The organism is Streptosporangium sp. NPDC049644 (genome assembly GCF_040675205.1).
In the GTDB taxonomy this organism is placed as follows: Bacteria; Actinomycetota; Actinomycetes; order Streptosporangiales; family Streptosporangiaceae; genus Streptosporangium; species Streptosporangium fukuiense.
Genome location: NZ_JBFAOJ010000035.1, coordinates 1 through 57413, shown reverse-complemented (window position 1 = coordinate 57413; position 57413 = coordinate 1). Strand labels below are relative to the sequence as shown.

Genomic DNA, 57413 nt, shown 5'->3' with positions numbered 1-57413 from the left:
TCGAGGAGGTGTTCAGGGAGCGGAACGAGGAGCTGTTCAAGGCCAGCTTCGGCGCCCAGTTCATCTCCGGGATCATCATGCCGATGATGATGTTCATCGGGAACCTCAACTACGTCGCCATCGCCGTCGTCGGTGGCCTGCGGGTCGCCACCGGGGCGATGAGCCTGGGTGACGTGCAGGCGTTCATCCAGTACTCCCGGCAGTTCACCCAGCCGCTGACCCAGGTCGCCTCGATGGCCAACCTGCTGCAGTCGGGGGTGGCCTCGGCCGAGCGGGTCTTCGAGCTGCTCGACGCCGTGGAGCAGGAGCCCGACCCGGCCGATCCGGTGCTGCCCACCGCCAGACGGGGCCGTGTCGAGTTCGAGCACGTGTCCTTCAGCTACGACCCGGAGCAGCCCCTCATCGAGGACCTGTCCCTGGTGGCCGACCCCGGGCACACCGTCGCGATCGTCGGCCCGACCGGCGCGGGCAAGACCACCCTGGTCAACCTCGTCATGCGCTTCTACGAGCTGAACTCGGGCCGGATCACCCTCGACGGCGTCGACATCACCGCGATGCGCCGCGACGACCTGCGCTCGCACATCGGCATGGTGCTCCAGGACACCTGGCTGTTCGGCGGCACCATCCGCGAGAACATCGCCTACGGCAACCCCCGGGCCACCGAGGAGCAGATCCTCGCCGCCGCGCGGGCCACCTTCGTCGACCGTTTCGTGCGCACCCTGCCGGACGGCTACGACACGGTGATCGACGAGGAGGGGAGCAATGTCAGCGCCGGCGAGAAGCAGCTGCTGACCATCGCCCGCGCCTTCCTCGCCGACCCGTCGCTGCTCATCCTCGACGAGGCCACCAGCTCGGTCGACACCCGCACCGAGGTCCTGGTGCAGCACGCCATGGCCGCGCTGCGCTCGGACCGCACCAGCTTCGTCATCGCCCACCGGCTGTCGACCATCCGCGACGCCGACCTCATCCTGGTGATGGAGGAGGGAAGCATCGTCGAGCACGGCACCCACGACGAGCTGCTCGCCACCCGCGGCGCCTACCACCGCCTGTACTCGGCGCAGTTCAGCGGCGCGGCGATCGAGGACGACGAGACGACCGCGGAGGGGGTGCCCACGCCGGTCTCACCGTGATCCGTCCGGCTCGGTGGCGGATCGGCACCGCCGTGGGGATCGACGCCGCCACCGTCGCCACGCCGCAGGGCATCCTGCGCGGGGTCGCCACCTCCGCCACCGCCCACACCGCGGAGAACGCGACGCGCCTGCCGGCTCTCGCGGGGATCAGAACCTGACGCGGGCCATGACCGGCAGGTGGTCGCTGCCGGTGGCGGGCAGGGTCCAGGTGCTGACAGGGATCACCGAGCGGGTCATGACATGGTCGATCCTGGCGACGGGGAAGGCGACGGGCCAGCTGAAGTCGAAGCCCTCCCGCGCCGGGGTCAGCCGTGTGGTGAGGGGGGCCAGGCCCCGGTCGTCGAGGGTGCCGTTGAGATCGCCCAGCAGGATGACCCGCTCCAGCCTCTCCGCGGCGAGGGCCGCGCCCAGCGCGACGGCGCTCTCGTCCCTCCGGCCGGAGCCGAAGCCGTCCGGCAGCCGGACGCGGAGCGAGGGAAGGTGGGCGACGTAGACGGCCACGTCGCCGTACGGAGTCCGCGCCGTGGTCCGCAACCCCCGGCTCCAGTCGCCCTCGATGTCCTTCGGCCTGATGTCCACCGGCCGGGAGTCCGTGAGGGGATAGGCGGACCAGAGCCCGACGGTGCCCACGACGACGCGGTGGGGATGGTCCGGCGCGAGGGCGGCCCCGTAGACGGGCAGCGCCTCGGGGGTCACCTCCTCCAGCGCGACAAGATCCGCACCGGCCGCCGCCAGGGCCCGCGCGGTCCCGGCCGGATCGGGGTTGTCGTCCGCGACGTTGTGCTGGAGCAGCGTCAATTGAGACAGCTGTGCCGCTCCCCGCCCGGCGGACGGCAGCCGGTCGCCGAAGAGAGCGGCCCAGACCGTCACCGGGAGCAGCAGGGCCACCGCCGCGAGGGCCGAACGCCGCAGCAGCGCCAGAACCGCCAGCGGGAGAACCGCCAGGCCGATCCAGGGCAGGAACGTCTCCAGCAGGCTGCCGAGGTTGCCCACGGCGTTCGGCACGGCGTCGTGGAACGCCGGCAGCCCGGCGACCAGCACGGCGAGCGACGCGAGAACCCGCCCGCGCGTCCACGGCGTCCCGGCCTTCCCGCCCTCGCCTCCGGAGAACGGCTGGTGCTCGGTGGACAACGGCCTCATCCTCCCTGAATCCGTTGACCTCAACCATGGTTGAGGATGAAGACTGATCGCGACGTTCCCACTGACAAAGGAGATCATCATGATTCTGGTTACCGGGGCGACCGGCAAGGTCGGCGGTCAGGTCGTGGCCCGGCTCCTCGGCGCGGGCGCCACCGTGCGCGCGCTGGCCCGCGACCCCTCCTCCGCCAGGCTCCCGGAGGGCGCCGAGGTGGTACGCGGCGACCTGGCCGACCCCGGCGGCCTGGACGCCGTCCTGGACGGGGTCGACTCGGTGTTCCTCGTCTGGCCGACCCTCGCGGCCGACCACGCGGCGCCCGCGACCATCGAGAGGATCACCAAGCACGCCCGCCGCGTCGTCTACCTCTCCGCGCGCGGCACCTCCGACGCCCCCGACCAGGACCCGAACTCGATCCTCGGCTCGCACGCCCTCGTCGAGGGGCTGATCGAGCGGTCCGGAGCGGAGTGGACGTTCCTGCGGCCCGGCGGATTCGCCGCCAACACCCTGATGTGGGCCGACCAGATCCGCCGGACCGGCGTCGTCCGCTGGGTGCACGGCGCGGCCACCAGGACACTGATCCACGAGCGCGACATCGCCGCCGCGGGGGTGAGCGTGCTCACCGGCACCGGCCACGCCGGGGCGAGGTACGTACTGACCGGCCCGGAGGCGCTGACCCAGGTGGAGCAGGTGGCCGCCATCGGCGAGGCGATCGGCCGGCCGACGCGCTGGGAGGAGCTCGCCCCGGAGATCGCGCTGCGCGAGCTGCTCGACCAGGGCTGGCCGTCCGCCGCGGCGGAGGGGATCATCGACGCGCACGCGCGGATGGTGGCCTCCCCGGAGACGACCACCTCCGTCGTGGCGGAACTCACCGGAGCACCGGCCACCCCGTTCCGCCGGTGGGCGGCCGACCACGCCGACGACTTCCGCTGACCTCGGAAGGCATCCGGAGAGGACGTGCCCGAGTCCGGCCGGGTAGGCGGGGTGGGTCAGTATGGGAGGGTGAGCGAGGATACGAGGACGCTGGCGAAGCTGGTGGCCGCGGGCGGTGTCGTGGTGCTGAGCGGGGCCGGGATATCGACGGAGTCGGGGATTCCCGACTACCGGGGGCCGCTCGGCTCCCTGGTCCGGCACACCCCGATGACCTACCAGACGTTCACCGGCGACCCGGCCGCCAGACGGCGCTACTGGGCGCGGAGCTACCTCGGGTGGCGGGCGATGACCGGGGCGAGGCCGAACAGCGGCCACCACGCGGTCGCGCGGCTCCAGCGGCGCAGCCTGGTGGCCGGCATCGTGACCCAGAACGTGGACGGCCTGCACCAGGCGGGCGGCGCCGAGGCGGTCGTCGAGCTGCACGGCAGCCTGCATCAGGTGATCTGCCTGGACTGCGGTGATTCGAGCTCGCGCGAGGAACTGGATCACCGCCTGACGCTGGCGAACCCCCGGTTCGGTGCCCGAGCGGACGCGATCAACCCGGACGGCGACGTGGAGCTGGCGGACGCGGAGGTCGACGGGTTCCAGCTGGTCGGCTGCCGGGCGTGTGACCGAGGGGTGCTCAAGCCCGACGTCGTCTTCTTCGGGGAGACCGTCCCGCCGGAGCGGGTCCGCGAGTGCTACGCCCTGGTGGAGCGAGCACGCCTGCTGCTGGTGCTCGGGTCGTCGCTGACGGTGATGTCCGGCCGCCGGTTCGTGCTGCGCGCCGCGAAGCTCGGCATCCCGGTGGCGATCGTCAACCAGGGCCCGACCCGCGGCGACGGCTACGCGACGCTCGCCGTCGACGCCCCGCTGGGCACGGTCCTCCCGGAACTGGTCAGGCTCGTCGACGTACCGGCCTGCTGACGTACCCGCTTCCCCGCGGCCCACAGAGGCGGCCTACAGATCCGACGGTCCCAGGAGGGCCCGTACCACGGCGACGGTGTCGGCGAGATCCTCCAGCACCAGCTCCGCGCCGGCCTCCTTCAGAGCCTGGACGTCGCTGGAACCGGTGGCGACGGCGACCACCCGCGCCCCGCCCTCAAGCCCGGCCAGGACGTCGTTCGGCGTGTCCCCGACCAGCACCGTGTTCCGCGCGGTGAAGGACTCCTCGTACTTCCGCGCGGCACGCCGCTGCGCCAGGCCCACCAGCACCGCGCGGTCCTCGTGGTCCATCCCGTAGGCACCCACCTCGAGGTCCACGAAACCCTCCAGCTCGAACGCCCTGAGCTTGCCGACCGCCAGCGGTTCCATGTTCCCGGTGAGCAGCGACTGGATCACGTCGGCCCGGCCCGCCAGCACGTCGAGCACCTCGCGCACCCCCGCCAGGACCCTGCCCCGCTGTGCGATCTCCGCCTCGTAGACGACGAACGCCTCGGCGAGGGCCGCGACGAAGGAGCCCAGCAGTTCCTCCGACACCTCGACGTCGTGCATCCGGAGCGTCTCCGCCGTGATCGCCCAGTCGGTCCGCCCCGCCATGGCCGCGACCCGCCGCATCGGCTGCCCGGTCACCACCTGGAACGCCTCGGCGTAGATGTCCCTGCCGACCCCGTCGATGCTGACCAGCGTGTGATCGATATCCCACAGCACAAGTGTTCTAGGAGAGCCCATCATCCGAGCCTAGCGAAACGGACACCTCCCCCTCCGGGGGCCTCTCTCGCCGTAGACCCGCCGGAGACCCGCCGGAGACCCGCCGGAAGCCGGTCAGCTCGCCATCCACCCGCCGTCGACCGGCAGCAGGGCGCCGTTCACGTACGACGCGGCGTCGGAGAGCAGGAACGCGACCACGGTGGCGATCTCCTCCGGCTCCCCCGGCCTGCCCGCCGGGACGCGTGACATCAGCCAGGCGGTCTGGTCGGGGTCGGTCAGCCGGTCGGCGGTCATCGGCGTCCGGATGATCCCGGGGGCGATGGCGTTCACCCGCGCGCCGACCGGAGCCAGCTCCACGGCGGCCGCCCGGGTCATGGCGGCGATCGCCCCCTTGGCCGCCACGTAGTGGATCTGACCGGCGACGGCGTGCGTGGCCACGACGGAGGCGATGTTCACCACCGCGCCGGTCCTCCTCTGTGCCGACCAGCGCCGCGCCATCCCCCGGATGCCGAGGAAGGTGCCGATGACGTGCACGTCGAGCATCTTCTGGAAGTCGGCCAGGTCCAGCTCGGTGATGCCGGACCGGCTGCGGATCCCGGCGCAGTTCACCAGGCCGTCCAGCGGGCCGGCCGCGTCGAGCGCCGATTCCCAGGCGGCCTCGTCCCTCGTGTCGAGGGCCAGGCCTCCCTCGGGAGCGTGCAGGTCGGCCGGGACGGCCGTCCAGCCGATGCCGTCCAGATGCCGGCAGACCGCCGCGCCGATCCCCGACGCACCACCCGTCACCAGAATTCTCAATCGGGTCACTCCTCAGATCGTCGTGCCGCCGGCGGCCAGCAGCCGCCGGGTGCTTGCGAGCAGATGTCCGGCCCTGGACCCGGGATCCCACCGGGCGGCGAGCCGGTCGGACTGGACCTCGACGCTGAGCGGGACCTCGGGGTGCACCCTGGCCAGCAGCTCGGCCAGGGGCAGGTCCCCCTCCCCCGGGGCCAGGCGATCGTGTCTCGCCTCCCAGGACAGCGCCTGGAGTCCCTGCGGTGCGCGCGCCGGCGCGTCGCAGAGTTGCACGTAGCCGATCCGTCCCGCCGGGACTCCGGCGAGATCCTCGGGGAGCTCTCCGGCACGGTGCAGGTGCAGCGCGTCCACCAGCACGACGGCGTCGACCGCGCCGGTCAGCTCCAGCACCTCCAGCGCGGCGGCCAGCGTCGGCACACCGGTGAACCGCATGAACTCCAGGGCGATCCGGACGGTGTGGTTCCTCGACGCCTCGTAGAGCCGGGACAGGTCGGATGCCGTGGCGGAGCCGTCCTGGTGCTCGCTCACGGTCAGCAGGAACCGGGCCCCGAGCGCGTCGGCCAGGTCGAGCAGCCGTCGCTGGTGGTCCGGGTCGCGATCCGGCCCCAGCCGCACCACTTCGAGGTCGAGCAGCCGGAGTCCGAGGTCGTCCGCCTGGCGGCGTAGCCGCTCCGCTTCGGCGAGGCCGACGGAGCCCGGGTCGAGGCGCAGGCCGGCCGCGTCGTAGCCGGCCGCGCTCGCCGCCTCAAGGATCCGCGCGGGAGCGGCGTCGAGCACGGTTCCTGCCGCGAGTGAGATCACCGTCGTGCCGCCCTTCGGCCGGGGAGCCGCGGACCCGCAGCCTGCCGACCATTAGTCGCTAGAAGCATTACCACGTAACTGCCCGGGGAGTCGGCACGGCGCTCACCTGACCCCGAGCGCGCCGAGCATCTCCAGTACGACGCCGTGCGCCGGCACCGGGACGCCCTGCTCACGGCCGATTCGATGGACGGCGCCGGCCATGCTCGACAGCTCGGTCCTGCGGCCGTTCATGACGTCGGCGCACATGGACGTGTAGTGCTCGCCGGTGCCCTCGAACACCTGGCTCGCGTGGGCCCAGGCGCGCTCCGGGTCCAGCCGCACCTGCTGCGTGAGCGCGACCGCCACCACCTCGTCGAACATCCGCCGCACCAGGGACCTGCCCTCGTCGCTGGCCCACACCTGGCCCACGGTCAGCCGCAGGACCGAGCTGACCGGGCTCATGACGGCCAGGGCGAGCTTGCGCCAGATCTCCTCGCCCACCTGCGGGAGGTACGCCGTGGGAATGCCGGCGGCGCTCAGCGCGGCGACGACGCCGGCGGCGCGCGAGCCGCCGCGGGCCTCCCCCATCTCGCCCAGGTAGGTGAAGGACTCGCCCGCGGCGGTGGCCCCGGAGACGGAGATCCGGCCGGGGCCCTGCAGCGCGGCGCCGACGGTCGTGGTGCCGACCAGCGAGCGCTCGCCACCGAAGACGGCGGCGAGCCGGGTCGCCAGCCCGAGCCCGTTCTGCAGGCTGACCGCGACCCCACCCGGCGTGAGCGCGGGCGCTACGGAACGCGCCGCCGCCGAGAGGTCGTACGCCTTCGTCAGGATGACGACCGCGTCCAGCGATCCGGGGGGCAGGTCCTCGGCGTGCGGGCTGACGTCGAGGGCGACGGTCCACGGCCGCCCGTCGGGCGGCAGCACGGCGAGACCCCGTTCCGCGACCGCCCGTACATGCTCACTGCCACGGCCGATGAGGACGACGTCGTGGCCGGACCTGGCGAGGAGCGCCGCGAAGGCGGACCCCATGCCTCCGGCCCCGAGGACTCCGATGCGTCCCGCCTTCATCAGTCCTCCATCTGGACGTCGCGCCGCCGCCGTCGCCTCGGCCCTGGTCGCCCGCGTGTACGGACAGTGACTCGAACCAAGCGTCACTAGAACCCTAGCGCCGGAATAGTCGCACGGCTAGCCTTCCTCGGACAGGCGGTGCCGCCGTCCGAGCGGCAGCCGAATCGGAGGATCACATGACTCTCACCGCGAACGTGAGTGCCGCTCCCTCCCGCCGCGTGAGCGAGAGCGACCCCCGCTTCCAGATCTCAGCCGCCCGGCGGATCCTGCACCGAGAGGGTCTCGACAGCCAGGTCGGGGGCCACGTGAGCCTCAGGGTGCCCGGCGAGGACGCGTTCCTCGTCACCCCGTTCCAGTACTTCGACGAGACGCTTCCCGAGCACGTGAGCAAGGTCGGATTCGACCTTGAGGTCATCGAGCCCGCCACGCTGCCCGCGTCGGTCGGGATCAACTTCCACGCGTCCATCTACCGGGCCCGCCCCGACGTGAACTGTGTCATCCACACCCACGCCAAGAACATGTCGGTGCTGAGCACGACGGACGAGCCCTACGGCGTGTACTACGACTACGCGGCGCTGCTGCTCGACGAGGTGGTGCCGTGGGTGGACGACCCGAACCTGGTGCCGTCCGAGGAGGGCGAGCTCATGGTCGCGGCGCTGGGCGGGCGCAAGGCCCTGCTCATGGGCCACCACGGATCGCTGCACGTCGGGGACACCCTTGAGCACGTGACCGTGGAGGCGCTGCTGATGGAGCTCTGCGCGGGCTACCAGCTGGCCGCGATGGCGGTCGGCGGCAGGCCGCTGGACCGCACGACCGCCGAGAGCTACCGCTCGGCGTACCTCAGGAGCAGCTTCCGGGAGCAGATGTGGGCGGCCAACTACCGGCGGCTGCGGCGCAGCGACCCCGATCTGTTCGCGGTCCTCGACCTGGGCTGACCCCGTCACAGCCACTCCCTGACGCGGGTCCCGCCGGCGCGCGGCCCGCGTCGGGAACGTTCCCGTACCAGGAGGAAGCAAGTGCACAGGCGGCAGTACCGGCGGGCGATCACGCTGCGGGACCTGCGGGAGGCGGCTCGGCGCCGGTTGCCGAGGATGGTGTTCGACTTCGTCGACGGCGGTGCCGAGGACGAGTTCACCGTCGAGGAGAACCGGCGCACGTTCTCCGACATCACGTTCCGGCCGCGCGTGCTGGTCGACGTCGGCTCACGTCCCCAGGCGGTCACGGTGCTGGGCCGGCGGTTGGAGACGCCGGTCATCCTCGGACCCACCGGGCTGGCCCGGATGGTGGGCCGCGCCGGCGAGGTCGCGGCGGCCGTCGCCGCCGAGCGGTCCGGCACGGTGTCGGTGGTCAGCTCGGGTTCCAGCGTGTCGTTCGAGGACGTGGCGCGCTCCGTCAGCTCGCCGCAGTGGTTCCAGCTCTATCCCTGGGGAGACCGCGGCACGATCCAGGCGCTCATCTCGCGCGCCAGGGACTGCGGGTTCGGCGCCATGGTGGTGACCGTCGACGTCCCGGTCGTGGGAGCTCGCGAGAAGGACCTGCGCAACGGCCTGACCGTCCCGCCCCAGGTCAACCCGCGCACCGGCTGGGACGTGCTGAGCCATCCCCGCTGGCTGGCCGAGCTGCTCACCGGCCCCAAGGTCACCTTCGCGAACTTCACCGGGCTCATGCCGGAGCAGCGCAGCACCAGCGGTCTCGCCGCCGCGACCGCGGGCCTGCTGAACCCCGGCCACACCTGGGCGGACCTGGAGTGGATGATCGCCGCCTGGGGCGGCCCCGTGCTGCTCAAGGGCGTGATGACGGGCGAGGACGCCCGGCGGGCGGTGGAGGTGGGCTGCCAGGGCATCGCGGTCTCCAACCACGGAGGCCGCCAGGCCGACTCGCTGCCCGCGGCGCTCGACGTGCTGCCGGAGATCGTGGCGGAGGTCGGCGACGAGGTGGACGTCGTCCTCGACGGCGGGGTGCGCCGGGGCGGCGACGTCGTCAAGGCACTGGCACTCGGGGCGCGGGCGTGCCTCGTCGGCCGCCCCTGGCTCTACGGCCTGGCCGCCGGCGGCCAGGCCGGTGTCGGCCGGGTCCTGGAGATCCTGCGTGAGGAGATCGACCGCACCCTCGCACTGATCGGACAGCCGGGTGTGGCGGGCCTGGACGAGTCGGCGATCCGCGTCCGGCCCGGGCACGGCCGGGCGCATCCCCCCGCTGACTAGCGAAGATCACTCTAGAGCGTTCGTCGTTAGACTCTTGACGACGTATCGACCGCTTCGTAGATTAACGGGACGTTACACACCCCGTACTCCCCATTCCCCCCACGGCTCCTTCGGAGGACCCGGATGGCTCGCAAGCCACACATGGTCACAGCGGCATTCTTGGTCGCCGCGCTCGCAACCGCCTGCGGAAACGTCTCAAGCGACACCGGCACCTCCGCCAGTTCGGTGGAGGCGCCCCCAGGGATCACCAAGGACGAGATCACACTAGGCGCTACCCTGCCACTTACGGGTACGGCGGCGATAGCCGGCCAGGGCCTCGAAGCCGGCATGCGGATCGCCGCCGACGAGATCAACGCCGCTGGGGGGATCAACGGCCGCAAGATCAAGCTGGTCCTGCTCGACGACGGGTTCACCGCGGACCGCGTCGTCACCAACGTGCGCCGGCTGGTCTCCCAGGAGAAGGTGTACGCGCTGGTAGCACCCTCCGGGTCCCAGGGCCTGCCCGGCACCTGGTCCTTCATCGCCGAGAACGGCACCCCGGTCTGGGGTCCGGTCTCCCCCGCGGACCCCAAGCAGCAGGAGGTCTACCTGCTGAGCGCGACGCGGGCTAGCCAGCAGCAGGTCGCGATCGACTACTTCGCCAAGCAGAAGTTCACGAAGCTGGCCGTCATCAAGCAGGACAACGACCTCGGCGTCTCCATGAAGCAGGCTCTCGACCTGCAGATGCCCAAGCACCCCGATGTGAAGATCGTGGCCGAGGAGGACGTGCAGCCCGGCTCGACCGACGTGAGCTCGGTGGTGAACAAGGTCATCGCCGCCAAGCCCGAGGCGGTGCTCCTCGCGACCGACAACAACCAGGTCGCCCTGATCCTGCAGCATCTGCGCCAGCGCAACGTCACCATCCCGGTCTTCGCCGACCAGGGCGGGGCCGGCACCGGTGGCACCAGCGCGGTGGGCCCCGCCGGCGCGGCGGCCGAGGGCTTCATCGGCGGCATGCAGGCCGATGTCGTCTCCACCGACAACCCGAGCGTGGAGCACTGGCGGTCCCTCGCCAAGCAGTACTCGGGCCAGCAGGGGGAGAGCGGGTTCTCGCTCCAGACGTACAGCTTCCTGAAGGCGTTCGCCGAGCTGGTCAAGCGGATGGGGGACGACGTCTCCTATGCCAACTTCAACAGGACCGCCGAGGGCCTGGCCGAGAACCCGATCTCGCTGGGCTCGATCCCGGACATCGCGTGCGGCAAGCTCCCCGAGGGCCACACGTGCGTGCAGCAGGCCGGCCTGGCGGAGTTCAAGGACGGCAAGTGGTCGGTCCTGCAGAAGTTCACCGCACCTGAATGAGCCGCGACCGACCGGCCGGGCACTCTCCCGGCCGGTCGGAGAGGCGAGAACGTACCGGACCGAAGCGGAGAGACATGTTGCAGACAGTGCTCAGCGGACTGGAGTCCGGGAGCTGGTTCGCGCTGCTGGGCCTGGCCATCGTGGTGGTGATGAAGGCGGCCGACGTCCCGAACTTCGCGATGGCGGAGATCGGGCTGGTGGCCACGTACGTGGGTACGGCGCTGAACGCCCTCGGCGGCTCGTTCTGGCCGGCCGTGGTGGTCACCCTCCTCGTCGGCACCCTGCTCGCGATCGTCATCGACCTGGCGCTGATGCGCAAGCTGGCGAAGTACGGCCACTTCCCGCTGCTCCTCATGACCATCGGCCTGTCCCTGGCGTTGAACGCCCTCATCGGGCTGATCTGGGGTCATGAGCCCCGCAGCTTCACGGCACCCTGGTCCGGCAAGTACGTCGAGATCGCCGGCCTCGTCGTCAGCTGGGCGCAGGTGGTCACCATCGTGGTCGGCGCCCTCGGCGCGATCGGCATCACCGCCTTCTTCCGCTCCCCGACGGGTGCCCAGATGCGGGCCGTGGCCGAGAACCGGGCGACCGCACGGCTGGTCGGGGTCAACGCCGGCCGCCTGTCCGCGATCGCCTGGGGTATGGGCGGCCTGATCGCGACCATGGCCGTCATGCTGCAGGCGCAGTCGACGCTGGTCTCGACCCACTCGGCGGCGTCGCTCATCCTCTACGGGTTCGTCGCGGCCACCATGGGCGGATTCGTCTCGCTGTTCGGCACCTTCGTCGGCGGCCTCGCGCTGGGCATCATCCAGCAGCTGGTAGGCACCTACATCTCGACGTCGGCGCAGTTCGCCGTCGCGTTGCTGGCCGTGTTCCTGGTGCTCATGCTCCGCCCCGACGGGTTCACCAAGGGTCTGAGGTTGCGGGATGTCTGAGACGGGACAGGTCACAGCGACGACCACGTACACAAAGGATCCGAGCATGGGCATCGCCGGTGTCGAGGCGGCCGCCGGGCCGCAGGAGCACAAGGTCCGGTACACCAAGGCCGCGGTGGCGGTGGCGGCGCTGCTGCTGCTGTTCGCGGCACCCTTCGTCGTCAACAGCTACCTCCTCTTCGTGCTGAACCTCACCCTCGTCTACGCGGTGGCCACCCTCGGCTTCAACCTGCTGGTGGGCTGGTCGGGCCAGATCGGTCTGGCGCATGCCGCGCTGTTCGCGATCGGCGCGTACGGCAGCGCGATCGCCATGGCGCAGGGGGTGCCGTTCCTCGTCACGATTCCGCTCGTCGGGCTCCTGGCAGGCGGCCTGGCCGTGCTCATCGGGTTCCCGGCCATCCGGCTCACCGGCTTCTTCCTGGCCATCGCCACGCTGGCGCTGGGCATGGCGATCGTGGAGCTGTTCAAGAGCGCACGCTCGCTGACCGGCGGCGGAGGCGGTCTGAGCGTCCAGGTGTTCACGCTGCCGGGCATCACCGGCAGCGCCTCGACGTACTTCGTCACCCTCGCCGTCGCCGCGATCGGCTTCTTCCTGGTCCGCAGGTCGTTGATGGGGCGCTTCGGGCGTACCCTGCAGGCCGTCCGGCACCTGGGGCAGCTGTCCGGATCGCTCGGCGTCTCGGCACTGCGTTACCGGCTGATCGCCTTCGGCCTGTCCGGGTTCATCGCCGCCGTCGCGGGGTCGTTGTACGGCCAGTTGCAGACGTTCATCTTCCCCGCCATGTTCGAGATGAATCTCCTGGTGCCGATGCTCGTCATGGTGTTCGTCGGCGGAGCGGGCTCGCACTGGGGTCCGCTCATCGGCGCGGCGTTCGCGGTGGTGCTGATCGAGCTCTTCCAGGACCTGGGAGACCTGCAGGCCATCGCCTACGGGGCGGTCCTCATGATCGCCATCGCCGTCCTGCCCGGCGGCCTGGTCTCCCTGTTCGCCACATTCAGGGACTCACGGTCGATCGGGCGGTTTTTCGCACGAGGGACCGCGTCAGACCGGTCGGAGGTGAGTTGACGATGTCGATCGACACTTCAACGGGCTCGGCGATGCCGAACTCCGTTGCCGGTGAGGCGGTCGCCGAACTGGACGGGATCAGGATGTCGTTCGGGGGCAACGTCGTCCTCGACGATGTCAGGCTGCCGGTGCACCCCGGCTTCACCGGGCTGATCGGCCCCAACGGCGCCGGCAAGACGACCTGCCTCAACGTGATCTCGGGATACCTGCGCCCCGACCAGGGGGACGTGCGGATCGGGGGTCGGAGCGTCGTGGGCAGGTCCGCGCACCAGATCGCGAAGCTCGGCGTGTCCCGCACCTTCCAGACCCCCCGGCTGATCCCCGACCTGTCCGCCGTCGAGAACGTGATGGTGGGCGCCGGGCGTCATTTCCGCGGCGGGCACCTCGCCGAGCTGTTCGGTCTGCCGACCGCGCGGCATGACGAGAGGCGGCTGCGCGGCCTGGCCCGCGAGCTGCTGACGACGTTCGGGCTGGGAGAGCATCCGGAACGCGCGGCGAGCCAGTTCCCGATCGGCAGCCAGAAGATCATCGAGGTCGCGCGGGGCCTGCTGAACGAGCCGCGGCTGCTGCTGCTCGACGAGCCCGCGGCCGGTCTGGGCGCCGAGGACGTCGACCGGCTGGTCACCGGTCTGACCAGCTGGGCGACGGGTCGCGACGCGGCGGTCCTGATCATCGAGCACGACCTGGAACTGATCACCCGGCTCTGTCCGAACGTCGCCGTCCTGCACTTCGGGCGCATCATCCAGTCCGGTGCCCCACGGGACGTGCTGCGCGACCCCGTCGTTGTCGAGGCCTACCTGGGAGCCGACTTTGCTACTGGAGATTGAGGACGCGCGCACCGGCTACGGGCGGCTGGAGGTCCTGCACGACGTCTCGCTGAAGGTGGCGGAGGGGGAGATCATCACCGTCCTCGGGCCCAACGGCACCGGCAAGACGACGCTGATGCGCCTGCTCTCGGGCGTACTGCCGCTCTGGTCCGGCCAGGTGCGCTTCGACGGTGCCGACCTGGGCAGGACGACGCCGGAGAAGCGCGCCGCGCTCGGCCTGTGCCAGCTGCCCGAAGGCCGGGGGATCTTCCAGACCCTGACCGTGGGCGAGAACCTCCACCTCGGAACGGCGAGCCGCAAGGCGCCCGCCGCGCAGATCCGGAGTGACCGTGACCGCGTCCTGGGCATCTTCCCCGAGCTCTCGGGACGGCTGGCGGCCTCGGCCTCCTCGCTCTCCGGCGGCCAGCAGCAGATGCTCGCCCTGGCCAGGGCGATGATGGGCCGGCCCCGGCTGCTGCTGATCGACGAGCTCTCGTTCGGCCTGGCGCCCAGGATCGTGCACGACCTGTTCGAGGTGGTGCGCGAACTGCGCGACGACGGTGTCACCTTCCTCATCGTCGAGCAGCAGGCGTCCGCGCTGCGGGTCTCCGACCGCACGTACGTCATGCGCAACGGTCGCAACGAGCTCGACCGGGCCTCCGACGAGCTGCTGGCCTCCAACGATCTGGTCGCCTCCTATCTGCGCTGACAAGGAGAGCCCATGACCGCGGAGTCCCTCCACCTGATCCCGCTCCCCGAACGGTTGCGGTCGCTGGATCCGCCGCCCGCCGAGCACGTCCTCGCCCTGGTCGAGGAGGAACACGCGCGGTGGCGGCAGCTGCACGACCGGCTGATCTCCCTCATCGCCGGTCTGCTGGACATAGCGGCCACCGGCCTCCCGCTGAACGACGTCATCGACACGCTCATCGGTGAGGCCACCGTCGGGCTCGACGAGCTGGTCGGCACCCGGATCGAGGCCGGCGAGGTGGCGGCGCTGCTGCGCGCGCACGGCTCGGTCGGCATGGTGGAGACGCGCGGCGACACGACCACGTTCCGCCACGCCTGCGGCAGCGGGCAGCGGTACTGGCGCGACAACCCCGGAACGGCGACGGTCGCCGAGGGCGAGGTGCCGGGAGTCCCCGAAGGGCGCCCGCGATACTGCGCCCGGTGCGTACGCAGCATCGCGACCCATGGCGGGAGCGCCTGGACGGTGACGCCTCCCCCCGGTCCGGACGTGCCGTGTGTCTGGACGGTCTCGGCGGGTGCCGTCTCCGGCCCGAACGACGAGTCACCCTGACCCGCCCCGAGCGGGCCGCGCTCGCGTCGCGCGGCACCGGGATGTGGCCGGTGATCATCACGTGCGGCCTGGCCATCGGGCTCGGCGCCGGTCCCGGCTTCCTGTTCGGTTTCGTCGGCCCGGCGCTCCAGGACGAGCTGGGGATCAGCCGCGCGGGCCTGGGGCTGCTCATCGGTCTGTTCTTCGGGTTCACCGGCCTGGCGTCGCTCCTCGCGGCTCGGGTCGGGGCGAGGTTCGGCGCCCGCCGCTGCGTGGCCCTGAACATGATCACCGTGGCGGTGGGCGGGACGGCCGCGGCGCTCGGGGGGAGCTATCCGGTCCTGGTGCTCGTGGCCGTGGCGGGCGGCGTCGCGTACGCGTTCGGCAACGTGGGCACCAACCTGGCGGTCATGGCGGTCGCCCGTCCCGGCGCGGGTGGCTTCGCCCTGACCCTCAAGACGGCGGGCGTGCCGGTGATCGCGAGCCTGCTGGCCCTGGGCGGCGGGTGGGTCGACACCGTCGGATGGCGTGCGGTGGCATGGAGCCTGGCGGTCGCGGGCTGCCTGGCGGCGGCCGCCGTGCTGGTCATGCTGCCCCGCACCGGCGGATCCTCGGTCACCGCCCGGCCGGAGCCGCCCCTGCGGCCGGGTTTCCGGGCGCTGCCCCTCGCGGCCTTCCTGTTCATCTGCGGCTCCCAGCCGCTGCAGTCCTGGCTGGTCACGTACGTGCACGACGAGATGGGGCTGCCGCTCACGCAGGCCGGGCCGCTGACGGCCGCCGGAACGGTGCTCGCCCTGGGGGGCATGCTCGGCGCGGCGCGGTGGGCCGACCGGCTGGGAGCCCGGCGGCGGGCGGTGTTCGTCGCGCTGATCTGTCTCTCCACCGCGGCGGGTGTCGTCGCGCTGCTCGCCGGGGCCCGATGGTGGCCGCCGCTCGTCGCGGCCGGAGCGGTGCTGGGACTGGCGGCGAATCTCGCGGGCTCGGGGCTGACCCACGCGGTCGTCGTCGACCGGGCCCCGGAGTCCGTGGGCCGGGCGTCCGGGGTCACCATGGCCGGCTACTACACGGGCGCGCTCGTCGCGCCGTGGGGCTTCGGTGCCGTGGCCGACGCCACCGACGGCTACGAGGCGTCCTGGGCGATGTGCGTGGTGCTGCTGCTGCTCGCGGCGGTCGCCTACTGGTGGACGCACCGGACACTGCCCGTGCGGTCCGGCTAGGGGCGGGCGCAGAAGCCCGGCGGCGTCGGCCAAGAGCGTGGGCACATCGGCGAACCCGCCCGCCCACCTCACCCCAGGCGCAGAAGCCCGGCGGCGTCGGCCAAGAGCGTGGGCACATCGGCGAACCCGCCCGCCCACCTCACCCCAGGCGCAGGAGCCTGGCGGCGTTGGCGGAGAGCGTGGGCATGAGGCCGCCCACCTCCTCCACCGCCCCGGCGCCCCCGGCGTCCCAACCGGCGAAGTTGGTGCCGAAGACCAGCCTGTCGGTGCCGGCCACCTCGACGAGGAGATCCAGTGAACGCTCGCTGTGCACATGCGTGTCGAGCCAGAGCCGGCGCAGGTACGGCTCGACGCCGTTCTCCCGCAGGAAGTCCGGCACCCAGGCTCGCGGCACCTGCGCCGCCCGGGCGAACCGGCCGGCGACGTACGCCATCGTGCCGCCACCGTGCGAGACGCAGACATCCAGCCGAGGATGCCGATGGAGCACCCCGCCGAAGACGAGGGCGGCCACCGCGAGGGTCTCGTCGGCGGCGAATCCGAACAGCAGGTCGAGGTCGAACCTGCGCATCCGGGGATCGTCGGGGGGGCCGTCGGCACCGATGGGGGTCGGGTGGACGAAGACCGGTACGTCCAGGCCCACCGCCGCCTCGTACAGGGCGTCCATCGCCGGATCGTCCAGCCGGCGCCCCGGGTCGGTGCCGATGTAGGCGGCCGACAGCCCCAGCTCCCGTACGGAACGTTCCAGCTCGGCGACCGCGGCTCCGATGTCCTGCATGGGGAGCTGTGCCGCGCCCAGCAGCCGGTCCGGGTGGGTGCGGACGAGTTCGGCCATGGCGTCGTTGTGGGCCCGGCAGTAGCCGGTCGCCGTCCGCGCGTCGAGATCGTGGAAATAGGTCAGGGGGTTGGGAGAGAGCAGCTGCCGGTGGATGCCCGCCGCGTCCATGGCCTCGATCCGGACGTCGACGTCCATGAACGGGCTGCCCTCGTACCGGACGCCGTGCAGCACGTAGTCGCCGACGCGGTAGAAAGGCCGGCCGTCGGGAGAGGTACCGAGCTCGGGACCTGCGGCGCCCGCGGCTCCCAGGGACATGGGGAGCACCGCGTGGGCGTGAACGTCGATCACGTCCGGGCCCGTCTCACGGATGACTCTGTGCTGATCGGTCACGATGGCTCCTTTGACGGCCCGCGAGTAAGAAATCGCGGGGCGCGGTGTGGACGAACCTTCTGACGACAGCTTATAGTCGTTGGTGCTATAGCGACGTATTTTCCACGGACGAACCGCACGGGGCGGGAGCCCGTACGAGCCGGCGGGGATCCGCGGACGACGCGTCGTCCAGAACTCGAAGGAGCGCTAGATGAGCTTGGCGGTTGTCACTCGAAGCGCCCGACCCGGCGGCGCCCGCCGCCCCGCGAAGGAGCGCTAGATGAGCTTGGCCGTTGTCACCCGGAGAGCCCAGCCCGGCGGCGCCCGCCGCCCCGCGAAGGAGCGCTAGATGAGCTTGGCCGTTGTCACGGGGGCCGGGAGCGGCATCGGAGCGGTCATCGCCCGGCACGCCGCCAAGGCGGGTTACCGGGTCGCGCTCTGGGACGTCGACGAGGCGGCGGCGCGGGAGGTCGCGTCCGGCATCGGGGAGTCGGCCCATGCCGGCAAGGTGGACGTCACGTCCGAACCGTCGGTCGCCGCCGCGTTCGCCGCGCTCGACGAGGCGCCCGCGCTGGTGGTGAACAACGCCGGGCTGGTGCGGTTCGGTCCGTTGCGCACCCTGAGCCTGGACGACTGGGATGCCGTGCTCAAGGTCAACCTCACCGGAACGTTCCTGGTCTCCCGGCACGCGGCGGGGCTGATGGAACCGGCGGGAGGGGGCGCGATCGTGAACATCGCCTCGATCAACGGCATCGCCGCCGCGCCCAACGCCGGCGCCTACACCGCCACCAAGGCCGCCGTCATCCGGCTGACCGAGCAGATGTCGCTGGAATGGGGGCCGGCCGGGATCCGGGTGAACACCGTGGCTCCCGGGCTCATCCTCGCCGGCATGTCGGATGCCATCTACGCCGACGAGGAGGTCCGCGAGCTGCGCCAGGCGCAGGTGCCGCTCGGCCGGCTCGGTACCGCCGAGCAGGTCGCGGACTGCGTGCTGTTCCTGGGGTCGGCCGGCGCGGCGTACATCACCGGGCAGACGGTCGCCGTCGACGGCGGTCTGACGAAGGCCGCCCTGCGGAACCTGGCCCGCCCGAAGACCGTCGACTCGGTGGGGGCCTGATGAAGGACATCGCGGGCACGTCGATCCTGGTGACCGGAGGGGGTTCCGGGATCGGCGCCGGGGTGGCGCGCACCCTGGTCGAGCGCGGGGCGCGGGTCACCGTCTCCGGCCGGCGCGAACACCGGCTCAAAGAGGTGGCCGGCGAGCTGGGTCCCGCCTGCCTGGCAGTGGCGGGCGACGTCACCGTCGCGGCGGACCGCGAGCGGCTGCTGGCGGCCGCCCTGGAGCACGGCGGCGGCCTCGACACGCTGGTCAACGCCGCGGGCAACATGTACCGCGGAGCGCTGGACGAGCTCGACGAGCGGCAGATGCTCGATCTCTACCACTCGAACGTCGTCGGCCCGACGCAGCTGTCGGGGCTCGCCCTGCCGGCCCTGCGCGAGAGCAGGGGGTCGATCGTCTTCTTCGGCTCCGTGCACACCCAGCGGGCCTTTCCCGGGGCCTCGCCCTACGCGGCCACCAAGGGCGCGCTGGAGACCCTCACCGGGGTGCTCGCGTCCGAGCTCGGGCCCCAGGGCGTCCGGGTCAACTGCGTCCGGCCCGGCGCGGTCTTCACCGAGATCAACGAGCGCGCGGGGCTGGGCACCGCCGAGGAGGCCCACGCGCGCCTGCGGGGACTCGCGGGAGCACACGCGCTCGGCCGGATCGGGACCGCCGAGGAGGTGGCCGAGGCGGTCGTCTACCTCGCCTGCGCCGAGTGGGTGACCGGCAGCATCCTCACCGTCGACGGCGGGCTGGCGCTCGGGGTCACGCAGGCCTGAGGAGAACGGCATCGGCATGGAGCACGTCCACTACGGCCTCGTCGTGGACGACATCGAGCGCGCCATCGCCGAATATGCTGCCGCCCTGAGCCTGACCTGGGCGGACGTCGCCACGCGCGCGGTACGCGCGGCCTGGGCCGACGGCGGGATCCAGGGCGGCGGCCACGATGTCCGCCGAGGGGGCGGTGGCACCCGTTCCCCCGGCTTCTCCGCTCACGCCTCACCGCAATAGACGTTAGTTACACCACTACGGAATTGGCGGAGGTTGTCCGGATGACATCTCAGGCGGCGATCGATCTCGGAACGGGCGACGCGGAGTCGGCCGCGGACGTGGTGGTGCTGGGCACCGGCCCCGCCGGCATGGCCGCGGTGGCCTCGGCGGCGGCCGAGGGGGTCGAGGTGGTGGCCGTCGAGGCCCTGGGAGAGATCGGCGGCAACTGCGTCTGGTCCACGGGGTACCTGGCGTTCGTCGGATCGGCCATGCAGGCGGACCAGGGCATCGAGGACGATGTGGAGACGTTCGTCCGTGACGCCGGACGGATGGTCGAGGCGGCCGCGGAGGAGTACGGCGTGACCTGGGACGAGGACCTTGTCCGCCTCTTCGCCCAGGAGAGCGCCGAGACCTGTCGCATCCTGACCGACCGGGGCGTGCGGTTCAGCCGGTTCATCCCCCGGCCGCGACAGCACTCGATCGACCGGATGGCCGCGGTGGTCGATCCGTGGATGTTCCAGCGGGCCTTCCAGCCCGATTTCGGGCTTCCCAACGTGCGGACGTTCTTCCGGACGACGGCCCGGCGGCTGGTGACCGACGGCGAGGGCAGGGTGACCGGCGTGGTGGTGCGGCAGGCCGACGGGCGGACCGTCACGATCACCGCGCGCCGCGGGGTCGTCCTCGCCACCGGCGGCTACCAGGCCAATCCCCTGCTGCGGCAGCGGTTCCAGCCGAGGTTCCTCGCGGAGGGGCCGTACCTGGGCGTCGACACCTGCCGGGGCGACGGGCACCTGATGGGACAGGCGGTCGGCGGAGACCTGATCAACATGACCCATGTGCCGCCGCTGGTGATCGTGTCCTCCTCGCTGGTCGAGGACGCGATCGCGGTCAACGGCGAGGGCGTCAGGTTCGCGGACGAGGCGGGACCGTACGAGGAGCGCGTGGCCCACCTGCTGGCGCAGCCGGGCCGCCGCGGCTGGTACGTCTTCGACTCCGTCGTCGCCGAGGAGAAGGCCGCGCTCATCGAGCAGATGCCCCAGCCCGCCGTTTCGGCGCCGTCGCTGGAGGCCCTCGCCGGGGAGATCGGCGTCCCCGCCGACGCCCTCGACCGGACGGTGCGGGAGTGGAACGCCTTCCTCGACGGCGGCCGGAGCAGGGATCCGCTGACCGGACGGGTGGTGATGCCTCCGGGGCGCCGGACGACGAGTACGCCGCCGTTCACCGCGGTACCGATGGTGATCGGGGTGAACTTCGTCTCCGGCGGTTTCCGCGTCACCCAGCGGTTGCAGGTGCTGGACGTCTTCGGCATGCCCATCGGCGGCCTGTTCGCGGCGGGCGACTGCCTCGGGGGCCTGAGCGCGACGGCCGACCTGGGCGGCACCCGCATCTCCGGCGGATTCACCCTGGGACGGCTCGCCGGCCGGGCCGCGGCCTCAGGCGTGGACGACACCGCCGGTCGCGGCAGCGTCCAGGGCGCCTTCCTGCCCAGCCGGCTCGGCGCGAGGATCGCACTGGTACACCTCGGCGCGCACGAGTCCTGACATATCAGGAAAGCTGGTGGCCCGAGGCCCACAGGGCGGAGCGCTGGACGACGCGGCGGTGCTCGGGCACCTCGTAGGAGCGGCCGTCATGCCCCAGTGCGTCGTAGACCACGCGGCCGGCCCCGACCTCGCGCGCCCAGAGCAGGGGATGGTCGGTGCCGCCGTGTGGCGAGCTCATCAGCCCGCGGACGTCCGGCGTGCTGTCGAGGAAGCCGTACACCTCGTCGACGACGTCGAAGTCGCCGATCCCGTCGACGATCGGATGGCTCCCGGTGGCCACGGTGACGCGCACGGGACCGTCCAGCGGCGGGTGCGAGGACCGGTCCCAGCGCCAGACCCCGCCCAGCAGGTCACGCCAGCCGGGCCAGTCGTCGAAACAGATGCTGGCGCCGTGCATCGCGAGTATCCCGCCACCGTGCCGCAGGTGGCCGGCCAGCGCCTCCCGCGCGGGCGGGCTCAGCGAGATCGACCAGTCGGCACGCAGGTGGGCGTAACGCTCGACCCGCATCGTCCACCTGAGCATGTTGAACACCAGCAGCGCCGGCCGCCGCTCACCGGTCAGGCCGCGGCATGCCCCTTCGACGTCCGTGGTCACGACGGTCTCGAACCCCGCCTCGCCCAGCACCTCGGCCAGGATCGCGGAACTCGTCGGGAAGTCATGCGCCACGCCTCCGGAGAGGATCAGTGCCGATCGCGCTGCCACCTCAGGCATTGGCTTGTCCTTCTTGACGTGAGGAATCTAACGACTACATTCTGACCCAACGGGATCGTAGCTGGAAAGCCTCCCGCCCCACGACCCCGTCCAGACCGGTACCCGGAAGGGAGAGCCCATGTTCCGCCACGTGGTGCGGCACGAACCGTGACGGCCCGCGGCCCGGCGGTCATCGTCGGCGCGAGCCTGGCCGGCGCCACGGCCGCCCTGGCGCTGCGGCGCCACGGCTGGGACGAGCCCATCGTGCTGATCGGCGAGGAGGCGGCGCTCCCCTACGAGCGTCCCCAGCTGTCCAAGGCCTACCTGGCGGGACAGCGCGAGGCTCGCCACCTGCTGGTCGCGCCGGAGCAGCGGTTCGCGGACAACGACATCGAGCTGGTGCTGGGGCACCCGGTGACGGAGCTGCACCCGGCCGAGCACCGGGTCACGGTCGGCGGACGCGAACGGCCGTACGGCGTCCTGGTGCTGTGCACCGGGGCGGCGGCCAGGCGCCCCGGCTTCCCCGGTGCCACGTTGCCCGGTGTGCACCTGCTGCGGACCCTCGCCGACGCCGACCGGCTGCGGGCCGAGGTCTCGCCGGGAACCCGGGTCGTGGTCGTGGGGACGGGACTGGTCGGTTCGGAGGTCGCCGCCACGCTGAACCGGCTCGGCGCCGACGTCGTCGCGGTCGACCCGTTTCCCACCCCCCTGTACCGGCTGGTGCCGGCCGCGGTCGGCGAGATGCTGGCCGGCCTGCACGGCGACCGCGGCGTGCGGCTGCGACCCGGCCGGACGGTACGCGAGATCGTGGGCGGCCGGCGGGTGGAGGCCGTCGTCCTGGACGACGGCGAGCGGCTGCCCGCCCAGGTGGTGGTGGCCGGCCTCGGCGCCGTGCCCAACGCCGGACTGGCCGTCTCGGCGGGCCTGGAGGTGGGCGTGGGCATCCGCACCGACGAGTTCGGCCGCACCGGTGCCGCCGACGTGTACGCCGCGGGCGACGTGGTGGAGCAGTTCGTCCCGCACCGGGGGCGCCATGAGCGGGTGGAGCACTGGAAGTACGCGATCCAGCAGGCCGGGGCCGTCGCGGCGACCATCGCGGGCCCCCCGACCCCGCTGGACGAGTCGCCGTGGTTCTGGACCGACCAGTACGACGTCCACCTGGAGGTCGCGGGATGGCCGGACGCGGGCGCGCCGACGGTCGTGGACGGCACCGTCGGACGTGCGGGAGAGCCGGGCGAGTTCCTGGCCAGGACCGTGACGGCCGGGCGGGTGCGGGCGGTGACCGGCGTCGGGAGGGGCCGTGAGCTGCGTGCCCTCGGCCGCCGGCTCGCGGGCGGGGTGTTCCATGAGGAGACCGACGAGATGAGGGGATCAGCATGGATCTCGGACTGAGCGGACGGCGGGCGGCGATCGGCGCCTCAAGCGGCGGGCTGGGCTTCGCGGCCGCGGCCGCCCTGGCGGCGGAGGGCGCGCGGGTCACGATCTGCGGCACCGACGCGGACCGGGCCCGCGCCGCGGCCGAGCGCATCGGATCGAACGCCTCGTGGGTGGTGGCCGACCTGTCCGACCCCGAGGGCGGCGAGCGGTTCGTGCGCGAGGCGCGGCGCGTGATGGGCGGCGTCGACATCCTGGTGACGAACGCGCCCGGCCCGCCGCCGGGCGACTTCGCCCATGCCAGGGCCGAGGACTATCCCCGCGCGCTGGACCTCAACCTGATGTCCGTGGTCCGGATGTGCCTCGCCGCGGTGCCCGCCATGCGCGAGAACGGCTGGGGACGGGTCGTCGCGATCACGTCCATCACCGTCCGGCAGCCGATCGCCAACCTGATCCTGTCGACCACGGCGCGGGCCGGAGCCACCGGCTTCCTGAAGACCCTCGCCCGTGAGGTCGCCGCCGACGGGGTGACCGTGAACTCGGTGCAGCCCGGCCTGCACGCCACCGAGCGGGTCGGCGCCGTCTACGGCGGGAACCTGGATGCCGAGATCGCCCAGATCCCGGCGAGGGCGCTCGGCGAGCCGCGGGACTTCGGCGCCGTCGTGACCTTCCTCTGCTCGGAGCAGGCACGGTACGTCACCGGCACGGCGATCCCCGTGGACGGCGGGGTCCACCAGGGTCTCCAGTAGCAGACACCGACTGACAGCGGGAGCGACAATGACCGGCACGAACATCCTCGACGATTCGACCGTGACCCTGACGAGGTACCAGGAGCTCTGGGACGCCTTCCGGCAGCGCGAGCTGCGCCAGGGCCTGTACACCGCGGGCGGCGTGGTCATGCGGGACACCCTGCTCGATCTGCACGGGTCCGACCACCAGCTCCGCCGCCGCGTCGAGAACCGGCTCTTCCGCCGGGGCACCTTCAGGACCTGGGAGGCCGACCTCGTCCCCGAGATCATCGACGAGGCCTTCACACCCGTCATCGCGCGGGGGGCCGCCGACCTGGTGCTGCTGGGCACCCGGACCGTGATGAACCTGACCGCCAAGGTCGCCGGCGTCGACCGGGTGACCGGCTCGGTGCGGGAGACCGACGCGCTGCAGGAGTTCGCGACCAAGTTCTCCGAGGGCGCGACACTGATCCACACCACCCGCGATCCCGACGTGGTGCGGGCGGAGGTGTCCGAGGCGCTCGGCCGGTTCGACGAGATGTTCTTCACGCCGTCGTACGAGCGGCGCACGGCCCTGCTCGCGGACCCGGCGGTCGCCGAGGAGGAGTACCCGAAGGACGTGCTGATGGCCCTGATCCGCAACCACGAGGAGTTGCGGATCGACCGGGACGTCATGCTGCGCGAGGTCGCCTTCTACCTGCAGGCGGGATCGCACAGCACCGCGAACGCCTTCACCCACTCCGTCGACGAGATCCTGCGCTGGGCGGAGCGGCACCCGGACCGGGCGCACCGCCTCGACGACGACCTGTTCGTCCAGCGCTGCGTGCACGAGGTCCTGCGGCTGCATCCGGCGAGCCCCGAGGCCAGGCGCCAGGCCGTCACCGAGGTGACCCTGCGGGACGGGCGGTCGATCCCCGCCGGGACGTTCGTGCGGATGGACATCAAGGCCGCCAACGCCGATCCGGAGGTGTTCGGGGCGGACGCCGCGGCCTTCGACCCCGACCGGACGGTGCCCTCCGGGGTCCAGCCCTGGGGCCACACCTTCGGCGGCGGCATGCACGCCTGCATCGGCATGGAGCTGGACGGCGGCACCGTGCCCAAGGAGGGCGAGGCGGAGCACGTCCTCGGCACGGTGCCGCTGATGGTGCGCGAGCTGCTCCGCCACGGCGTGCGGCTCGATCCCGCCAACCCCCCGGTGAAGGAGTCGCACTCCAGCCGGGACCACTTCGGCAGCTACCCGGTCCTGTTCGGGCGGGAGGTGTCGTGACGAGGCGGGTCCGGCCGGCACAGGACCGCAGGTCACGAGCGGGCGAGTATTGGTCGTTATACGCCTTGACACTAGCCATGTCGCGGCGCAGGATCAGCAGTGGCCGGGACTGCCCGATTCCGGGCCGTCCCGGCCGTACCCCAGCGTGAGGAGAGTCGAATGTCGCAGATGATCGCCATCGAGGGCGGAACCGTCATCGACGGGACCGGGGCTCCCGCGCGCACCGGTGAGACCGTGCTGATCCACGAGGGCAGGATCGCGGCGGTCGGCGCCTCCGCCGACGAGATCGTGGCGCGCACGCCCGACGCGCTGCGGATCGACGCCTCCGGCAAGACCGTCATGCCGGGCCTGATCGACGCGCACACCCACCTGTCCTTCGGCGAGCCGACCGGCAACGACGAGCTGTTCTTCCACCGCACCGAGGCGTACAGCTCCATGCTGTCCGCGCACAACTCGGGCAAGGTCCTGCGGGCGGGCGTCACCAGCGTCATGGACGCCGACTGCCTGTGGAACATCGGGGTCGAGCTCCGGGACGCGATCGAGGCGGGGATCGTGGAGGGCCCGCGGATGCGGGCGGGCGGCAACGCGCTGATGACGATGCTCGGCGGCACCGCCGGCCGGCTGATCAGGGACGAGGGCACGACGGGCTACGCGACGGTGGTCCACGATCTCGACGGGATCACCCGCGAGGTGCGGCGTCAGGTGAAGCACGGCGTCGACTGGATCAAGATCATGGTCACCGGGCTCATCCCCTCGGTGAAGGGCCCGGAGGTCAAGGTCTGGTCCCAGCGCGAGATCAGGGCGGTCGTCGAGGCGGCCCACGAGCTGAACACGCCGGTGGTCGGGCACTGCCGCAACTCGATCAGCACGAAGGAGTCCGCCGAGGCCGGCGTCGACATGATCTACCACTCCAGCTACATGGACGACGCCGCGCTGGAGGCGGTGCTGGAGAACGGGACCACGCTCTGCCCGACGTTGACGCTGCTCGGCAACCTCGTCGACTACGGCGAGAAGGTGGGGACGGCCCCGGCGCTGCTCGACGTCTTCAGGGCCGAGCTGGAGGTGACCGGAGAGATGATCGGCAAGGCGCACCGGGCCGGGGTGCGGGTCATCACGGGATCGGAGACCGGCTTCGCGGTCACCCCCTGCGGGGAGTGGCACGCGCGCGAACTCGACATGCTCGTGCGCTACGCGGGCTTCTCCCCCATGGAGGCGATCGTGGCGGCCACCTCCAAGGCCGCGTGGGCGATGAAGATGGAGGGGCAGGTCGGGGCGCTCGTCGAGGGCTACGTCGCCGACGTGATCGTGGTCGACGGCGACCCGCTGAAGGACGTCACCGTGCTGGTCCGCGAGGGGGCGATCCACGAGGTGATCAAGGACGGCGTCCGCGTCGACCTGACCCGGCCGATCCCCGAGCGCCGTCCGCGGGCCGGGGAGAAGGTGGCCTTCCTCGCGGCGTGCCCGCTGACCCGGGCGTTCGCGTTCGAGGACACCGCCCTCGCGGCCTCGGGCAGCAAGCCCCTGACCGACGAGCAGATGCTGGACATGTCGCGCGCATGAACGAAGATCCACAAGCTGTCCCGGCCGGAGGGCACCGGCCTGTAGTGTGGGTGCGCACCCGACTTCTCGACTGGCTGTTGCGACCAGGCTCACGGACCTCCGGTCGACGCCAGCGGCTAGGCCCCACGCGACAGCAGGAAAGGTCAGGCTCGCGATGAGTACCGAGGGCATCATCGAGCGTCTTCAGGAGCTCGGCATGTCAGGCTACGAGGCGAAGGCCTACATCGCTCTGGTGGCGGCCGGTGAGCCGCTGAACGGCTACGAGGTGGCCAAGCGGTCGGGCGTCCCGCGCAGCACGGTCTACGAGACCCTCGGCAAGCTGACCGCGACCGGCGTGACCTACGAGGTGCGGACCCCCGAGGACACGGTCAGTTATCTGCCGCTGCCCCCCAAGTCGCTGCTCGACCGGCTCAGCCGGCACTACGAGTCGACGCTCGGCTCGCTGCGCGAGTCGCTGCCCGGCATCGCGGCGCCCTCCCGGCTGCACCTGATCCACAACCTCACCGGGCGCGAGGCCCTGCTGGAGCGCGCGAGCGACGTCATCGTCAGTGCCCAGCGCGACCTCTTCCTGTCGGTGTGGCCCGAGGAGGTGGACCCGCTCGACGAGCTGGTGCGGGACGCGCAGGACCAGGGCGTCTCCGTGACGGTCATGTCGTTCGGCGAGGACACCAAACCGGTGCCGCACACGTACATCCACCGGCTCTCGCCGCCCGCCGTCGTACTGGAGAACCTGGGCTGCCGCCTGTTCGTCGCGGTGGGCGACCGGCAGGAGTGCGTCATCGGCGGCTTCCTCAACGGCGACGCCTGGGGCATCTACTCCGACAACCCGGCGGTGGTGATGGTCGCGGTGGAGTACGTCCGCCACGACATCGCGATCCAGCTGATGGCGGCGAACTTCCCCGAGCAGGACGTGCTGAGCTTCTGGAACAACGACCCGGACCTCACCAGGCTGCGGTCGGATCACGGCTTCGCCGCCACGGCGCTGCGGGCCGGGCGCACCGGCGCGGGCGGCGGCGGCGCGAACTCGGGCGCGCCGGTGCGCAAGCGCGCTCCCGGGCGCCAGGGCACCCGTCGGCGCTGAGCCTTTCGTACGATTCGGGCCCCGTGGAGAACACGCCTCTCCACGGGGCCCTGTCGTGTCCGCGCCGCGGCCGTGAGAACCCCGGAGCCGGGGGCGGCGCCCCGCGGCATGGGCGAGGCCCCGCGAACCCGCCCTAGTCGACCGCGACCTCGACCCCCTGCTCGAAGAGCCGGATGGCGCCGGAAGGGCAGTTCCGGGCGATCTCGACGAGGAGGTCGCCGCTCAGCGTGCTCGCGCCGGTCGTGGGCTCGGCTATCTCGTCGTCGTCGAACCTGAACGCCGCCGGCGCGTCCGCGACGCACTTGCCCGAGCTGATGCAGACATCCTTGTCGACCCGTACCTGGTAACCCATCTGCTCCCTCACCTGATCCGTTGCGAAATCGACGCCGTCACCCCAGCAGGGCCGGATACGTCCCCCAGTACGGGCGCTGCGTCTGGGCGTCGCGCTGCGGGGGGTCGGCCGGGTCGCGGCGTACCCCCTGGTTGAACATGTACCGCACCGCGCCGGGCACCAGGCCGAAGAGGTGCTCCTCAGGCGCGGTGTCCGCCCGCGGGACCACCCCGGCCGCCAGGTCCTGTCCGATGCACACGTGGATACCCGCGGCGAACGACAGGCCGAAGGGGCCGACCCCGGCCGGCAGCTCGCGATACGGGTTGAACTCCGCGGCGTCGGGGCCGAACACCTCGGGGTCGCGATTCACGGCGTGCAGGTCGATGACGACCTTGGAACCCTGGGGTATCTCCGTCCCGGACTTCAGCGACACGGGGGCCAGCGCCCATCGCATGCCGACGGGGCTCGACGGGTTGAGCCGGACGGTCTCGTGCACGCAGCGCTGCACGAACATCGGGTCACCCGTGACGCGCTCGGCGTCCTCGGGGTGGTCGGCCAGCCAGCCGAGGATGTGGTCGATGGACCGTACGAAGGCGGTGGCGCTGGTGTGCGCGCTGGCCAGCAGGAAGAAGGCGATCTCACGCCGCAGCGCGAAGGCGGGCAGGGCCAGCTCGTCGTTACCGCGCAGCAGCGTCGTGAGGATGTCCCTCGGCAGGTCGTTCTCGGTGATCTCTCCCGCTTCCAGCGCCGCCAGGGCCGTCTTCCTGCGGGCGACGGAGGGCTTGAGGAACTCCTCGTCCCATTCTTCGAGGGCCCGCTGGATCCTCGCGGCGAGGGCCGGCTTGTCCTCGGTGGAGTGCGCGAGCGTCGCCCCCTTGATGAACCACTGCATGTAGTCGTACAGCCGCCTGGTCTCCTCGGCGGTTCCCTCCGGCCGGTCGATCCCGGCGGTCAGCGCGGCGAGGTTGAGCATCAGCTCGTGACCGAGCTGCACCAGGTCGACGCCGCCCGCGGCCACGTACGGCGCCACGGTCACCTCGGTGACCTGGGGGAACAGGTCACGCTCGTAGTGGTCGAAGGTCTCGCGCCGGAAGATGCGGTTCTCCACCCGCCGCCGTTTCCGGTGCTCGTCGCCGTGCAGGTTGACCAGGACGTCACCCATGACGACCTCACCCTCGTCGTAGAGCGCCTGTCGCAGATCCTTCTGGCGATAGACCTCCTTGGCCGCCTCGAAGCTACTGATCGTGAAGGTGGCGACGATCGGATCTGTGGTGGTCATTGCGGGATGCCCTCCGGCTCGGTCCTGGCGTCCAGCATGTAGTCGGTAGAACACTCACGTCAAGACTTCGAGAGCGGTGAGCATGGACCGTCAGTTCCTAGGTCATGCCATGAAAGTCGCAGTAGGTAGCCCCCTTGACACTACGGAGGCGCATTTGCAAGATGGGACCTCCTGACCTGCTGCTCGACAGGCGCCGGGACCGGTTCTTCGTCCGCGCCGCTCCGGCGTCGCGGACGAAGAACCGGCTCGAAGCGTGGACGGCCACCGGGCTCCGCACACCACCGACGCCGGAAGCGGTGGTCAGCGCAGGAGCCGCAGCACCTCGGCGCCGAGCGGGACGCCGAGCTCGTCGCGCCGCTCGCGGTAGCGCTCGACACCGGCCAGCTTGACCCCCTCGTAGCCGCGTACCAGCTCCGCGGCCTCGGCGGCCCGCACCGCGCGGTCGTAGCCGGCCGCGTCGAGGGTCCGGGCCAGCTCGGCGACCATGTCCCGGTAGTCGGCCGCCAGCGCGCGCTCAAGCCGGCGGACGTGCGCGAACCCGAACGGGTCCAGCGGGGTACCTCTCAGCACCCGCCCCCTGGCGAGCCCGCGCAGCACCGGCCGGAACCAGGGACCGAGCTTGAGCTTCCCGCTCATTCCCATCGACCGCAGCATCGGCGGGTGCAGGTTGTAGGTGACCTTCGAGGCCCCGGGGACCTGCCCGGCGACCGGGTCGGCGGCGGGGTCGGTGAGCAGGCGGGCCACCTCGTACTCGTCCTTGTAGGCCCAGAGCCGGTGCGCGCCGCGGGCCACCGCCTCGCTGAAGGCCGTCGCCTCCCCCACGGCCCGCTCGGCGGTCCACGCGGTCTCGACGAGGTCGACGTAGCGCCGGGCCAGGTCCGCGTTCGAGTGCGCCCGCAGCTGCACGGCCCGCAGGCCCGCCAGCCGGGCGGTCTCGCCCGCCATGGACCGGCCGGCCAGGAACTCGGAGCCGTCGGGAGCGGCGGGGCGCACCCGGTCGCCCGAGACGGCCCGGGCGAACGCGGCCGGGTCGGCGACGCTCACCCGGCCCCAGCGGAAGGCGGCGGTGTTGAGGTCGACCTTCACCCCGTTGAGCGCTATCGCCCGCTCGATGGCCCGCGCGGTGAGCGGCAGCGCACCGGCCTGGAACGCGGCCCCCACGACCAGCAGGTTCGCCACGTCCGTGGAGCCGAACAGCGCCTCGGCGGCGCCGAGCGCGTCCAGCTCGTGCAGCCTGGACGTCGAGTTCCGCAGGCGCGCGAGCATCGGCCCGGCGTCCGGGTAGGTGAGGCCGGCGTCGTAGACCATCTCCCCGGTCGGTGTCCGGCTCGTCGAGGCGATCGCGACGGTGCGCTCGGGGCTCGCCAGGGCCAGGTGCCTGGCGTCGGTGCCCACGAGCAGGTCGAACGCCAGCACGGTGTCGGCGCCGGCGGTGCTGACCCGGTTGGCCGGCTCGCCGCCGTCGACCGAGATCCGCAGGTGCGACGTCACCGGGCCGGCCTTCTGCGACAGGCCGGTCTGGTCGAGGCCGGCGCTGCGCAGGCCGTCGTGCAGGGCGGCGGTGGCCAGCACCGCGTTGACCGTCACGATGCCCGTGCCGCCGATCCCGGCCAGGAACACGTCGTACGTCGGGCTCGCCACCGGGATGACCGGATCCGCCACCGAGGGGGGCTCGGGTCGCGACGTGGCCGCGGGCTTTCGGGAGGGGTCGACCCGTACCGTGACGAACGACGGGCAGTCCCCCTTCAGGCAGGTGTAGTCGGTGTTGCAGGAGGTCTGGTCGATCCTGGTCTTGCGGCCGAGCTCGGTCTCCACGGGCTGCACCGACAGGCAGTTGCTCTGCACCCCGCAGTCGCCGCACCCCTCGCAGACGCTCTCGTTGACGACGACCCGTTCGGTCCGCTCGGCGAGCCGGCCGCGCTTGCGGAGCCGCCTGGCCTCGGCCGCGCACTGCTGGTCGTAGATGAGCACGGTGACGCCCGGCACGTCGCGAAGGAGTCGCTGCGCCTCGTCGAGCCGGTCACGGTGCCAGACGAGCGTCCCCGGCGCGAACCGGGCCCGCCTGCCGTAGCCGCGGGGCGTCTCGGCGCAGACGATGATCCTGGCCACGCCCTCGGCGTGCAGCTTGCGGGTCAGCGCCGGAACGCTCAGGGCACCCTGGGGGTCCTGCGCACCGGTCATCGCGACGACCTGGTTGTAGAGGATCTTGTAGGTGATGTTCACCCCGGCCGCCACGCACGCCTGCAGCGCCAGCTGGCCGGAGTGGAAGAAGGTGCCGTCGCCGACGTTCTGGAAGATGTGCGGCACGTCGGTGAACTGCGACTGTCCCAGCCACTGCGTCCCCTCGCCGCCCATCTGGGTCAGCGACGTGACCTGCGCGCTCTGGCGGTCGGCGATCGTCACCATGGTGTGGCACCCGATGCCGCCGGCCCCCAGGGACCCTTCGGGCAGCACGGTCGACCGGTTGTGCGGGCAGCCGCTGCAGAAGTACGGGGTGCGGCTCGCCACCGGTGTCAGGGTGAGTGCCATCCGAGGTGCCCTCGGCGGCGGGGCGAGCTCGACCCGGTCGGAGAGCAGCCCGCGCAGCGGCCCGGTCAGCCGGTCGGCGTTCAGCAGTCCCCCGGCGGGCACCAGCGGCCGGCCGTCCGCGTCCCGCTTGCCCAGCACCGCCGGAGCGTCGGCCGAGCCGTACAGCAGGTCGCGCACCTGGCTCTCGACGAAGGAGGTCTTCTCCTCCACGACCAGGATCTGGCGGAGCCCGCGCGCGAACCGCCGCAGGGTGCCGGCCCCGAGCGGGTAGGGCATCCCGATCCGCATCAGCCGGATCCCGGCCCGCTCGAGGTCCCGCTGGTCGAGGCCCAGGTCGAGCAGGGCCTGGCGCACCGCGTCGTACGTCGCGCCGGGCGCCGCGATGCCGAGCCAGGCGTCGGCGGGGTCGACCTCGACGACGTCCAGCGGGTTGGCGGCTCCGAACGCCTCGACCATCGCCCACCGGGGACCGAACAGGTCGGCCTCGGCGAGCAGGCTGTCGGTCGGGGAGAGCAGGGTGCGCTGCCGGTAGGTCCACGGCCGCCCCTCCCACTCGATCCCGGGAACCTCTATGTGCATGTCGGCGAAGTCGCGGTCGACCGTGAAGAGCCCGTCGGCCACCGCGGTGACCACCTTGACGCCGACCCAGCAGCCGGACGCCCGGGACAGGGCGATGCCGTACAGCCCGAGGGCGACCATCTCCTCGGCGTCGCGCGGGTAGAGCACGGGCAGCCCCATCGCGGCCAGCGCTCGCTCGCTGACGCACGGCAGCGTGGACGACGACGAGCCGGGGTCGTCACCGGCGAGGGCCAGCACCCCGCCGCGCGGGTCGACGCCGTACGTGGACGCGTGCCGGATCGCGTCGCCCGACCTGTCGACGCCGGGCCCCTTGCCGTACCAGAGACCCACCACGCCGTCGTGGGTCCGCCGCCCGCCGGGCAGGGCGGTCTGGCTGCCCCAGACGGCGGTGGCGCCGAGTTCCTCGTTGAGCCCGGGCAGCAGGCGCAGGTCGTCGGACCTCAGGCCGGCGAGCGTCTTGTCGAGACCGGCCAGCGGGCTGCCCTGGTATCCGGACACGAACGTGGCGGTGCGCAGACCGGCCCGCTCGTCGCGCGCGCGCTGCTCGGCGACCAACCGGCCGACGGCCTGGACTCCGGTCAGCAGCACCGGGCCGGAACCCGGCCGGTAGCGATCGGCGAGGTCGATACGGGCACCCGCCCCGGCCACGGGCTCGGCGGTCTGGGTCATGTGTGCCTCCTTCACCGAAACTGACGCATATGTCGGTAAATCTGGAGTTAGAGTGGCTGGTACGTCAAGGTTCTGCAGGAATATTGAGCGTCCTGCTCAGTTGACCCCCATGGCAAACGACGACAGGTGCGCACAGTGACCAGCATTGACCGGCTCGACGCGGAGCTTCTGACCGCCCTGTCCGAGGACCCCCGGGCCGGGACCAGCGAGCTCGCGGCCCGGCTGGGGGTCGCGCGGAACACGGTTCAGGCGCGCTACCAGCGGCTCGTCGAGTCGGGGGTGCTGACGGGCTTCAGCGCCCGGGTCGACCTGGAACGCCTCGGCCTGCCGGTGACCGCGTTCCTGCACCTGCAGCTGACCCAGGGCACCCTGGGCGAGGTCACCGGCGCGCTCGGCCGGCTGAGCCGGGTCCTTGAGGTCTGCACCACCACCGGCACCAGCGACGTCATGGTCCGGGTGGCCTGCCGCAGCCACGCCGAACTGCAGTCGCTGATCCAGGAGGTCCTGACGATCCGCGGCGTCGTCCGGTCCACCACCGAGATCGCCCTGACGACCCCGGTGGAGTACCGCCTCGGCCCGCTGCTCGCGACCCTGACCAGCGGCCGGGGCCGCGGCCGCAGCGGCGACCAGCGCCGCTGACCCGGCCCCGCGCCGATTCGGCCCCGGGGCTCGGGTGCGGGGACGCGCCGGCCGGGCAGCGCATCCCCGCGCGGCGGGCCGGCGGGCTCAGCCCTGGCCGGCCTCCCGGGCCACCCGCTCCAGCCGGTTCCGGTACTCCTCCCACCACGCCCGGTCGCCCGGTGCCAGGTTGTCGTTGTCCTCCCGCACCCCGGCGGCCCCGTCGATGAGCTCCCGGACGATGTCGGCGTGCCCGGCGTGCCGCTGGATCTCGGCGATCAGGTGGGCCAGGACCCGGTGCAGCGTCGGCTTGTTCTGTCCCTCGGCCCACCACGGCACGTGGCCGGTCTCGTCCAGCCCCAGCGCCTCGACGGTGGCGTCCGCGTGCTTCCACGCCCGCCGGTACAGCCCGACGACGTACTCGCGGGACTCCTCGGCGGTGGCCCACATGTCGGCGTTGGGATCCTCGGCCGCGGGGTCCATGTCCTCCAGGCGACCGGTGGGACCGAACCAGGGCACCTTTTCCTCGAAGTGCCGCCCGAACACGTATCCCAGATAGAGCAACTCGACGCCGATCAGGTGTTTGACCAGCCCCAGCAGGTTGGTGCCGGTCGGCGTCATCGGGCGGCGGACGTCGTACTCCGAGAGCCCGTCGAGCTTCCACAGCAGCGCCTCACGGGCCTGCTGCAGATAACGGTGCAGATCGGCTTTCAGCTCTGTTTCGGTCATGTCGACCTGTCCTCCTTGGTCGGTGGTGGATGTCAGGGGCTCAGCAGGCCGACGGCGTTGCCGTCGGGGTCGGTGAACACGGCTATCCGCCCCATCCCGGGCACGCTCTGCGGCTCCAGCCTCCGGCCACCACCGAGCCTCTCCGCCCGCTCAAGGGCGGTGTCCACGTCGTCGACCGGGAAATAGACGACGATCCCGGTGTAGGGGCTGTCCGGACCGGCCTGGCCGATCCCGCCCGCCGGCCGGCCGTCCTCCCCTCCCACCAGCGCGTAGGTCTCGTCCAGTACGTTCATCGGCCAGCCGAACATCTCCCGGTAGAAGTGCCGCGCTCGCGGCGCGTCGGGGGTGGAGATGTCGAACCATCCGGGCACGGGATGGTGGGTCATGGGAATCCTCCTGGTGTTCTCGTCAGAGAGGGGACCGCCACCGTGCGGCAGAATCATCGCCTGTGAGCGATTTTTCTTCCGCACGGACCGAGGACTCCGACCTGGCCCTGGCGCGCGACGGCGACGACACCGCCTTCACCCGCCTGGTGGAGCCACTCCGCCGGGAGCTGCACGCCCACTGCTACCGCATGCTCGGCTCCACCCACGACGCCGACGACGCCCTGCAGGACGCCCTGCTGCGGGCGTGGCGAGGGCTCGCGCGCTTCGAGGGCCGTAGCTCGCTGCGCTCGTGGCTCTACACCGTGGCCACCCACACCTGCCTGGACACCGTCGAGCGCCGTGGCAGGCGGGCGATGCCCGTCGACCTCGGCCCGTCCAGCGACCACGCCATGGTCGGCGAGGCCCCGCTCGCCGACGTCGCCTGGCTGGGGCCCTACCCCGACGCCGGCCTCGCCGAGGGGCCGGCCGCCCCGGACGCGCGCTACGAGCAGCGCGAAGCCGTCGAACTGGCCTTCGTCGCCGCCCTGCAGCATCTGCCGGGCAACCAGCGGGCGGCGCTGCTGCTCTTCGAGGTCCTCGGCTTCTCCGCCGCCGAGATCGCCACCACGATGGACACCAGCGTCGCGTCGGTGAACAGTGCCCTGCAGCGGGCCCGCCGGATCGTTGCGGAGAAGGTCCCCTCCCGCAGCCAGCAGCGGACCCTGCGGAAGGTCGGCGACGCGCGCCTGCGGGAGATCGTCGCCGGGTACTCCTCCGCACTGGAGAGCGGCGACGCCGACACCCTGGTCGCGCTGCTGACCGAGGACGTCACCTGGTCGATGCCGCCGCTGACGCACTGGTACCACGGCCTGGCGGCCGTCACCGACTTCGCCGTACGGGTCCCGCTGACCGACTGTCCCGGCTGGCGGAACCTTCCGATCAGCGCGAACGGCCAGCCCACGGTGGCCTCCTACCTCTGGCACGAGGACCTCGGCGGGTACCTTCCCTGGGCGCTCAACGTGCTGACCCTGCGCGGCGACCGCGTCTGTGAGATCACCTCGTTCATCGGCCCCGACCACTTCGTCCCCTTCGGCCTGCCCGCCTCGCTGCCCCTCAGAGAGCGCGATACATGACGTGCAACCCGACGTAGCCCTTCGCCGGGTGCAGAAAACCCTCCGGCACCGTGCCCAGCACCTCGAAGCCGAGTGACTCGTACAGCCGCACCGCGTGCGCGTTGGTCTCCACGACCGCGTTGAACTGCATCGCGCGGAAACCCGCCGCCCGCGCCCACTCCAGCGTGTACGCGCAGAGCGCCCGGCCGACGCCCTGACCGGAATGCCGTGGATCGACCATGTAACTGGCGCTCGCGACATGCGAGCCGTTGCCCGCCTGGTTGTTGTTCATCTTCGCCGTGCCCAGGACCCTCCCCGCGTCGTCGACGGCGACGACCGTACGGTTCGGCGACGGCAACAGCCACCAGCCGCGCCCGGCGTCCCGCCCGAGGTCGGTCGGATAGGTGAAGGTCTCACCGGCGGCGACGATCTCATGGAAGAACGGCCAGATGGCGAGCCAGTCCTCAGCGGTGGCTTCTCTGATCACCATCCGCTCATGATGCCGGTGAAGACGACGAGTCCACCAATCCTTTTCGCCCGTGCCTCAGGCAGGGAGCGATGGTCTCCTTGATCGGGGGGATTCCGCACTCCACCAGCGTGCCGAATCCCCCGATCACAGAAACCCCTGATCACCCTCGCCCGGAGCCCCAACAGGCGACCAGTACCGGTCGTCCCAGACGACCTCACGTGGGACACAGAGCGGGGTACGGGATGTCGTTGCCGACATAGCGCTGCCACTCCTTGGCGGTGAGGGGGTTGCGGACAGTGGTGCAGATCCGCTGAATGGCCACATCAACCTTCAATGACCACAGCCAGACGGTGCCGTCACGGCTTGCGCTGGCGAGGGTCCGGCCGTCCGGGCCGAACACCACAGAGCGGATGTCGTTGCCGTGGCCGGTGAGGGATGGCCCCAGAGTCGTGGCTTGGGCCGGGTCGGAGACATCCCACAGCCGGATCGTCCTGTCATCGCCCGCACCGGCGAGGGTACGGCCGTCCGGGCTGAAGGCCACCGAATCGACGCTGCCGGTGTGCCCGGTGAGAGGGCTGCCCAGAGGCATCGGACGGGCCGGGTCGGAGACGTCCCACAGCCGGATCGTCCTGTCATCGCTCGCGCTGGCGAGGGTCCGGCCGTCCGGGCTGAACACCACCGAGTACACGTAGGAGGCATGGCGGGGCAGGAGTTGGCCGAATCGCGTTGGCCGGGCCGGATCAGCGACATTCCAGAGCCAGATCGAGCCGTCGTTGCCCGCACTGGCAAGGCTGCGACCGTCGGGACTGAACGCCACCGCGAAAATCAAAGGGGCGGGGTTGGCAAGGGGGCTGCCCAACAGCGACGCCTGGGCCGGATCAGAGATGTTCCACAGCCGGATCACCCCATCCTCGCCCACGCTGGCGAGGGTACGGCCGTCGGGACTGAACGCCACCGATCTCATGTCCTCGGTGTGGCCGGTAAGGGGTCGGCCCAGAGGCATCGGATGGGCCGGGTCGGAGACGTTCCACAACCGGATCGTCCTGTCATCACCCGCACTCGCCATGATCCGGCCGCTGGGGCTGAACGCCACCGAGACGACGATGTCGGTGTGGCCGGTAAGGGGTCGGCCCAGAGACGTCGGACGGGCCGGGTCGGAGACGTTCCACAACCGGATCGTCCTGTCATCACCCGCACTCGCCATGATCCGGCCGCTGGGGCTGAACGCCACCGAGACGACGGCGCCTCTGTGGCCGATGAGGCGGCCATGAGGGAGATTCCACAGCCGGATCGACCGGTCGAATCCCGCGCTCGCGAGGGTGCGACCGTCCGGACCGAACGCCACCGAGCGGAGGGCGGCGGTGTGGCCGGTAAGGGGTCGGCCCAGAGGCATGGGCTGGGCCGGGTCGGAGACGTTCCACAACCGAATCGTCCTGTCGCTGCTCGCACCTGCGAGGGTATGGCCGTCGGGGCTGAACACCACCGAGCTGGGGATACCGATGTCGCCTTCCAGAGGTTGGCCCAAAGGTGCGGGCTGAGCTGGATCGGAGACGTTCCACAGCCGGATCGTCCGGTCATCGCTCGCACTGGCCAGGGTGCTGCCGTCCGAACCGAACGCCACCGAGTTGATGATGCCGGTATGGCCGGTGAGCGGTCGACCCACGGGCGTGGCTCGGGCCGGGTCGGAGACGTTCCACAACCGAATCGATCTGTCGGCGCCCGCGCCGGCGAGGGTCCGGCCGTCCGGACCGAACGCCACCGAGAGGACGATGTCGGTGTGGCCGGTGAGGGGTCGGCCCAGAGACGTCGGATGGGCCGAGTCGGAGACGTCCCACAGCCGGATCGTCCTGTCATCACTCGCACTGGCGAGAGTGCGGCCATCGGGGCTGAACATCACCGACCGAATGTCATCGGTGTGGCCGGTGAGGGGTTGGGCCAGAGACGTCGGGTGGGCCGGGTCGGAGACGTTCCAGAGCCGGATCGTCCTGTCGGTGCCCGCACCGGCAAGGGTCCGGCCATCGGGGCTGAACGCCACCGAGTGCACGGAAGACACGGCAAGGGGGCCGCCCAACGGTGTGGGGCGGGCCAGGCCCCCCGAGATGTTCCAGAGCCGGATCGTTTCGTCCTTGCCCGCGCTGGCGAGGATGCGGCCGTCCGGGCTGAAGGCCACCGATTCGACGGTGTCGGTATGGCCAGTCAGAGCCGTGGATAGAACGCTGTTCTCGCTGGTGACGAGCCGTCCGTATGTTTCGTCGCTGGTTTTCGTGCGATGGGCGCCGAGGGTCAGCCAGGCCGACAGGGACACATCGGTGTCACGGAGTTGATCCGCCACGACGACGATCTGGTTGGATCTCGCGGTATCTCGCTGTTCAAGGGCTTCATACCATTGGAAGAAGGCGAAGATCGAAGCTACGAAGGCGGCCAGGGCGAACACCACGAGGACGGCGATCCTGCGGGTGCGGGCTCTCGCGGTGAGACGTTCTTGCCGGTTCGAGGCCGCCAGGAAGGCATGTGCGGTAGGGGTGAGCTCATGATGTGGCGCGCTCCTGGTCCAAGCGCGGGTGGTCTCCAGTCGCCCGCCCTGGTAGAGCAGGTACGAGTCGCGACCCTCGCGATCCCATGCGGCGGCGGCTTCTTCGAGTTCCTGCCGGGTCAGTCGTCCGGCGCGGTCGCCCTCGATCCAGCCGCGCAGACGAGGCCAACCGCGCAACAGAGCTTCATGGGTGATCTCGACGGTGTCCTGGTTCCGGGTGAGCAGGCGCGCCTCGGTGAAGGCGTCCAGTACCGCCGCGGCCATCTGCGGATCGGCACTGGAGCTGATCAGCCGCTCGTGTGAAAGACGCCGCCTGGTGTCATCGGTCCCGTCTCCGATCTTGATGAGACGCAAGATCATCGACTGGGCGATCAGCTCTCCTTCGGGGTCCAGTCGGTTGAAGACCTGGTCTGCCGTGTTCGCGATGGCGCGCTGTATGCCACCGGTGGTCTCATAACCCTGCACGGTGAGCGTGGCACCGTGTCTCTGCTGCCAGCTGGCACGGAGCGCGTGCGCCAGCAGAGGAAGCCGCCCGGCTTCATAGCCGGCCGCCCCGTTCTCACCACTGCCGGGCAGGGCCCCCATGTCACGGAGGAGCACTTCGATCAGACCAGGCCCGATGCTCAGCCCCACGTCCCGCGCCGGGTAGAGAATGGCCTCACGTAACTCTGTTTCGGACATCGCCCCGACAAGCAGCGGGCTGTCCTGAAAGGCGGAATACAACTCTGGATAATCGGCGATGGCGTCATAGAAATCGGCTCGTATTCCGATCACGACCAACCCGGCGGGTTGCGCCTTCCCACCGGTGTCCGTTCCCGTGGTCGTCATTCGAGTGAGCAGGTCGACGAACAGGCGCCGCTGCGCTTCGTCTCCGCAGAGGGTGAACAGTTCCTCGAACTGGTCCACGACCACCACGACACGGGCGCCGGGATCCTCACGGCCTACATGCCGGTGCAGCGCTTCACGCACCATCGGGGTCCACCGGTACGATTCGGCCGCCACACGCGCCGGATCGGTGCCGGTGAGCGACGAGACCTGGGTGACCAAAGCCTGAATCGGGTCGGCGGTGGGGGTGAAGACCAGCTTCGGCCACTGTTTCGAACCCGGCAGCACACCTTGATCGAGTTTGGCCAGCAGACCGGCCCGGAGCAGCGAGGACTTTCCCGACCCCGACCTTCCCACGACAATCTGGATGCCCCCCGCGTGCAGGCGTTCGTCCAAGAAAGTGATCAATGTGGCGACCAGGTCATCCCTGCCGAAGAACCACCGCGCCTGCTCCCGTCCGAACGCGGCCAGTCCTGGATAAGGGCATTCCCGCACCACCGAGCCCGGTTCGGTGCGCAACCGCTCGCGTGCACCGTCTTGATAGGTGATGTTCTGGTCCCCGGCCACCTGGTTGATGGTGCCGTGGCCCGAGGCACTCGCCTCGAAGTACACGCCCTCACCACCTCTGCGGGGTGGTGAAGGCCCTTCGTCCGGGGTGCTCATCCGGTCGACGGGTAGCGGTTCTTCGTCCTGTCCTCCGTCCACTACCTGTTGATGTGCTGGTTACGGCCGGCTTGGTACACGCGACCGTGGCCCCTGGCGGTGGCTTTCATCACGATCGATCCGACACGTTCCTGCTCGGCAGGTGCCAACACGGGGGTGAGCACCTTGTCGAGGATCTGCTGTAGTTCCTCAGCCAGTGAAGGATCTTCCCGCAGCAACTGCTGAAGTCGTATCTGCCAGGATCCTTTCAACGCTTGCTCGGTGTCGGTATCCCCCTGGTCGCGAGCGGTCAGAATCTGAGAACGGACTTCGGCCAGCTCTCCCTCTATGACTTCGGCCTTCTCGGGGTGAACCTTCCGCCACAGTGCGACGACTCCAGCGCGAGCCTGCTGCCACAGATCGGCGGCCATCGCTTCCACCAATGCTGTTCCGGCAGCCAGGATGATGGGATCCATCCACTCCCCTCCTCATTTTCACTTTCCACGATAACGACAGATGGGGCTCCCCGCGGAGGTTACCGAAGTGGCGAGAGATACCTCCACATATTCACATCACTTCCCGCCGTCACCTCTTTCGCTATGCGGTCGTTCGCGTTTCGGACGCTAATAAAACACCATTCTCGATAGGGACAATCAGAGAATTCGCCAGGCCGTCAACGCGTTCCCGGCCACCGCGCACGACAGCGACTCTGAGGCGCTGGCCGCCGGCTCCACCTGACGAGCCGGCCCATGTCTCGTACGTGGCGGAGTCTGGTCAGCGCTGGATCGCGGCCGACACAAACCCGCTGAGCGGCCGCCCGGAAACGCTTCGCATCGCCCGGCCCAAGTAGAGGTGTAAGGGCGAACGACGAAGGGAGCGAGGCCAGTGCGCCTCAGTGAGGATCCCGTGGCCTTCGAGGCCTTCTACCGCCGCCACGTCGACGCTGTCATGCGGTTCGTCGTACGCCGGGTGAGCGACCCCCACCTGGCCGCCGACCTGACCGCTGACACCTTCCTGGCGGCCCTGGACTCGGCGAACACCTACCGGCCAGGCCGGGGCAGCGAGATCGGGTGGCTGTACGGCGTGGCGCGCAACGTCGTGTCGGCACACCATCGCAGGGTGGCGCGCGAGGTGCGGGCGAACGGCCGCGTCGCGGGCAGGCGAATGATGGACGACAACGATCTCGTCCGGATGGAGGAGCGGATCGACGCCGAACGCCAGACGCGGCGCGCTCTGGAGGCGATGGCCGGCCTGCCCGAGGGCGAGCGGGCCGTGCTGGAGCTCGTGGCGATCGACCAGCTCACCGTCACGGAAGCCGCCGCCGCCCTGGGCATCGGCAAGGTCACCGCACGAGTCCGGTTACACCGGGCCAGACGCGCCCTGGAAAACGTCGCTTCGCCGTCGGCCGTGTACGTGAAGGGAGAGGCGTGAACGGCAACTTCGAAGAGCGCCTGCTCAGTGCGCTCAAGGAAGAGATCACCACAAGGAGGGCGGAGGAGAACATGACCGTTCGGACACCGGTGCGCCACGTCCCGAACCGTCGCTTCCTGGGGCTGTCCGCCGCGGTCGCGGGGGTCGCGGCGGCCACCACGGGGACGCTCATCCTGTTCGGCGGAGCCGGTACGCCGGCCTACGCGGTGGACAGGGGCGCGGACGGGTCGGTCGAGGTGCGGATCAACGAGTTCCGCGACCCCGGCGAGCTGCAGGCCGAGCTCGCCGACGCGGGCGTCAGGGCGGTGGTCGACTACCTGCCCGACGGCCAGACCTGCCGGCCCTCCCGGGGTGAGCCGGCGGGCGCGGGCGGGCAGATGCGGGTCGGCGTCGGCGAGGACGGCAAGGGGATCGCGTTCAAGATCGAAAAGGAGCAGATCGGTGCGGACCGGACGCTGGTCCTGGCGATCACCGTCGACCGGGCCGGAGCGGACAGGCCCCCCGTGGCGACCTCGCTGCAGGTGGTCAAGGGGACGGTCGCGCCCTGCGAGGCGACCTCCCTGCCCCTCCCCGCCGACTCGTCCGCCGACTCGTCCACCGGCGAGGGTCCCGCTCACCACACCGAGAGCGGCGGCGAGGACGACGGCCCCACTCTGAACACCGGCGTCGGCTGACGCCGCGAACCAGGCCCGGCGGCCTCCCCGGGCAGCGGGGCCGCCGGGCCTCGGCGTGTGCCCGTCGTGTCACCCGCAGGCGGGCCGGTAACTCTCGCCCGGCGCGTAGAGACCCCACTCCTCCGCCGACAGCGACCCGCCCGCCACCGAGCACGCGAACCCGAGCGGATCGGCCGGCCTTTCCACGTTCCAGAGCCGTACGCTCGCCTCCCGCCCGGCGGTCACCAGCCTTCTGCCGTCCGGGCTGAAGGCGATCGAGAAGATGTAGTCGCCGTGCCCGGTCAACGGGACGTCCTGGGCCCGGCGGGTCGCCACGTCCCAGAACCGGACGGAGCGATCCCCGCCGCCGCTGGCGATGGTCCGGCCGTCCGGGCTGAAGGCCAGCGCGAAGATCTCGTCGTTATGCCCGACCAGGGCGCCGCCCACCGGACGTCGCGTCGCCACGTCCCACAGCCGCACCGTGCCGTCATGGCTCGCCGTGGCCAGCAGCCGCCCGTCCGGGCTGAAGGCCAGTGCTCGGATCGTGCTCAGATGGGCGGAGGTGAGAGTCGCCCGGAGCCGACGCGTCGAGACGTCCCAGAACTGGACATCGGTCGCGTTCACCGTGGCCAGCATCCGGCCGTCGGGGCTGAAGGCGGCGGCGAACACGAGGTCCTTCTGCCGGGTCGGCAGCGAGTCCCGCAAGGTCCTGGTCGCCGTATCCCACAGCAGGATTTTGTCGTCGTCGCCGGTGACGAGGGTCCGGCCGTCGGGGCTGAAGGCGATCGCCCGGACCTCGCCGGTGTGCCCGCGCAGCGGGGCGCCGAGCGGCCTGCGATCGGCCGTACTCCACAGTCGCACCGTACCGTTCCCCCCGGAGGCGGCCAGCGTCCTTCCGTCCGGGCTGAACACGACCTTCGACAGTCCGCTCTCCAGCGTTCCCGAAAGAGCGGGTCCGAGCGGCCTGCGGCTCGCGACGTCCCAGAGTCTTGCCGAGATGCCGGAGGTGGCCAGCGTTCTTCCGTCGGGGCTGAAGACGGCGCTGCCGGTCGCCTTCCCGGTCACGACGAGGTCGGCGTGGCTGTGCCGCGCGTCCCAGAACAGGACATCGGCCCCCTTCACCCCCGCGACGGTGCCGCCATCGGGGCTGAAGGTCACCGACCCGATGTCTCCGGCCGTGCCGGTGAGCAGGCTTTCCCTCCGGCCGCTCGCCACGTCCCAGAGCTGGACCTTGTCCGGTTCGTTGGGCTCGTCCCAGCTGGTCGTGACAAGCGCGGTGCCGTCGGGACTGAAGTCGACGGCCTGGAGGTTTCCGGTGAATCCGTTGAGCGCGGGGCCGACCGGTCGCCCCGTCCTCGCCTCATGGACGCGGATCGGTCCCTCCAGCTCGCCCACCGCCAGGTGTCCGCCGTCGGGGCTGAAGGCGGCCTCGCTGCCGGCGATCACCGCGACCCTGCGCAGGTCCTTCGTCCTCCAGACGGCGACCGACCCCGAGGGAGCGCCCACGACGGCCAGGTGGGCACCGTCCCCACTGAAGATCACTTTTTTGGCGTAGACACCGGCGACGGCGTCGAAACGAGTGTCGACGCTCTTCCGCTCGAGATCCCAGAACACGACCTGGGAGGGGGTCGCCACCGCCAGTGTCCTGCCATCACGGCTGAAGGCCAGATCAATGGCCGAACCGATGGGGATTCCCGCCTCCCCGAGCGATTCGTGGGTCGCCATGTCGAACAGCCAGATCCCGTCCCCGATCGCCAGCGCGAGCGTCCCGCCATCGGGGCTGACCGCCAGCTCATCGACGACCGGTCCGGACAGTCCGCTACCCGAGGGGCGCCGGGTCGCGGTGTCCCAGAAGCGGACCGTGCCGTCGTTGACCGCGATGACCAGGACCTTCCCGTCGGGAGCGTAGGCGAAGGCGGTGATCCTGTCCTTCTGCTCGGGCAGCTTCCCCCGGTAGGGACGGCGGTAGACGTTGAGGAGGCCGAGTTCCGTCTCCGGGATCGGGGCGGTCCGGTAGGCAGCCGCGGCGAGGCGGGCGGACAGGGCGGGGTCGGCGGCGCTGAGCAGTTCGCTCTGGGAGGCGAGCAGGCGGGCGGTGGCGAGGGTCCGCTCGTGCTCGGCCACATCGGCCGCCCGGACGGCGGCCAGGGTGGTCAGGGCGATCGCCGCCACCAGAACCGCGGCGGCGACCGCCAGAACTCGGCGTACCAGGACGGTCCGGCGCCTGGTCGCGTCGGCGGCGGCGAGGAACTCGGTGGCGACCTCGCCCAGCGCATGGGCCTCGGACGTCCAGCTTGGCCTGGCGGCGTGGACGGCGGCCAGCTGAGTGCCCCGGTAGAGGAAGGACGGGTCGCGGTCACCGGACGCCCATTCCTCGGCGTCGGCGGTGAACCTGCCGTGCAGGGCGAAACTCGACAGGTCGTCCGCCAGCCAGTCGCGCAGCCGGGGCCAAGCGTGCAGGAGCACGTCGTGGGCGAGCTGCGCGCTGTCGGCGTCGAGGACGACCAGACGGCGCCGGGAGAAGGTCTCCAGGACGTCGGCGACGTCCGCGGAGGCGGTACGCGGGATCGGGCGGCGGGCGAGGGCACCGTCGCGGCCGACGAGGGTGAGACTCCGAAACAGGTCACGGGCCAGCTCGCGGTGTGCGGGCGAGAGGCCCGCGTAGGCTTCCTCGGCGCTGCTGGCGACCGCGCGGCGCACTCCCCCGGTCCTGGCGTAACCCCGGCTGGTGAGCCGGTCGCCCTCCCGGTGCTCCCAGATCGTCAGCATGGCCTGAGAGAGCAGCGGGAGGACTCCGATGTCGTAACCGTCCGAGGGGGAGCCCAGCTCGGCGAGAATGACGTCGACCAGGCCGGGTTCGAGGGTGAGTCCGGCGGCGTCCGCGGGTCCGGTGATGACGCGCCGCAGTTCGGTGCCGCTCATCGGGCCCACGATGAACGGGCCGCGCCGGAGCGCGGCGGCCAGCAGCGGGTGGGCCGCGCAACGGTCGACGAAGTCGCCGCGCACCGCGAGGATCACCAGGGCGGTGGCGGGCTCGGCGATCGCGCCCAGCGCGGCGAGAAAGGCCGAGCGCTCCGCGATGTCACCACCGAGAGAGAAGATCTCCTCGAACTGGTCGATGATCAGCACCAGCCGGGCGGGGACCGGCCGGTCCCCGCGCCGGGCGTTCACCTCCAGCGCCTGCCGCACCAGCAGGTGGGCGTGTCGCGGATCGTCGGTCAGGCTCCGCAGGACCGACGGGGCGTCGAGCCCGGCCAGTCCGGCCAGCAGTGTGGCCAGCCGGGAGAGCGGGGATCGTGTCGGCTGGTCGATGACGTACAGCGGCCAGTCACGCGCCTCCTCCGACAGCTCGCCACGCCCGATCGCCGGGACCAGGCCCGCGCGCAGCAGCGAGGACTTTCCCGCGCCCGATGCCCCGGTCACCACGACCGGCCCCGGGCCGGTCAGCCGCTGCGACAGGGTGCTGATCAGCTCGGCGGTGATCTCCTCGCGGCCGTGGAACACCTCCGATTCGGACTCTCCGAACGGCAGCAGCCCCCGGTAGGGCGAGCCGTGCCTCCAGCGCACCGGGGAGCCGTCCACGCGGTCCGAGCGGGTCCGGCGCTCGATCACGGAGACCTGTTCCAGCAGCAGGCGGGTGTCGGTGGCCTGGCGGTACTGCAGGCCGACCGCCAGTTGGAGATCGGCGCTCTGCCGGTCCACCGACTCGCGGATCAGCCGCAGCCGCTCGTCCAGTTCGGCCGGCACGAACCCGAACTCGGCGAACTCGGTGCCGAGCGCGGCGAGACCCGCCGCCAGAGCCGCCTGAAGGTCGCGGTCGCCCGACCGCACCGCCTCCTCGACCGCGACGCCGACCGCGTCGATCTCGCGAAGGACGCCCGCGATCTCCGCGCGCAGTGTCTCCGCCCGGTGGCCGCCCTCCTCCAGCACCTGCTGGACGCCCCGTTCCAGTTCGGTGGCGAGGTCCTGCGGCGAGGGCCTGCCACCGAGCCGTTGGACTCCTGCCTTCACGATGTCGGTCAGCACGTTTCCGCCGACCGCCGTCACCGCGCCGACCGCCGCGCTGACCAGGGCCGCCCCGCCCGTGCCCGCGGTGATCAGGGGCCCGAACGCACCCGCCGCCAGCACGCCCAGCAGGACAGGCGACGACCAACGGTGGGTTCCGCCGCCCGCGGCCCGGGCCAGCGCGGCGATCCGGGCCCGTACCCCGTCCCGCATCAGTCCCGAGGAATCCCGCACTTTCTCAATGTCACCCGGGGACAGCCGGGAAGGCCCGTATCTCCATCGATCGCGATCGATCCGTGACGTTCCCTCCGAAGCCCCGATATTTCCGGTGTGGAAGGCGGGCCACCGCTACCGTGGTCGCACTGTCCGGAAGAACTCGCGGATGTCCGAGACCAGCAGGTCCGGGGCCTGGAGTGAGGCGAAGTGGCCGCCGCGAGGGTGCCGCGACCAGTGGGTGACCGTGTTCGACAGCTCCGCCAGCCCGCGGATCGCCCGGTCACCGGGGAAGTTCGCCACACCCGTCGGAACCGGTGCGGGCTCGGGACGCGGGCCCCACGACTCCGGTCCGGCCTCGCGGTAGAGCCGGGCGGCCGATCCCGCGGTCGCGGTCAGCCAGAAGATCGTGACGTTGGTCAGGATGACGTCGCGGTCGATCGGGGTCTGCTCGGTCCTGGCGGGGTCCCAGTCCACGAACCACTCCAGGTTCCACGCGAGCTGACCGGCCGGGGAGTCGTTGAGCGCGTACGCCAGGGTCTGCGGCCGGTTGGCCATCTGGGTGGCGTAGCCGGAGCGGCCGTACCACCACCTCTGGTTCTGCGCGGCCTGTTCCCGGTCCGCCTCGGAGAGCGCGTCCGACTCTCTGGGATCGACCGCTGTCGCGGCGTTGGCCAGCGCGTTCACATGGACGCCGACGACGTGCTCCGGGTCCACCCGGCCGATCGCCGGGGAGACGATGCTGCCCCAGTCGCCGCCCTGAGTGCCGTAGCGGTGGTACCCCAGCCGTCGCATCAGCTCGGCCCAGGCCCGCGCGGTGCGGTCGACCCCCCAGCCGGTCTCCCGGGTCGGCCCGGAGAACGCGAAGCCCGGCAGCGAGGGAACGACGACGTGGAAGGCGTCCGCCGGGTCCCCGCCGTGTGACCGCGGGTCGGTCAGCGGCCCGAGGATGTCCAGGAAGTCGTACACCGTGCTCGGCCACCCGTGACTGATGATCAGTGGAGTGGCGTCCGGCTCGGGCGAGCGTACGTGCAGGAAGTGGATGTTCTGTCCGTCGATCTCCGTGGTGAACTGCGGGACCTTGTTGAGGCGGGCCTCGTGCTCCCGCCAGTCGTAGCCGGTGCGCCAGTACTCGACCAGCTCGACGAGGTGTCCCCTGTTCACCCCGTAGGACCAGCCGACGCCGGGCAGTTCGTCCGGCCAGCGGGTACGGGCCAGCCGGTCCCGCAGGTCGTCGAGTTCTGCCTGCGGAATATCGATGCGGAAGGGCGTTTCTGTGCTCATGCCGCCAAGAATGCGCCGCGAGTAGGACAGCTCCGTTCCTACACGGCGGCGATAGTGGAGGAATGTTGGAAACACCCGCCCGGCTGCTGCGACTGCTGTCGTTGCTGCAGACACACCGCGACTGGTCCGGTACGGAACTCGCCGAGCGGTTGGAGGTCACCACCAGGACGGTACGCCGCGATGTCGACAGGCTCCGTGAGCTGGGGTATTCGATCCACGCCTCGATGGGCCCGGCCGGCGGTTACCGGCTCGGCGCCGGCACCTCGCTGCCCCCGCTGCTACTGGACGACGAGGAGGCGGTGGCGGTCACGGTCGGGCTGCACAGTGTGGCGGGGATCGAGGAGGCTTCGCTGCGCGCCCTGACCAAGGTCGAGCAGATGCTGCCGTCCCGGTTGCGACACCGGGTCATCGCGCTGAGAGGCGCGATGGTCGCGATGCCGTCCAAGGGCGGGCCAACCGTGCGGGCGGCGGTGCTCACCGCGATCTCGGCCGCGATCCGAGCCGCCGAGACGCTGCGTTTCGACTACGTCAGCCATCACGGGGCCGAGTCCCGCCGCGACGTCGAGCCACATCGCCTCGTCTGCTGGGGGCGGAAGTGGTACCTGGTCGGCTGGGACGTCGAACGGACCGACTGGCGCACCTTCCGGGTCGACCGAATGTCCCCGCGCACGCCCAACGGTCCCCGGTTCGCCCATCGTGAACCACCCGACGGTGACGTGGCGGCCTACCTGTGCAGAACGATGGGCTTCGAGATGTGGCCGCTCCGCGCCCGGCTGCGGGTGCACGCCTCCGCGACGGACGTCGCCGGACGCGTCAGCGGACTCGTGACCCCCGTCGACGACCACACCTGCCTGCTGGAGATCGCCTCGGACTCGTTCGACCTCGTGGCGTTCACGGTGGGCATGCTCGGCGTCGACTTCGAGGTCGAGTCACCGCCGGAACTCGCCCGGCACCTGCGCGAACTGTCCATTCGCCTCGCAGCCGCGGCCGTCCGGACGTGAGGGCGGATCGAGCCGGACACCCGCCGTCAGGAGCGGAATCTGTGCCTCAACTGGAAGACGAGGTCGAAGTCGAGTCCCCTGTCGTCCCAGAACAGGCGGGCCGTGCAGGGGCGGTCGTCGAGTCTGCGGAGGGTGAACGTCAATCGGGCCGGGTCCGCGGGCATTCCCCTGGCGAGTTCCCTGAGCGGGACGTCGTCGAAGCGGGAACCGGTGACCGAGGTGGATCCGGCGCCCGCGAGCGCGAGCCCGACCGTCGCCCCCTCGCACTCCTCGACCGCGACGGCGCCCAGGAAACCGGTGACGGGCTGGTCGGTGAGACCCGGGGAGACCTTGAACGTGGTGGTGACGACGGCGCCGGGCGGCAACTCCCAGACGAACGCCGCCCCGCAGCCCAGGGACTTCCAGCCCAGCGGGCAGTGCGGGTTGTCCAATGGCGTCAGGTGGCGTGGCCGGACCCCGGAGTGGTGGTCGAGGCCGGGCGCCTCCGGGATCACCAGCAGAATGAGCGGTGGGAACAGGAACGCCGTGGCCAGCCCGGCCAGCCGCATCCAGAACCCCGGTGGCTCACCCGGGGCGGCATCGGGTCGCCGCGCGCCCGGCCGGAGGGGAGCGAGCCGTTCCTGAAGCCGGGCGTGCCGAAACTGGTAGGCCGTCCCGGCCTGCCGGAGGACACCGCGCCGGTGCGCGTCGTCGATGAACCGGAGGAAGTTCCACGGAAGTCGTCCCGCCGCCGCCAGCCAGAGACGCGAGAGCAGGAACACCCCCCACGGGGTGTTCACCGCGGACGCGATCATGAAGGCCGAGCCGAAGATGGCCGCGTAGAGTCCGACCGAGCGCCCGTCCCCCGCCAGTCCGATCTCCACCGCCGCGGCGATGACGAGTCCGACCCCGAGTCCGGCCAGCAGGGCCGAGCCGATGGCCGTCAGACGCAGGCGGCGCAGCATGCCGAGCGGGTCGACCACCCGCGGGTCCGCCCGGCGGTCCTCGGCCCAGTCTCCGCTGCCGGTCATGAAGTAGGCGCAGACCGCTATCCCGGCCGTCCCCGGGACGGCCAGCAGCGGCACGAACAGCAGCCGCAGGAACCACCAGCCCACGACGCCGAACAGCACCGCGACGGTCAGGGCGGGGGCCGGGGAGCGGAACTGCCACCAGGAAAGGTCGCTGGTGCCGTGCGCGGCCATGTTCTCCGCCAGGTAGGTGAGCCGGCGGCGCGCACGGTCGGGGTCGCCGGAGGCGTAGGCGGCGGGGATGAAGGCGTCGAGGAGATGATCCTCGATCGAGGCGCGGTCGGTGAAGGCCAGGAGTTCGGCGGGATCGGCGGGGCGACGCCCGTAGACGGTACGGGCCAGGTCGACCATGAGCGGGGTGGACATGGCCTTGGCGAGGGGGCCGTCGGGGTGGGCCCGCAACTCGGCGTGGACCGGCGCCCAGCGCTCGTCACCGTCGACATGGGTGAGGTCGAGGAAGTCGATGGCCTTGAGGGCGGTGATGGACTCCAGTTCGATGACGGCGGCGCGGCTGAGAAAGACGTCGGTGGACGTCACGGCCTTCTCGTACTCGTCGCCGCGACAGGTCAGCACCAGCGGACCGTCGGCCGTGGCGCGGTCGATGGCGTCGACGGCCTTCGCCCGCAGGTGGACGGCCATCTCGTCCAGGCCGTCGAGGATGGGCATCACCCTCCCCGCGGCGAGGAGCCGAAGGATGAGGTCCTCGGCGAGAGTCGGGTGGTCGGCCTGGATGCGGCGCGCCATCCAGGTGTGCAGGGAGACATCGGGATGCCAGGAGGAGAGCGGCAGCAGGACCGGCACGGGCTCGTTCTCCCGCGGATTCTTGAGGAGTTCAAGAAGGAGCCACATCGCGAGAACCGACTTGCCGGAGCCCGGATCACCCAGGACGACGAGTTGCCGCCTGGGGAGAGCCCGGAAATCCTTGGCGATCCGGCCGACATCGCCGCGCAGCCGGAGCCGGACCGGACGCGCGCCGGTCGCGCCCCAGCCGAGAACGGCCGTCGGCGGGGCCTGCACCGGGCGCTTGGTGCTGGCCCAGCGAACCGGCAGCGGAGCCGGCCGGGACAGCGACCTGACCACGGCCCCGGCCGACCACTGGGCGTAGACACTCTCGGCGAGATCGCGCGCCGCCGCGTCGAGCCCCTGGGCGCCCCGAGTCGCACGCCACTGCACGACCGCCAGGCTCAGACTGATCAGGCCGATGAAGGCGCCGAGGACACTGGCGAACTGGTCCGCGCTTTCCAAACCGAGCAAGAAGAAGAGCACGCCAAGCGCCAGGAGCGCCAGAACGCCGCCGATTCCCCTGCCCCACCGCACTGAACCAACCTACGATCACGCCGGGTGCGATGTGAGGAAGATGTCTGAGGTTCACGGCCAGGGTCGGCCTCATCCTGTTCGACCACCAGTAAGGGGTAAATACCAAAAAAGGCGATCTAAGGGTCTTTAAGGGCACCGCAAGGCATTTGTAAGGCCCCCGGCCTATCACTGGAGGACACCGACGCCGAGGAGTCCCCCGATGAGCAGCCTCCTACCGCTCTCCCGCGAACAGCGGCGACCCGTGCCCGACGGTCCCGTGTCACGCCACCGGCAGGCCGCCGTCGTGGCCGGCACCCTCCTGCTGGGCCTGACCGGCATCGTCTCGGCGGCACAGCCGGCGGCCGCCGCGACAGCGCCGTTGAAAGGCGCCGGAACCTGCGCGAACATCGACCTCGTCTACCGGCCGCAGTCCGCGTTCCCCGCCACCAGCCGGGGACGCTTCGACTTCAGGGCGCAGGCGACCACCATCGAGACAGCGGTCCTGTGTCTCGTCAACGCCGAACGGACCGGCCTGAAACCGCTGAAGAGATACCTCTCGCTGGGCAAATCGGGGGCTGCAACGCTCGGCACCGCCGCGGCCAGGCACGCCGCGGACGCCGTCGGACTGCGCTGGTGGGGAAAGGTGGAGCCGGGCAAGAACTGCCGCCCCGTGCAGGGCAACCCCGGCCAGTGCGACCCGCACATCAACCCGCGGACCGGCTCGACCCCGCTGAGCCGTGCCCAGGCGGTGGGCTACGATCGCCGCTGCGCCCCGTTCTCCATCGGCGAGAACACCTACGCGGGGTGGGGAACCTCTTCCGTCACACCGCGGGCGGCCGTCACCTGGTGGATGAACAGCAAGCCGCACCGCGACACCATCCTCAACCCGGCCTACACCGAGCTGCACACCAAAGTGGCCTGGGGAAGCGCGGACCCGGCCGCCGGGTCCATCACCCCGGCCATCACCTACGTGCAGATGTTCGGACGCTGCGGCTGACGCCGTCGCCCTTCATGCCGAGCCGCCCGGCAACGGACCTTGAGAATCGGCTGCCAACGGCGGGGCCGAATCGCAGGCTGTGCCGGCGGAACGGCGCCCACGGTACGGCCAGGGGCCGTCGCCGTACATGGAGATCATTTTGTTAGGAGGTCTCGGTAGGGTTCGCAGCCATGCGTACCTTTTTCACCCTGCTGATGGCCGGCGTACTCGCGAGCATGCCGCTCACCGGTACGGCGAGCGCGGAATCAAACGGCCCCGTCCCGGCCGGCACCGCCGCCTTCACCAAAAACCCGATCTACAGGACCGGCGAGCTGAAGACCCGGACCTGCGAGGAACCGACCATCAGGGGTGGTGATTTCGACTCCGTCGAGATCTACGTCGACACCGTCGCGGCGTGCCTCGACAGAGCATGGGAGGCGCAGCTGAAAAAGGCCGGTATCGCGTACGGCAAGCCGAAGGTCAAGGCCGCGTACGGTTCTCGCATCAAGACCGCCTGCGGCACATACCGCCCGGGGGACACGTTCAGCCTCTACTGCCAGAAGAACAGCACCGTCTACCTGATGGTCACCGACTACGGAGTGACGGGCGAGATCGACGACCCGCGGATGCTCGAAAGCCTCGCCATCGGATACGGCTATCACGTCCAGCGACTGGTCGGCGTCCTCGCTCAGGAGAGCCGGGCCGCCAAGAAGCTGTCCAAGGCCGGAGCCCTCGCCCTGAACGCCAAGGTCTCGTTGCAGAACATCTGCCTCGCCGGCGCCTTCATCGGGAGCGTCTGGGACTCCCTGGGCCACACCAAAGTGCACGGATACGACTTCATCATCGACCGGCACCGCGTCGAGAGCAGCATCCCGGGCAACGGCACGACCAAGAACCGGCTCCACTGGCAGAGGCGCGGTTTCGAAACCCGGTCCCCCGGCGCCTGCAACACCTTCACAGCCCCGGCCGCAAGGGTGGCCTGACCTGTGAGACCGCTTCCGCACGCCGATCACCCGTCCCGTCCGGGGCGACCGCCTGGACGCCGCCACACTGCTGCGCCGAGTCTGAGAGCCGGGCGTCACAGCGGGTCGTATCGTGTCGTTCCGCGGCCACGAATCCAAGACGGCACTTCGCGGGCAGGAGAATTGTGAGCGATGACTGACGACCGTGTTCCCCCTCCCTTTCTCGGCGACGAGCGCACCATGCTGAACAACTGGCTCGACTGGCACCGTGAGACCCTGGCCGTCAAGTGCGCGGGGCTCTCGGAGGAGCGACTTCGCCAACGCTCCGCACCGCCGTCGACGCTGTCGCTGCTCGGCCTGGTCCGCCACATGGCATACGTGGAGCGCGCCTGGTTCCGCCACGTGCTGAACGACGAGGACGTTCCCCGCCTTTACCAGACCGACGACCCCGACGCCGAGTTCAACGACGTGGACACCGCCTCCGCCGAGGAGGCTTTCGCCACCTGGCGGGCCGAGATCGAGCACGCCCGCAGGCTCTCGGCCGAGGTGCCGCTGGACGCCATCGGAAAGCGGCAGCGCCATGGGCAGGACTGCTCCCACCGCTGGATCCTCGTCCACATGATCGAGGAGTACGCCCGGCACAACGGCCACGCCGACCTGCTGCGCGAGCGGATCGACGGCGTCACCGGCGAATAGCCCGATCCCCCGCCGCGACCACGCACAGGCTCCCGTCCGGACGACGACCGCGAGATCACCCCGCGGCTCGACCCCGGGCAGGCCGGCCACCGCTACGCCGCGACCGCCACGGCACCGGGATCTCCACCGGCAGGGGGCCGAGGTTCAGGCGGCTGGAGCCGTCCGGCGCTCCGGAACTACCAGAACACCCAGGGACTCTCGCTGCCCCCGCCGAAGGCGGAGGTGCCGCTCCTGCGCCAGCGTTGCCGGGCGTTGAGTTTCGCCCCCACCCGCTGAGCGGTGACGGTGAACGGGCCGCAGGTGGCGACCGCGCCGTCGGCGGCCGGTGACAGACCGGTGCAGATCATGGGCTGGGCCACGTTGCTGTCGGCGTCGGTGTTGTACAGCTGGACATGTACGTCCGAGCGCACATCGGCGGCGCCCCGGATACGGCCGAGGAGATGGAAGACGTCACCGACCAGGGCCATGCAGGGGGACATCTGCGTGCCGGTGCCGTCTCCGGTGGAGATCCACGACCTGCACCGCCACTGGGGTTGCGGCTGTTCGGAGGCGGGGGTGTCCGCCGGTCCCTCGTCCTCCGGTGTGACCTCCGTCTTCGGCCGCGTGGATTTCGGCGACGGTCTGGCGGTGGCCTCGTCCTTCTCGGCGGGCTCGGCGGCGGTGATCGGCGGGGTGCTGGATATCGGCTTGGGCTTGGGCTCGGGGAGCGGGGACTCCTTCGAGGAGGTGGCGTCGGCTTGCGGGATCGGCGGTGTGTTCCGGGCCGTCGTCGGAGCCAGGGCGGCCGCGGCCGTAGCAGGCTCTGCCGACGGGGTGAGAGCGGCCTCGCCGGAGGAGTTCACCACCAGGGCCACCGCGGCCGAGGCGGCCAGCGCGGTCGTGACCGCCGCCGCGCCGATCAGGCGCCGCCTGAGCCGTGACCGTGACTCGGGCCGGGGACGAGGCGATGTGACGACCATGTCGGGGGCCATGTCGGGGGCCAGGGGTTCGCGGGTGATCGCGGGGTCGGCCGTCCGGCTGATCGGGGGAAGCGCGGGCAGGCCCGCCAGGGCCGGCACCAGGGCGTGTGCGGTCGCGGCCACGTGGTCGATGGAGGGCCGCCGCGCCGGATCTTTCGCGACACAGGTGGTGATCATCGACCAGACGGCATCGGGCATCCCGGCCAGCCTGCGTGGGGCCGAGATCGCGTGCTGGCGCAACACGGCCATCGGATGGTCGCCGACGAACGGCGGGCGTCCGGCCAGCAGCTCGTACAGCACCAGGCCTATCGCGTAGACGTCCACGGCGGGGGTGGCAGGGTGCCCATCGGCCACTTCGGGCGCCAGGTAGGAAGGAGTACCGAGGATCAAGCTGGTCTGGGTCAGGCTGGGGCCGTGCGCGAGACGCGCCACGCCGAAGTCGGTCAGCCGTACCTGTCCGGCGGCATCGACCAGGACGTTCTCCGGTTTGACGTCACGGTGAACCACGCCGTGGGCATGGGCGTGCGTCAGCGCGTCGGCGATCTGGCCGACCAGGCGTACGGCCTCGGCGGGAGGTAGTGAGCCACGCTCACGCAGCAGCGCCCGTAGATCCTTGCCGTCGACGAGATCCATCACCAGGGCGAGCTGGTCGCCGCCCATGACGAAGTCGCGCATCGTGACAATGTGGGGATGGCGCAGCGCGCGCAGCACATTGCGCTCCTGCACGAACCGCAGCACCAAGCCGTCGTCGGCGCTGAGGTTCTTGTGCAGAACCTTCACCGCCACCGGCTCGCCGGTGACCACCGAACGGGCTCTCCACACCGTGCCCATTCCCCCGGTGCCGATCTCTCCCAGCAGCTCGTACCGGCCGGCGAGTAGCGCCTCAACACCGTCAGCCGTCACGCGTGCCCCCTTCGCCCCACCAGGCGGGCTATCAAATTAACGAATCACTCGAAAATAGAAAAAATGGTGATTTATTGCTGGATCACCCCGCAGGACCGGCTCATAGGACCGATCGATCCATTCATGATGAACGGCGGCCCAGGCGGTGGACAAGCTCCTGCAAGAGGACGCACTCCGCCGAGTCAAGATCATAGAGTGTGAGGGCGCGTAAATGAACAGGAGGTTCCGCCTCCCGACCGGTCGGCCACAGCGTCCGTCCGGACGGCCGAACCCCGCGTCGATGCCGGTGCCGTCCCGCGCGCCCGCTGTCGTCGTGGAGACCTGCGGGCAGTCCGGTGCTCTCCAAGCCTGGGGAGACGCCCGAGTTCCGACTCGATGCGCCGCCGGTCGTCGGCGGTGAGCTCCAGGCCGCGCAGCTCGGCGGCCCACGGGTCGGTGGACTCGCCGAGGACCGTGGCCAGGTCGATGGACGGGCCGTCCCAGAAGGCACGCTCATCACCGTTGATGGGATACTCACTCGAAACAGCCCATAACGCGAAAAGAGCACCATGTCATTCCAGGCCTACTTGGACAAAATCGAGGACAAGACCGGACTAACGCCGCGGGAGTTCATCGCGTTGGCGAAGGAGCGCGGCTTCGACGACCCGGCCACCAAGGCGGGGACGATTGTCGAGTGGCTGAAGCAGGATTACGACCTCGGACGTGGGCATGCGATGGCGTTGGTGCATGTGATCAAGAAGGGCCCGAAGATCGACACGAAGCATGTCGGCAGCTCCGGTTCCCACCGCGACGAGTCCGACACTCTGTGGCTGGACGGAAAGGAGAACCGGCCTCAGGCGAGCTGAAGCCGGACCCGCGATAGCCGGGCTCCGGACGAGGAGCTCCTTTCGCGCATCGTGGAGACCTGTGGGCAGTCCGGTGCTCTTCAGGGAAGCCACTCCCGCAGTCCGGGGAGATGCCCGAGTTCCGAGCACCAGAAAGGCGTGCCGGCCGATTCGGAGGGCTACGGGGCACCGGTGCCGCTGCCGCGGTCGTCGAGGACGAGGGCGGCCCGCCCGTTGACGGTGTAGCGGATGTGCGTGACCTCGGGGGTGTGGATCACCCTGGTGGGGGTGAGCTCGATCGCCTCCTTCTCGGCGAGATCGAGGTCGGCGTCGAGCAGGCGCATTCCCGTACCGAGCACGGTCGGGACGATGTGCAGTTCCAGCTCGTCCAGCAGGCCGGCCTTGATCACCTGGCGCAGCAGGGTGCCCCCTCCGGCGATCGCCACGTTCCTGCCCCCCGCGGCGGCGCGTGCCTGCTCCACGGCACTGGCGATGCCGTCGGTCACGTAGGTGAAGCTCGTCCCGCCCTGACGCACCAGGGTCGCGCGGGGGCGGTGGGTCACCACGAACACCGGCGCCCGGAACGGCGGCTCGTCACCCCAGGGAACCTCACCTCCGTCCGCCATGTTCCGTCCCATGACGTAGGCCCCGGCGGCCTCGAACGACTCGGCGACGACGTCGGAGCCGACGTCCTGCTCGCCGCCCGCGAAGCCCTGCCGCTCGCGCCAGGCCATCGCGC

Annotated in this window: 51 protein-coding genes (1 of these 51 running past the window's edge); 31 read left to right on the top strand and 20 right to left on the bottom strand. The window is 71.0% G+C overall.

The window, feature by feature from the left end; translation table 11 throughout:
* On the top strand, positions 1-1130 hold the 3' portion of the coding sequence (locus tag AB0J58_RS20930) for an ABC transporter ATP-binding protein (RefSeq protein WP_364217917.1). 886 nt of this gene lie to the left of the window's left edge; the window shows 1130 of its 2016 coding nt (coding positions 887-2016); the start codon falls outside the window, past its left edge; it ends in the stop codon at positions 1128-1130.
* Positions 1127-1288, top strand: a complete 162-nt coding sequence (locus AB0J58_RS20925) for a hypothetical protein (RefSeq protein ID WP_364217915.1) — start codon at positions 1127-1129, stop codon at positions 1286-1288. The genes AB0J58_RS20930 and AB0J58_RS20925 overlap by 4 nt, the downstream gene beginning before the upstream one ends.
* Here the strand turns inward: AB0J58_RS20925 and AB0J58_RS20920 are convergent.
* A complete protein-coding gene (locus AB0J58_RS20920) occupies positions 1278-2261 on the bottom strand; it encodes an endonuclease/exonuclease/phosphatase family protein (RefSeq protein ID WP_364217913.1) in 984 nt (327 codons plus the stop codon). The two genes, AB0J58_RS20925 and AB0J58_RS20920, sit on opposite strands and share 11 nt — an antisense overlap.
* Before the next feature lie 88 nt (positions 2262-2349).
* On the opposite strand from AB0J58_RS20920, the gene AB0J58_RS20915 reads away from it, so the two are divergent.
* Positions 2350-3198 carry an NAD(P)H-binding protein gene (locus AB0J58_RS20915; protein WP_364217911.1) on the top strand — a complete coding sequence of 283 codons (849 nt, stop codon included), beginning with the start codon at positions 2350-2352 and terminating at the stop codon, positions 3196-3198.
* A 69-nt stretch (positions 3199-3267) separates the two neighbouring features.
* Entirely contained in the window at positions 3268-4104 is an 837-nt protein-coding gene (locus AB0J58_RS20910; protein WP_364217909.1) for an NAD-dependent protein deacetylase, read from the top strand.
* 33 nt (positions 4105-4137) lie between these two features.
* On the opposite strand, the gene AB0J58_RS20905 is transcribed toward AB0J58_RS20910, so the two are convergent.
* The 4 genes from AB0J58_RS20905 to AB0J58_RS20890 form a co-directional block, all read right to left on the bottom strand.
* The gene (locus tag AB0J58_RS20905; RefSeq protein WP_364217907.1) at positions 4138-4827 is read right to left on the bottom strand and encodes an HAD hydrolase-like protein; all 690 of its coding nucleotides are present in this window, start codon (positions 4825-4827) and stop codon (positions 4138-4140) included.
* Between the two features lie 114 nt (positions 4828-4941).
* Positions 4942-5622, bottom strand: a complete 681-nt coding sequence (locus AB0J58_RS20900; protein ID WP_364217905.1) for an SDR family NAD(P)-dependent oxidoreductase — start codon at positions 5620-5622, stop codon at positions 4942-4944.
* Positions 5623-5634: 12 nt separating this feature from the next.
* Complete coding sequence (locus AB0J58_RS20895; protein WP_364217903.1) at positions 5635-6420, bottom strand: sugar phosphate isomerase/epimerase; 786 nt, start codon at positions 6418-6420, stop codon at positions 5635-5637.
* 102 nt (positions 6421-6522) lie between these two features.
* Positions 6523-7467, bottom strand: coding sequence for a 2-dehydropantoate 2-reductase (locus AB0J58_RS20890; protein WP_364217901.1), 945 nt, complete (start codon positions 7465-7467; stop codon positions 6523-6525).
* A gap of 176 nt (positions 7468-7643) precedes the next feature.
* On the opposite strand from AB0J58_RS20890, the gene AB0J58_RS20885 reads away from it, so the two are divergent.
* The 9 genes from AB0J58_RS20885 (at position 7644) to AB0J58_RS20845 (ending at position 16309) form a co-directional block, all read left to right on the top strand.
* Positions 7644-8402, top strand: coding sequence for a class II aldolase/adducin family protein (locus AB0J58_RS20885; RefSeq protein ID WP_343965737.1), 759 nt, complete (start codon positions 7644-7646; stop codon positions 8400-8402).
* A gap of 81 nt (positions 8403-8483) precedes the next feature.
* Positions 8484-9671, top strand: coding sequence for an alpha-hydroxy acid oxidase (locus tag AB0J58_RS20880; RefSeq protein WP_364217899.1), 1188 nt, complete (start codon positions 8484-8486; stop codon positions 9669-9671).
* A 141-nt stretch (positions 9672-9812) separates the two neighbouring features.
* Positions 9813-11009: an ABC transporter substrate-binding protein gene (locus AB0J58_RS20875; RefSeq protein WP_364217897.1), complete on the top strand. Its 1197-nt coding sequence runs from the start codon at positions 9813-9815 to the stop codon at positions 11007-11009.
* A 74-nt stretch (positions 11010-11083) separates the two neighbouring features.
* Complete coding sequence (locus tag AB0J58_RS20870; RefSeq protein ID WP_343965731.1) at positions 11084-11944, top strand: branched-chain amino acid ABC transporter permease; 861 nt, start codon at positions 11084-11086, stop codon at positions 11942-11944.
* 46 nt (positions 11945-11990) lie between these two features.
* Positions 11991-13010 (top strand): branched-chain amino acid ABC transporter permease, encoded by a 1020-nt coding sequence (locus tag AB0J58_RS20865; protein WP_343965728.1) that lies wholly within the window; start codon positions 11991-11993, stop codon positions 13008-13010.
* A gap of 2 nt (positions 13011-13012) precedes the next feature.
* Positions 13013-13837 carry an ABC transporter ATP-binding protein gene (locus tag AB0J58_RS20860; RefSeq protein WP_343965725.1) on the top strand — a complete coding sequence of 275 codons (825 nt, stop codon included), beginning with the start codon at positions 13013-13015 and terminating at the stop codon, positions 13835-13837.
* Positions 13821-14525, top strand: a complete 705-nt coding sequence (locus AB0J58_RS20855; RefSeq protein ID WP_364217895.1) for an ABC transporter ATP-binding protein — start codon at positions 13821-13823, stop codon at positions 14523-14525. The genes AB0J58_RS20860 and AB0J58_RS20855 overlap by 17 nt, the downstream gene beginning before the upstream one ends.
* A gap of 12 nt (positions 14526-14537) precedes the next feature.
* Positions 14538-15113 carry a hypothetical protein gene (locus AB0J58_RS20850; RefSeq protein ID WP_364217893.1) on the top strand — a complete coding sequence of 192 codons (576 nt, stop codon included), beginning with the start codon at positions 14538-14540 and terminating at the stop codon, positions 15111-15113.
* Positions 15114-15163: 50 nt separating this feature from the next.
* A complete protein-coding gene (locus AB0J58_RS20845; protein WP_364217891.1) occupies positions 15164-16309 on the top strand; it encodes an MFS transporter in 1146 nt (381 codons plus the stop codon).
* Between the two features lie 139 nt (positions 16310-16448).
* Here the strand turns inward: AB0J58_RS20845 and AB0J58_RS20840 are convergent, their stop codons facing one another.
* Positions 16449-17474, bottom strand: a complete 1026-nt coding sequence (locus tag AB0J58_RS20840; RefSeq protein WP_364217889.1) for an amidohydrolase family protein — start codon at positions 17472-17474, stop codon at positions 16449-16451.
* A gap of 328 nt (positions 17475-17802) precedes the next feature.
* Between AB0J58_RS20840 and AB0J58_RS20835 the strand changes: the two genes are divergently transcribed.
* From AB0J58_RS20835 to AB0J58_RS20820, 4 genes are read left to right on the top strand one after another with little or no spacing between them, the layout of a single operon-like run.
* Complete coding sequence (locus AB0J58_RS20835) at positions 17803-18570, top strand: SDR family NAD(P)-dependent oxidoreductase (protein WP_364217887.1); 768 nt, start codon at positions 17803-17805, stop codon at positions 18568-18570.
* Positions 18570-19331 (top strand): SDR family oxidoreductase, encoded by a 762-nt coding sequence (locus AB0J58_RS20830; protein WP_364217885.1) that lies wholly within the window; start codon positions 18570-18572, stop codon positions 19329-19331. Before AB0J58_RS20835 ends, AB0J58_RS20830 begins: the two co-directional genes overlap by 1 nt.
* Before the next feature lie 16 nt (positions 19332-19347).
* Positions 19348-19563, top strand: coding sequence for a hypothetical protein (locus AB0J58_RS20825; protein ID WP_364217883.1), 216 nt, complete (start codon positions 19348-19350; stop codon positions 19561-19563).
* Positions 19564-19604: 41 nt separating this feature from the next.
* A complete protein-coding gene (locus tag AB0J58_RS20820) occupies positions 19605-21083 on the top strand; it encodes an FAD-dependent oxidoreductase (protein WP_364217882.1) in 1479 nt (492 codons plus the stop codon).
* A 4-nt stretch (positions 21084-21087) separates the two neighbouring features.
* Here the strand turns inward: AB0J58_RS20820 and AB0J58_RS20815 are convergent, their stop codons facing one another.
* On the bottom strand, positions 21088-21795 hold the full coding sequence (locus tag AB0J58_RS20815; protein WP_364217880.1) for a ThuA domain-containing protein: 708 nt from the start codon (positions 21793-21795) through the stop codon (positions 21088-21090).
* A gap of 147 nt (positions 21796-21942) precedes the next feature.
* On the opposite strand from AB0J58_RS20815, the gene AB0J58_RS20810 reads away from it, so the two are divergent.
* From AB0J58_RS20810 to AB0J58_RS20790, 5 genes are all read left to right on the top strand, one after another.
* Positions 21943-23166 carry an FAD-dependent oxidoreductase gene (locus tag AB0J58_RS20810; protein ID WP_364217878.1) on the top strand — a complete coding sequence of 408 codons (1224 nt, stop codon included), beginning with the start codon at positions 21943-21945 and terminating at the stop codon, positions 23164-23166.
* Complete coding sequence (locus AB0J58_RS20805) at positions 23151-23897, top strand: SDR family oxidoreductase (RefSeq protein ID WP_364217876.1); 747 nt, start codon at positions 23151-23153, stop codon at positions 23895-23897. Before AB0J58_RS20810 ends, AB0J58_RS20805 begins: the two co-directional genes overlap by 16 nt.
* A gap of 28 nt (positions 23898-23925) precedes the next feature.
* On the top strand, positions 23926-25143 hold the full coding sequence (locus tag AB0J58_RS20800; RefSeq protein ID WP_364217874.1) for a cytochrome P450: 1218 nt from the start codon (positions 23926-23928) through the stop codon (positions 25141-25143).
* 159 nt (positions 25144-25302) lie between these two features.
* Positions 25303-26703: an amidohydrolase family protein gene (locus tag AB0J58_RS20795; protein ID WP_364217872.1), complete on the top strand. Its 1401-nt coding sequence runs from the start codon at positions 25303-25305 to the stop codon at positions 26701-26703.
* A 154-nt stretch (positions 26704-26857) separates the two neighbouring features.
* A complete protein-coding gene (locus AB0J58_RS20790; protein ID WP_364217870.1) occupies positions 26858-27784 on the top strand; it encodes a helix-turn-helix domain-containing protein in 927 nt (308 codons plus the stop codon).
* 133 nt (positions 27785-27917) lie between these two features.
* On the opposite strand, the gene AB0J58_RS20785 is transcribed toward AB0J58_RS20790, so the two are convergent.
* The 3 genes from AB0J58_RS20785 to AB0J58_RS20775 form a co-directional block, all read right to left on the bottom strand.
* Positions 27918-28148: a (4Fe-4S)-binding protein gene (locus AB0J58_RS20785; RefSeq protein ID WP_364150132.1), complete on the bottom strand. Its 231-nt coding sequence runs from the start codon at positions 28146-28148 to the stop codon at positions 27918-27920.
* Between the two features lie 25 nt (positions 28149-28173).
* Positions 28174-29394 (bottom strand): cytochrome P450, encoded by a 1221-nt coding sequence (locus tag AB0J58_RS20780; RefSeq protein WP_364217868.1) that lies wholly within the window; start codon positions 29392-29394, stop codon positions 28174-28176.
* Positions 29395-29694: 300 nt separating this feature from the next.
* Complete coding sequence (locus tag AB0J58_RS20775) at positions 29695-33171, bottom strand: indolepyruvate ferredoxin oxidoreductase family protein (RefSeq protein ID WP_364217866.1); 3477 nt, start codon at positions 33169-33171, stop codon at positions 29695-29697.
* Positions 33172-33306: 135 nt separating this feature from the next.
* Between AB0J58_RS20775 and AB0J58_RS20770 the strand changes: the two genes are divergently transcribed.
* The gene (locus AB0J58_RS20770) at positions 33307-33810 is read left to right on the top strand and encodes an Lrp/AsnC family transcriptional regulator (protein WP_364217864.1); all 504 of its coding nucleotides are present in this window, start codon (positions 33307-33309) and stop codon (positions 33808-33810) included.
* An 87-nt stretch (positions 33811-33897) separates the two neighbouring features.
* Here the strand turns inward: AB0J58_RS20770 and AB0J58_RS20765 are convergent, their stop codons facing one another.
* Both AB0J58_RS20765 and AB0J58_RS20760 read right to left on the bottom strand, forming a co-directional pair.
* Positions 33898-34518, bottom strand: a complete 621-nt coding sequence (locus AB0J58_RS20765) for a DinB family protein (RefSeq protein ID WP_364217862.1) — start codon at positions 34516-34518, stop codon at positions 33898-33900.
* 32 nt (positions 34519-34550) lie between these two features.
* Positions 34551-34904, bottom strand: a complete 354-nt coding sequence (locus AB0J58_RS20760; protein ID WP_364217860.1) for a VOC family protein — start codon at positions 34902-34904, stop codon at positions 34551-34553.
* A gap of 62 nt (positions 34905-34966) precedes the next feature.
* Here AB0J58_RS20760 and AB0J58_RS20755 point away from each other — a divergent pair, with 62 nt between their 5' ends.
* A complete protein-coding gene (locus AB0J58_RS20755; protein ID WP_364217858.1) occupies positions 34967-36016 on the top strand; it encodes a sigma-70 family RNA polymerase sigma factor in 1050 nt (349 codons plus the stop codon).
* Here the strand turns inward: AB0J58_RS20755 and AB0J58_RS20750 are convergent.
* The 3 genes from AB0J58_RS20750 to AB0J58_RS20740 all read right to left on the bottom strand — a co-directional run bounded on the left by AB0J58_RS20750 (position 35997) and on the right by AB0J58_RS20740 (position 40940).
* Positions 35997-36485, bottom strand: a complete 489-nt coding sequence (locus AB0J58_RS20750; RefSeq protein WP_364217856.1) for a GNAT family N-acetyltransferase — start codon at positions 36483-36485, stop codon at positions 35997-35999. The genes AB0J58_RS20755 and AB0J58_RS20750 overlap by 20 nt on opposite strands.
* A 193-nt stretch (positions 36486-36678) precedes the next feature.
* Complete coding sequence (locus AB0J58_RS20745) at positions 36679-40434, bottom strand: hypothetical protein (RefSeq protein ID WP_364217855.1); 3756 nt, start codon at positions 40432-40434, stop codon at positions 36679-36681.
* 92 nt (positions 40435-40526) lie between these two features.
* Positions 40527-40940: a hypothetical protein gene (locus AB0J58_RS20740; protein ID WP_364217853.1), complete on the bottom strand. Its 414-nt coding sequence runs from the start codon at positions 40938-40940 to the stop codon at positions 40527-40529.
* Between the two features lie 409 nt (positions 40941-41349).
* Here AB0J58_RS20740 and AB0J58_RS20735 point away from each other — a divergent pair, with 409 nt between their 5' ends.
* Entirely contained in the window at positions 41350-41895 is a 546-nt protein-coding gene (locus tag AB0J58_RS20735; RefSeq protein WP_364217851.1) for a sigma-70 family RNA polymerase sigma factor, read from the top strand.
* Positions 41892-42569, top strand: coding sequence for a hypothetical protein (locus tag AB0J58_RS20730; RefSeq protein ID WP_364217849.1), 678 nt, complete (start codon positions 41892-41894; stop codon positions 42567-42569). The genes AB0J58_RS20735 and AB0J58_RS20730 overlap by 4 nt, the downstream gene beginning before the upstream one ends.
* Positions 42570-42638: 69 nt before the next feature.
* Here AB0J58_RS20730 and AB0J58_RS20725 read toward each other — a convergent pair whose 3' ends face one another.
* On the bottom strand, positions 42639-46787 hold the full coding sequence (locus AB0J58_RS20725) for an AAA family ATPase (protein ID WP_364217847.1): 4149 nt from the start codon (positions 46785-46787) through the stop codon (positions 42639-42641).
* A 114-nt stretch (positions 46788-46901) separates the two neighbouring features.
* Positions 46902-48050 carry an epoxide hydrolase family protein gene (locus AB0J58_RS20720; RefSeq protein WP_364217845.1) on the bottom strand — a complete coding sequence of 383 codons (1149 nt, stop codon included), beginning with the start codon at positions 48048-48050 and terminating at the stop codon, positions 46902-46904.
* A gap of 62 nt (positions 48051-48112) precedes the next feature.
* On the opposite strand from AB0J58_RS20720, the gene AB0J58_RS20715 reads away from it, so the two are divergent.
* Positions 48113-49051 carry a YafY family protein gene (locus AB0J58_RS20715; protein ID WP_364217843.1) on the top strand — a complete coding sequence of 313 codons (939 nt, stop codon included), beginning with the start codon at positions 48113-48115 and terminating at the stop codon, positions 49049-49051.
* A 26-nt stretch (positions 49052-49077) separates the two neighbouring features.
* On the opposite strand, the gene AB0J58_RS20710 is transcribed toward AB0J58_RS20715, so the two are convergent.
* On the bottom strand, positions 49078-51375 hold the full coding sequence (locus AB0J58_RS20710) for an NACHT domain-containing protein (RefSeq protein ID WP_364217841.1): 2298 nt from the start codon (positions 51373-51375) through the stop codon (positions 49078-49080).
* A gap of 199 nt (positions 51376-51574) precedes the next feature.
* Between AB0J58_RS20710 and AB0J58_RS20705 the strand changes: the two genes are divergently transcribed.
* The 3 genes from AB0J58_RS20705 to AB0J58_RS20695 all read left to right on the top strand — a co-directional run bounded on the left by AB0J58_RS20705 (position 51575) and on the right by AB0J58_RS20695 (position 53988).
* On the top strand, positions 51575-52351 hold the full coding sequence (locus AB0J58_RS20705) for a hypothetical protein (protein WP_364217839.1): 777 nt from the start codon (positions 51575-51577) through the stop codon (positions 52349-52351).
* Positions 52352-52521: 170 nt separating this feature from the next.
* The gene (locus AB0J58_RS20700; RefSeq protein WP_364217837.1) at positions 52522-53313 is read left to right on the top strand and encodes a neutral zinc metallopeptidase; all 792 of its coding nucleotides are present in this window, start codon (positions 52522-52524) and stop codon (positions 53311-53313) included.
* Positions 53314-53484: 171 nt separating this feature from the next.
* The gene (locus AB0J58_RS20695; protein WP_364217835.1) at positions 53485-53988 is read left to right on the top strand and encodes a DinB family protein; all 504 of its coding nucleotides are present in this window, start codon (positions 53485-53487) and stop codon (positions 53986-53988) included.
* A gap of 176 nt (positions 53989-54164) precedes the next feature.
* Here the strand turns inward: AB0J58_RS20695 and AB0J58_RS20690 are convergent, their stop codons facing one another.
* Positions 54165-55850: a protein kinase gene (locus AB0J58_RS20690; RefSeq protein ID WP_364217833.1), complete on the bottom strand. Its 1686-nt coding sequence runs from the start codon at positions 55848-55850 to the stop codon at positions 54165-54167.
* A 548-nt stretch (positions 55851-56398) separates the two neighbouring features.
* Between AB0J58_RS20690 and AB0J58_RS20685 the strand changes: the two genes are divergently transcribed.
* Positions 56399-56695: a DUF4287 domain-containing protein gene (locus AB0J58_RS20685; protein WP_364217831.1), complete on the top strand. Its 297-nt coding sequence runs from the start codon at positions 56399-56401 to the stop codon at positions 56693-56695.
* 158 nt (positions 56696-56853) lie between these two features.
* Here the strand turns inward: AB0J58_RS20685 and AB0J58_RS20680 are convergent.
* A partial coding sequence (locus tag AB0J58_RS20680; protein ID WP_364217829.1) for a dihydrofolate reductase family protein occupies positions 56854-57413 on the bottom strand: 560 nt, incomplete at its 5' end.

What these genes read in the sequence shown, in the direction of transcription:
- AB0J58_RS20915 (WP_364217911.1), top strand. Translation starts at nt 2,350, where the DNA reads ATGATTCTGGTTACCGGGGCGACCGGCAAGGTCGGCGGTCAGGTCGTG.
- AB0J58_RS20890 (WP_364217901.1), bottom strand. Translation starts at nt 7,467, where the DNA reads ATGAAGGCGGGACGCATCGGAGTCCTCGGGGCCGGAGGCATGGGGTCC.
- AB0J58_RS20885 (WP_343965737.1), top strand. Translation starts at nt 7,644, where the DNA reads ATGACTCTCACCGCGAACGTGAGTGCCGCTCCCTCCCGCCGCGTGAGC.
- AB0J58_RS20875 (WP_364217897.1), top strand. Translation starts at nt 9,813, where the DNA reads ATGGTCACAGCGGCATTCTTGGTCGCCGCGCTCGCAACCGCCTGCGGA.
- AB0J58_RS20870 (WP_343965731.1), top strand. Translation starts at nt 11,084, where the DNA reads ATGTTGCAGACAGTGCTCAGCGGACTGGAGTCCGGGAGCTGGTTCGCG.
- AB0J58_RS20865 (WP_343965728.1), top strand. Translation starts at nt 11,991, where the DNA reads ATGGGCATCGCCGGTGTCGAGGCGGCCGCCGGGCCGCAGGAGCACAAG.
- AB0J58_RS20860 (WP_343965725.1), top strand. Translation starts at nt 13,013, where the DNA reads ATGTCGATCGACACTTCAACGGGCTCGGCGATGCCGAACTCCGTTGCC.
- AB0J58_RS20850 (WP_364217893.1), top strand. Translation starts at nt 14,538, where the DNA reads ATGACCGCGGAGTCCCTCCACCTGATCCCGCTCCCCGAACGGTTGCGG.
- AB0J58_RS20835 (WP_364217887.1), top strand. Translation starts at nt 17,803, where the DNA reads ATGAGCTTGGCCGTTGTCACGGGGGCCGGGAGCGGCATCGGAGCGGTC.
- AB0J58_RS20830 (WP_364217885.1), top strand. Translation starts at nt 18,570, where the DNA reads ATGAAGGACATCGCGGGCACGTCGATCCTGGTGACCGGAGGGGGTTCC.
- AB0J58_RS20825 (WP_364217883.1), top strand. Translation starts at nt 19,348, where the DNA reads ATGGAGCACGTCCACTACGGCCTCGTCGTGGACGACATCGAGCGCGCC.
- AB0J58_RS20820 (WP_364217882.1), top strand. Translation starts at nt 19,605, where the DNA reads ATGACATCTCAGGCGGCGATCGATCTCGGAACGGGCGACGCGGAGTCG.
- AB0J58_RS20815 (WP_364217880.1), bottom strand. Translation starts at nt 21,795, where the DNA reads ATGCCTGAGGTGGCAGCGCGATCGGCACTGATCCTCTCCGGAGGCGTG.
- AB0J58_RS20805 (WP_364217876.1), top strand. Translation starts at nt 23,151, where the DNA reads ATGGATCTCGGACTGAGCGGACGGCGGGCGGCGATCGGCGCCTCAAGC.
- AB0J58_RS20800 (WP_364217874.1), top strand. Translation starts at nt 23,926, where the DNA reads ATGACCGGCACGAACATCCTCGACGATTCGACCGTGACCCTGACGAGG.
- AB0J58_RS20795 (WP_364217872.1), top strand. Translation starts at nt 25,303, where the DNA reads ATGTCGCAGATGATCGCCATCGAGGGCGGAACCGTCATCGACGGGACC.
- AB0J58_RS20790 (WP_364217870.1), top strand. Translation starts at nt 26,858, where the DNA reads ATGAGTACCGAGGGCATCATCGAGCGTCTTCAGGAGCTCGGCATGTCA.
- AB0J58_RS20780 (WP_364217868.1), bottom strand. Translation starts at nt 29,394, where the DNA reads ATGACCACCACAGATCCGATCGTCGCCACCTTCACGATCAGTAGCTTC.
- AB0J58_RS20775 (WP_364217866.1), bottom strand. Translation starts at nt 33,171, where the DNA reads ATGACCCAGACCGCCGAGCCCGTGGCCGGGGCGGGTGCCCGTATCGAC.
- AB0J58_RS20765 (WP_364217862.1), bottom strand. Translation starts at nt 34,518, where the DNA reads ATGACCGAAACAGAGCTGAAAGCCGATCTGCACCGTTATCTGCAGCAG.
- AB0J58_RS20760 (WP_364217860.1), bottom strand. Translation starts at nt 34,904, where the DNA reads ATGACCCACCATCCCGTGCCCGGATGGTTCGACATCTCCACCCCCGAC.
- AB0J58_RS20750 (WP_364217856.1), bottom strand. Translation starts at nt 36,485, where the DNA reads ATGGTGATCAGAGAAGCCACCGCTGAGGACTGGCTCGCCATCTGGCCG.
- AB0J58_RS20740 (WP_364217853.1), bottom strand. Translation starts at nt 40,940, where the DNA reads ATGGATCCCATCATCCTGGCTGCCGGAACAGCATTGGTGGAAGCGATG.
- AB0J58_RS20720 (WP_364217845.1), bottom strand. Translation starts at nt 48,050, where the DNA reads ATGAGCACAGAAACGCCCTTCCGCATCGATATTCCGCAGGCAGAACTC.
- AB0J58_RS20715 (WP_364217843.1), top strand. Translation starts at nt 48,113, where the DNA reads ATGTTGGAAACACCCGCCCGGCTGCTGCGACTGCTGTCGTTGCTGCAG.
- AB0J58_RS20705 (WP_364217839.1), top strand. Translation starts at nt 51,575, where the DNA reads ATGAGCAGCCTCCTACCGCTCTCCCGCGAACAGCGGCGACCCGTGCCC.
- AB0J58_RS20700 (WP_364217837.1), top strand. Translation starts at nt 52,522, where the DNA reads ATGCGTACCTTTTTCACCCTGCTGATGGCCGGCGTACTCGCGAGCATG.
- AB0J58_RS20695 (WP_364217835.1), top strand. Translation starts at nt 53,485, where the DNA reads ATGACTGACGACCGTGTTCCCCCTCCCTTTCTCGGCGACGAGCGCACC.
- AB0J58_RS20685 (WP_364217831.1), top strand. Translation starts at nt 56,399, where the DNA reads ATGTCATTCCAGGCCTACTTGGACAAAATCGAGGACAAGACCGGACTA.